This window comes from Sphingobacterium sp. ML3W (assembly GCF_029542085.1).
Lineage (GTDB): Bacteria > Bacteroidota > Bacteroidia > Sphingobacteriales > Sphingobacteriaceae > Sphingobacterium.
The window spans coordinates 4035927-4093597 of the sequence record NZ_CP107036.1; the positions used below are offsets into that span (position 1 = coordinate 4035927).

39 protein-coding genes, 6 tRNA genes and 3 rRNA genes (1 of these 48 only partly in view) are annotated in these 57671 nt (G+C 41.4%); 26 read left to right on the forward strand and 22 right to left on the reverse strand.

The window, feature by feature from the left end:
• Positions 1 to 632, forward strand: the 3' portion of a protein-coding gene (locus OGI71_RS17050; RefSeq protein WP_223583754.1) for a thioredoxin family protein. 607 nt of this gene lie to the left of the window's left edge; only the last 632 of its 1239 coding nucleotides appear in the window; its start codon lies beyond the left edge, outside the window; it ends in the stop codon at positions 630 to 632.
• Positions 633 to 955: 323 nt separating this feature from the next.
• Positions 956 to 2194: a thioredoxin family protein gene (locus OGI71_RS17055; RefSeq protein ID WP_282250472.1), complete on the forward strand. Its 1239-nt coding sequence runs from the start codon at positions 956 to 958 to the stop codon at positions 2192 to 2194.
• 115 nt (positions 2195 to 2309) lie between these two features.
• Here OGI71_RS17055 and OGI71_RS17060 read toward each other — a convergent pair whose 3' ends face one another.
• Positions 2310 to 4433: a prolyl oligopeptidase family serine peptidase gene (locus OGI71_RS17060; RefSeq protein ID WP_282250473.1), complete on the reverse strand. Its 2124-nt coding sequence runs from the start codon at positions 4431 to 4433 to the stop codon at positions 2310 to 2312.
• Between the two features lie 218 nt (positions 4434 to 4651).
• On the opposite strand from OGI71_RS17060, the gene OGI71_RS17065 reads away from it, so the two are divergent.
• The 9 genes from OGI71_RS17065 to OGI71_RS17105 all read left to right on the forward strand — a co-directional run bounded on the left by OGI71_RS17065 (position 4652) and on the right by OGI71_RS17105 (position 10265).
• A complete protein-coding gene (locus OGI71_RS17065) occupies positions 4652 to 6820 on the forward strand; it encodes a M1 family metallopeptidase (protein WP_282250474.1) in 2169 nt (722 codons plus the stop codon).
• Positions 6821 to 6878: 58 nt separating this feature from the next.
• Positions 6879 to 7634: a UDP-2,3-diacylglucosamine diphosphatase gene (locus tag OGI71_RS17070; protein WP_282250475.1), complete on the forward strand. Its 756-nt coding sequence runs from the start codon at positions 6879 to 6881 to the stop codon at positions 7632 to 7634.
• Positions 7616 to 8197 (forward strand): Crp/Fnr family transcriptional regulator, encoded by a 582-nt coding sequence (locus OGI71_RS17075; protein ID WP_282250476.1) that lies wholly within the window; start codon positions 7616 to 7618, stop codon positions 8195 to 8197. The genes OGI71_RS17070 and OGI71_RS17075 overlap by 19 nt, the downstream gene beginning before the upstream one ends.
• Positions 8198 to 8270: 73 nt before the next feature.
• Complete coding sequence (locus OGI71_RS17080; RefSeq protein WP_104385092.1) at positions 8271 to 8600, forward strand: multidrug efflux SMR transporter; 330 nt, start codon at positions 8271 to 8273, stop codon at positions 8598 to 8600.
• A 98-nt stretch (positions 8601 to 8698) separates the two neighbouring features.
• Positions 8699 to 9772: a peptide chain release factor 1 gene (gene prfA, locus OGI71_RS17085; protein ID WP_223583747.1), complete on the forward strand. Its 1074-nt coding sequence runs from the start codon at positions 8699 to 8701 to the stop codon at positions 9770 to 9772.
• Between the two features lie 73 nt (positions 9773 to 9845).
• Positions 9846 to 9919, forward strand: a tRNA-Asp gene (locus OGI71_RS17090).
• A gap of 60 nt (positions 9920 to 9979) precedes the next feature.
• Positions 9980 to 10056: transfer RNA gene (locus OGI71_RS17095), tRNA-Asp, on the forward strand.
• Positions 10057 to 10087: 31 nt separating this feature from the next.
• A tRNA-Asp gene (locus tag OGI71_RS17100) sits at positions 10088 to 10161 on the forward strand.
• Between the two features lie 27 nt (positions 10162 to 10188).
• A tRNA-Asp gene (locus OGI71_RS17105) sits at positions 10189 to 10265 on the forward strand.
• A gap of 59 nt (positions 10266 to 10324) precedes the next feature.
• Here OGI71_RS17105 and OGI71_RS17110 read toward each other — a convergent pair.
• From OGI71_RS17110 to OGI71_RS17120, 3 genes are all read right to left on the reverse strand, one after another.
• Entirely contained in the window at positions 10325 to 10549 is a 225-nt protein-coding gene (locus OGI71_RS17110; RefSeq protein ID WP_282250478.1) for a (4Fe-4S)-binding protein, read from the reverse strand.
• Positions 10550 to 10597: 48 nt separating this feature from the next.
• Positions 10598 to 11839 carry an MFS transporter gene (locus OGI71_RS17115; protein ID WP_282250480.1) on the reverse strand — a complete coding sequence of 414 codons (1242 nt, stop codon included), beginning with the start codon at positions 11837 to 11839 and terminating at the stop codon, positions 10598 to 10600.
• Positions 11840 to 12080: 241 nt separating this feature from the next.
• Positions 12081 to 16127, reverse strand: a complete 4047-nt coding sequence (locus OGI71_RS17120) for a glycoside hydrolase family 2 TIM barrel-domain containing protein (RefSeq protein ID WP_282250482.1) — start codon at positions 16125 to 16127, stop codon at positions 12081 to 12083.
• A gap of 292 nt (positions 16128 to 16419) precedes the next feature.
• On the opposite strand from OGI71_RS17120, the gene OGI71_RS17125 reads away from it, so the two are divergent.
• Together OGI71_RS17125 and OGI71_RS17130 are read left to right on the forward strand one after the other, a co-directional pair.
• Positions 16420 to 16992, forward strand: coding sequence for a sigma-70 family RNA polymerase sigma factor (locus OGI71_RS17125; RefSeq protein ID WP_120261390.1), 573 nt, complete (start codon positions 16420 to 16422; stop codon positions 16990 to 16992).
• A gap of 24 nt (positions 16993 to 17016) precedes the next feature.
• Complete coding sequence (locus tag OGI71_RS17130; RefSeq protein ID WP_282250483.1) at positions 17017 to 18123, forward strand: serine protease; 1107 nt, start codon at positions 17017 to 17019, stop codon at positions 18121 to 18123.
• Between the two features lie 367 nt (positions 18124 to 18490).
• On the opposite strand, the gene OGI71_RS17135 is transcribed toward OGI71_RS17130, so the two are convergent.
• Entirely contained in the window at positions 18491 to 19126 is a 636-nt protein-coding gene (locus tag OGI71_RS17135; protein ID WP_077438013.1) for a peroxiredoxin, read from the reverse strand.
• A 287-nt stretch (positions 19127 to 19413) separates the two neighbouring features.
• On the opposite strand from OGI71_RS17135, the gene OGI71_RS17140 reads away from it, so the two are divergent.
• The gene (locus tag OGI71_RS17140) at positions 19414 to 20550 is read left to right on the forward strand and encodes an acyl-CoA dehydrogenase (RefSeq protein ID WP_282250487.1); all 1137 of its coding nucleotides are present in this window, start codon (positions 19414 to 19416) and stop codon (positions 20548 to 20550) included.
• Positions 20551 to 20614: 64 nt separating this feature from the next.
• On the opposite strand, the gene OGI71_RS17145 is transcribed toward OGI71_RS17140, so the two are convergent.
• The 4 genes from OGI71_RS17145 to uvrB form a co-directional block, all read right to left on the reverse strand.
• Positions 20615 to 21019: a hypothetical protein gene (locus OGI71_RS17145; RefSeq protein WP_282250489.1), complete on the reverse strand. Its 405-nt coding sequence runs from the start codon at positions 21017 to 21019 to the stop codon at positions 20615 to 20617.
• Positions 21020 to 21028: 9 nt separating this feature from the next.
• Positions 21029 to 22279, reverse strand: coding sequence for a glutamate-5-semialdehyde dehydrogenase (locus OGI71_RS17150; RefSeq protein ID WP_282250491.1), 1251 nt, complete (start codon positions 22277 to 22279; stop codon positions 21029 to 21031).
• Positions 22276 to 23307, reverse strand: a complete 1032-nt coding sequence (proB, locus tag OGI71_RS17155) for a glutamate 5-kinase (protein WP_282250492.1) — start codon at positions 23305 to 23307, stop codon at positions 22276 to 22278. The genes OGI71_RS17150 and proB overlap by 4 nt, the downstream gene beginning before the upstream one ends.
• A 422-nt stretch (positions 23308 to 23729) precedes the next feature.
• Complete coding sequence (gene uvrB, locus OGI71_RS17160) at positions 23730 to 25763, reverse strand: excinuclease ABC subunit UvrB (protein WP_282250493.1); 2034 nt, start codon at positions 25761 to 25763, stop codon at positions 23730 to 23732.
• A gap of 284 nt (positions 25764 to 26047) precedes the next feature.
• Between uvrB and upp the strand changes: the two genes are divergently transcribed.
• From upp to OGI71_RS17200, 8 genes are all read left to right on the forward strand, one after another.
• Complete coding sequence (gene upp / locus OGI71_RS17165; RefSeq protein ID WP_120261383.1) at positions 26048 to 26695, forward strand: uracil phosphoribosyltransferase; 648 nt, start codon at positions 26048 to 26050, stop codon at positions 26693 to 26695.
• A 103-nt stretch (positions 26696 to 26798) separates the two neighbouring features.
• Positions 26799 to 27272 (forward strand): ribonuclease H-like YkuK family protein, encoded by a 474-nt coding sequence (locus tag OGI71_RS17170; protein WP_046672303.1) that lies wholly within the window; start codon positions 26799 to 26801, stop codon positions 27270 to 27272.
• A gap of 52 nt (positions 27273 to 27324) precedes the next feature.
• The gene (gene pnuC / locus OGI71_RS17175) at positions 27325 to 27927 is read left to right on the forward strand and encodes a nicotinamide riboside transporter PnuC (protein WP_282250507.1); all 603 of its coding nucleotides are present in this window, start codon (positions 27325 to 27327) and stop codon (positions 27925 to 27927) included.
• A 23-nt stretch (positions 27928 to 27950) separates the two neighbouring features.
• Positions 27951 to 28484: an ATP-binding protein gene (locus OGI71_RS17180; protein ID WP_282250508.1), complete on the forward strand. Its 534-nt coding sequence runs from the start codon at positions 27951 to 27953 to the stop codon at positions 28482 to 28484.
• A gap of 144 nt (positions 28485 to 28628) precedes the next feature.
• Positions 28629 to 29039, forward strand: coding sequence for a BrxA/BrxB family bacilliredoxin (locus OGI71_RS17185; protein ID WP_104385107.1), 411 nt, complete (start codon positions 28629 to 28631; stop codon positions 29037 to 29039).
• A gap of 228 nt (positions 29040 to 29267) precedes the next feature.
• Positions 29268 to 30908: an amidohydrolase gene (locus OGI71_RS17190; RefSeq protein ID WP_282250509.1), complete on the forward strand. Its 1641-nt coding sequence runs from the start codon at positions 29268 to 29270 to the stop codon at positions 30906 to 30908.
• A gap of 127 nt (positions 30909 to 31035) precedes the next feature.
• Positions 31036 to 31938 carry a GLPGLI family protein gene (locus OGI71_RS17195; protein ID WP_282250510.1) on the forward strand — a complete coding sequence of 301 codons (903 nt, stop codon included), beginning with the start codon at positions 31036 to 31038 and terminating at the stop codon, positions 31936 to 31938.
• A 62-nt stretch (positions 31939 to 32000) separates the two neighbouring features.
• A complete protein-coding gene (locus OGI71_RS17200; protein WP_282250512.1) occupies positions 32001 to 34598 on the forward strand; it encodes a carboxypeptidase-like regulatory domain-containing protein in 2598 nt (865 codons plus the stop codon).
• Positions 34599 to 34784: 186 nt separating this feature from the next.
• Here OGI71_RS17200 and lipA read toward each other — a convergent pair whose 3' ends face one another.
• Complete coding sequence (gene lipA / locus OGI71_RS17205; protein ID WP_120261378.1) at positions 34785 to 35666, reverse strand: lipoyl synthase; 882 nt, start codon at positions 35664 to 35666, stop codon at positions 34785 to 34787.
• A 150-nt stretch (positions 35667 to 35816) separates the two neighbouring features.
• Here lipA and OGI71_RS17210 point away from each other — a divergent pair, with 150 nt between their 5' ends.
• Positions 35817 to 38075 (forward strand): family 20 glycosylhydrolase, encoded by a 2259-nt coding sequence (locus OGI71_RS17210; protein WP_282250514.1) that lies wholly within the window; start codon positions 35817 to 35819, stop codon positions 38073 to 38075.
• Between the two features lie 261 nt (positions 38076 to 38336).
• The gene (gene carB / locus OGI71_RS17215) at positions 38337 to 41156 is read left to right on the forward strand and encodes a carbamoyl-phosphate synthase large subunit (RefSeq protein WP_282250515.1); all 2820 of its coding nucleotides are present in this window, start codon (positions 38337 to 38339) and stop codon (positions 41154 to 41156) included.
• Between the two features lie 44 nt (positions 41157 to 41200).
• Here the strand turns inward: carB and OGI71_RS17220 are convergent, their stop codons facing one another.
• The 9 genes from OGI71_RS17220 to OGI71_RS17260 form a co-directional block, all read right to left on the reverse strand.
• Positions 41201 to 42139, reverse strand: coding sequence for a formylglycine-generating enzyme family protein (locus tag OGI71_RS17220; RefSeq protein WP_282250516.1), 939 nt, complete (start codon positions 42137 to 42139; stop codon positions 41201 to 41203).
• A 168-nt stretch (positions 42140 to 42307) separates the two neighbouring features.
• The gene (locus OGI71_RS17225; RefSeq protein ID WP_335994604.1) at positions 42308 to 43714 is read right to left on the reverse strand and encodes a Gfo/Idh/MocA family oxidoreductase; all 1407 of its coding nucleotides are present in this window, start codon (positions 43712 to 43714) and stop codon (positions 42308 to 42310) included.
• 761 nt (positions 43715 to 44475) lie between these two features.
• A 5S ribosomal RNA gene (rrf, locus tag OGI71_RS17230) occupies positions 44476 to 44587 on the reverse strand.
• Between the two features lie 146 nt (positions 44588 to 44733).
• Positions 44734 to 47615 (reverse strand): 23S ribosomal RNA (locus tag OGI71_RS17235).
• A gap of 230 nt (positions 47616 to 47845) precedes the next feature.
• Positions 47846 to 47919, reverse strand: a tRNA-Ala gene (locus OGI71_RS17240).
• Positions 47920 to 48016: 97 nt separating this feature from the next.
• Positions 48017 to 48093, reverse strand: a tRNA-Ile gene (locus tag OGI71_RS17245).
• Positions 48094 to 48215: 122 nt separating this feature from the next.
• A 16S ribosomal RNA gene (locus tag OGI71_RS17250) occupies positions 48216 to 49743 on the reverse strand.
• Together the 16S, 23S and 5S rRNA genes with 2 tRNA genes alongside form the textbook arrangement of a ribosomal RNA operon.
• 143 nt (positions 49744 to 49886) lie before the next feature.
• On the reverse strand, positions 49887 to 50171 hold the full coding sequence (locus tag OGI71_RS17255) for a hypothetical protein (RefSeq protein ID WP_282250517.1): 285 nt from the start codon (positions 50169 to 50171) through the stop codon (positions 49887 to 49889).
• 861 nt (positions 50172 to 51032) lie between these two features.
• Positions 51033 to 52202, reverse strand: a complete 1170-nt coding sequence (locus OGI71_RS17260; RefSeq protein WP_282250518.1) for an acyl-CoA dehydrogenase family protein — start codon at positions 52200 to 52202, stop codon at positions 51033 to 51035.
• Between the two features lie 130 nt (positions 52203 to 52332).
• On the opposite strand from OGI71_RS17260, the gene OGI71_RS17265 reads away from it, so the two are divergent.
• Positions 52333 to 53862, forward strand: coding sequence for an aldehyde dehydrogenase family protein (locus tag OGI71_RS17265; RefSeq protein ID WP_282250520.1), 1530 nt, complete (start codon positions 52333 to 52335; stop codon positions 53860 to 53862).
• A gap of 19 nt (positions 53863 to 53881) precedes the next feature.
• Positions 53882 to 55168: an L-lysine 6-transaminase gene (gene lat, locus OGI71_RS17270; RefSeq protein ID WP_282250521.1), complete on the forward strand. Its 1287-nt coding sequence runs from the start codon at positions 53882 to 53884 to the stop codon at positions 55166 to 55168.
• A gap of 71 nt (positions 55169 to 55239) precedes the next feature.
• On the opposite strand, the gene OGI71_RS17275 is transcribed toward lat, so the two are convergent.
• The 3 genes from OGI71_RS17275 to OGI71_RS17285 all read right to left on the reverse strand — a co-directional run bounded on the left by OGI71_RS17275 (position 55240) and on the right by OGI71_RS17285 (position 57587).
• The gene (locus tag OGI71_RS17275) at positions 55240 to 56034 is read right to left on the reverse strand and encodes a suppressor of fused domain protein (RefSeq protein WP_282250522.1); all 795 of its coding nucleotides are present in this window, start codon (positions 56032 to 56034) and stop codon (positions 55240 to 55242) included.
• A 47-nt stretch (positions 56035 to 56081) separates the two neighbouring features.
• Positions 56082 to 56531 carry an energy transducer TonB gene (locus OGI71_RS17280; RefSeq protein ID WP_282250523.1) on the reverse strand — a complete coding sequence of 150 codons (450 nt, stop codon included), beginning with the start codon at positions 56529 to 56531 and terminating at the stop codon, positions 56082 to 56084.
• A 72-nt stretch (positions 56532 to 56603) separates the two neighbouring features.
• Positions 56604 to 57587, reverse strand: a complete 984-nt coding sequence (locus OGI71_RS17285; RefSeq protein ID WP_282250525.1) for a hypothetical protein — start codon at positions 57585 to 57587, stop codon at positions 56604 to 56606.
• Positions 57588 to 57671: the final 84 nt, after the last annotated feature.

The window sequence follows — 57671 nt, forward strand, 5'->3', positions numbered from 1 at the left end:
TTTTTAAAAAGGAAAACGTCCATATTCTTCTGGCGGCAGCCAAGTTTACAAATTCAAAAGCCTTTAACCTGATCCGCAACAATAAAGAAAAAATAGATATTTTGCTGGAATCACCGGGGATCGCAAATCGTACGCTCGCGAATGTGGTTGTTAATGAGCTTTTCCTGATTAAAATAGATGCCAAGCATGAACCCAACTGGGATAGTTACCAGAGTGAGCTGTCAGCAAAATATCCGGATATAGATTTCGTTCCGATGTTTAAAAAGATCAAAGCACATTATTATCTTCAGGTCAAGAATTACGTGGCTATGAAAAACACCATCAATGATTACCTATCATCAGAGGATTTCACAGCACATCAATTGAACACCTTTGCCTGGACGATTTTTAATAACAGCAGTGACCCCGAATGCATCGACGCAGCGATCAGCTGGAGCAAAAAATCTATCATAGAAGATCCCAGCTCTGCATTCTTAGATACATACGCCAACTTACTTTATAAAAAAGGTGAAAAAGAGAAGGCAATCAAGTGGCAAAATAAAGCCATAGAGATGGCCAGTGACGACGATCGACCAATCTATCAGGAAACATTGGACAAAATGACCAAAGGGATACAAACCTGGGAAAATTAAATATTGACGAGAAAGAGGTCTATTTCTTTTCTGATAGGGTTTTGAGTGGGAATAAATTTAAGTCACTAGATTCCTCAATTTTTTATAACACGAACTTCAGGGATCCCGTACCTGACTTTTTAAGCATATACTCATGCAGAAAATCGTCGCTCAGCAGCTGGGCGACAAAAGTCCGTGAAGCCCATTTTTTGTTGGTCGAGCTTCAATTCAATGAGATCACCACTTAATTTTTCAAAATAGTAAACTCCCCGATTAATTTTTTTATAAAACTTTTCTTGATAGTGATTTTATTCAGTAAATTAACACCTAAATATCAACGGATTATGAGAAAATTAATTTTAATGCTATTCTTGGTTCCAACATTACTATTCGCTCAGAGCGAGGGTGTAAAATTTGAGCATGGCCTCACTTGGAATCAAATCAAAGAAAAAGCAACCAAGGAAAACAAATTTATTTTTGTTGATTGTTTCACCACTTGGTGCGGCCCCTGCAAGTACATGACAAGTACAATCTTCCCACAGGCGAAGGTGGGTGATTTCTTCAATGCCAAATTTATCAATGCCAAAATCCAAATGGATAAGACTAAAGAGGACAATGAAGAAGTAAAATCCTGGTACACTGAAGCAGATCGTTTTGCCAAAGACTATAAAGTAGTAGCCTATCCTACTTTCTTGATCTTTGATTCAAAAGGCAATCTTGTACACCGTATTGTAGGCGGTGGTGATGCGGATGGCTTTATTGCTAAAGCCCAAAAAGCACTGGATCCAAACACCCAATATGAAACCCTATTGGCAAAATTCAATGCTGATCCACAAAATCCAACAATTGCAAAAGCTATGGCTGCGGCTGCAAAAGATGCTTATGATAAAGAAACACAGGCAAAAGCTGAGGGCGTAGTATTATCTTCGCTATCAACAGACCAGATCTTTACAAAAGACAATGTGGAATTATTGCTTTCTTCGGCGAGCATTAAGGATTCGAAAGCATTTAACTTGATAAAAGATAATCCTGCCAAGTTTGACGCCATCAGTGAGAAGGTTAAAGCAAATGATTTCTTAGCTAAACTATTGATCGGTGAAGCTGTCAATACCAAAATACAGGCTAAAGAAGCCGTAGATTTTGCTGCTATCGAAAAAGAACTGGCTCAGAAATACCCTACGGTCAATACCGAAAAAGCGAGCTTGGAAATGCAACCTCGTTATTTCTCTTATACCAAAAACTATCCTGGATTGAGAGACAGCTTTAACAAGTATATTGCCAAATACGGTTCGACAATCACTGCAATGGAATTAAACCAGATGGCTTGGTCTATCTTTGAAAACTGTGATGATCCAGCTTGTTTAAAAGCGGCTTCAGAATGGAGCAAATTATCACTGGAGAAGGAAAAAGATACACCGATGTACCTTGATACCTTTGCCAACCTACTTTATCGTCTAGGTGACAAAGATCAAGCAATCAAAACACAAGAGAAAGCGATCTCATTGTTGACTGCAAACGATAAAAAAGAGGATTATGTAGCAACGCTTCAAAAAATGAAAAAAGGCGAAAAAACTTGGGAATAAGTAATATTCTGAAATAAAAAAGTCCAGATCAACTTCGTTGATCTGGACTTTTTTATTGTCTTTGGATAAAACTATCTACAACCGAAATAGACTGTAGATAGTCCCTTCAATATCCTTATTTCAATTCTTTGACACCCATATTCCAGAGGGCAAAAGCGTATTTATCAACGGTACTATTGATCAACACCTCTGTAGATCGACCAGCACCGTGCCCTGCTTTGGTTTCAATACGAATCAATACAGGGTTATCACCAGCCTGCTTAGCCTGCAATTCGGAAGCAAACTTATACGAGTGCGCAGGAACAACACGGTCGTCATGATCTCCGGTCAATACCATTGTCGCCGGATAACTGACTCCTGTTTTCACATTATGTACAGGCGAATAAGCCTTCAGATAATCAAACATCTCTTTGCTGTCAGCGACAGTACCGTAGTCGTATGACCAGCCAGCACCAGCGGTAAAAGTATGGTAACGCAACATATCCAACACGCCGACCTCTGGTAGTGCCACCTTAGCTACTTTAGGGTCAATAGTCATTGTCGCTCCAACAAGCAAACCCCCATTAGAACCTCCTGACAATGCGGTGTATTCTGGTGAAGTATAACCATTTTCCTGTAAATAATGAGCCGCAGCAATAAAATCGTTAAATACATTCAGTTTGTTGAACTGTCTGCCGCCATCATGCCATTTTTGACCATATTCACCGCCACCACGTAAGTTAGGAACAGCATACACACCACCATTTGCCAACCAAACCGCAACGGATGTACTGAAAGCCGGAGTCAGACTGATATTAAATCCGCCATAACCGTATACAATCGTTGGATTTTTACCATTCAAGGCGATGCCTTTTTTATAGGTAATAATCATTGGCACCTTTGTACCGTCCTTCGAAGTATAAAATACTTGCTTCGATTCATATTGGTCGCTGTCAAATTTGACATTCGGTTTGATATAAAGCGACGATTTCCCCGAATTGACATCAAATTTATAACTTGATGAAGGCGTAATGTAATTTGAGAAACCAAAGTAGATTTCCTTTTCCTTTTTCTTACCCGAAAAACCGCTTGCTGTCCCTACACCAGGTAATTCAATCTGTCTGATTTTTTTACCTGTATAATCGTATTGGATAACAACAGAAACAGCATCTTTCAAATAGTTTGCAAATAGATAGCCACCACCGGTACTGATAGAAAGTACATTTTCGGTTTCAGGAATGACATCCTTCCAGTTTTCCTTTGCCGGATTTTTTAGATCTACTTTAACTAATCTATTGTTGGCAGCTTTATAGTTGGTCTCCAATAAGAAGGTGTCTCCAATATTATCAACTACACCTGTATTTGCATCAAAATGATCCTGTAGGCAGATGATCTTGCTATTCGGCTTGCTCAGATCCTGATAATAAAGTTCATTTCCAGTCGTTGTATTTGCCGCAGAGATAATCAGATAGCGCTGGTCATCTGTTAATGAAGCACCGACATAACGTCTTGGGGTTGCCGAACCGCCAAAAATCAGCTGGTCTGTAGATTGCGCTGTTTTAAGTTTATGATAATATAATTTATGTTGATCTGTTTTCTCAGATAGTTCAGACCCTTTGGGTTTATCATAGCTTGAATAGTAAAACCCATCATTACCTTTCCAAGCAATACCAGAGAATTTGACATCAACAAGCGTCTCGCCCACCGGTGCTTTATCCTTTGCATTCAATACGATCACTTTTCTCCAGTCCGAGCCACCTTCAGAGATCGAATACGCCACTAGACTTCCGTCCTTTGAAAAAGAAACGTCGGCCAATGAAGTCGATCCATCTTTCGAAAAAGTATTTGGATCAAGGAAAACTTCCTCCGCTCCATTCTCACCCTGTTTGCGGTAAAGCACGGAATGTTGTTGGAGCCCGTTGTTTTTAAAGAAATAGGTATATGCTCCTTCTTTGAAAGGTGTTCCTATTTTTTCATAATTCCAGATTTCCGTTAATTGCTCTTTCAATTTTGTCCGGAAAGGAATAGTATTTAGATAATCAAAAGTGACTTTATTTTCGGCCTGAACCCAACTTTTTGTTTCTGCTGAACGGTCGTCTTCCAACCAACGGTAGGGATCGGATACCTTCTCGCCCCAGAATTCGTCTACGACAGTGCCTTTGCTCGTCGTTGGATATTTCAACTGCTGTCCACAAACAGTGCTTGCTGTACCTGCCATACCTATCATCATCAGGATAAGGCCAATTTTTTTGTTTATCATAAAAAACTTTATACTTGTTTCATCCAAAAATAACAAATATAATTTCAGAATTCATAGTGCTAATCTCAAGTAAATGTCATTCTCGTCCGTTCAGAAACAATAATTCACTCTTTTCAAAGAACGGACCGTGTATCCTATCCATGGATTTTCCGAAATCGTTATTTTTACATCAGCCGAAATTTATTTAGCTTTATTTAAATCTTCTAAATAATTCAACAATGCGCAAAAGAATCGCTTTCCTATACTTGGCCCTATCCCTTTCTGCTATCGGTATGAGTCAAGCGCAGCAACTTCCAATAGATCAGCAATATCGTTCCACTCCCACTCGGGTCAACAACCTCGTTCATACCAAACTCGATGTCCGTTTTGACTATAAAAATCAATTTTTGAATGGAAAAGAATGGGTCACCCTACAGCCACATTTTTACCCAACGGATTCACTGCGTTTGGATGCCAAAGGTATGGATATCAAACAAATTGCGCTGGTCAATGGGCAACAACTGATCCCATTAGAATTCACCTATGATGATAATTCTCTTCTGATCAAATTGGATCGCAATTATCTCTCCAATGAGAAATATACCATCTATCTGGATTATACGGCCAAACCCAATCTGCTAAAAGCACAGGGCAGTGCAGCAATCAATGACGCGAAAGGGCTCTACTTTATTAATCCAGCTAAAAGCACGCCGAATAAACCGCAACAGATCTGGACCCAGGGCGAAACAGAGGCCTCCTCCGCCTGGTTCCCAACCATTGACCGCCCCAACCAAAAGACCACAGCCGAAATTTCAATGACCGTACTGGATAATTATGTCAGTCTGTCCAATGGAGCTCTAGTCAACCAGCAGAAGAACAATGATGGCACACGCACCGATACCTGGAAAATGGATCTTCCCCATGCGCCCTATTTATTTATGATGGCCGTGGGAGATTTTAAGATCTTTCAAGATAAGTACAATAATATTCCTGTTGATTATTACCTGGAGCCGAAGTATGCCCCTTATGCGAAGGATATCTTTGGTAAAACACCTGCCATGATGGATTTTTATGGCAAAACCTTGGGAATCCCTTATCCTTGGAACAAATATGCACAAATCGTTTGTCGCGACTATGTCTCTGGCGCTATGGAAAACACCACAGCGACCTTACATGGTGAGCATGTGCAAAAGACCAAAAGGGAACTTCTCGATGAAAATGAAGAGGGCACTATTGCCCATGAGTTGTTCCATCAATGGTTTGGTGATCTGGTTACCGCCGAATCCTGGTCCAACTTAACGATGAACGAATCTTTCGCAACCTTCGGTGAAATCATCTGGCATGAGCATGATGGCGGCAAGGAAAAAGGTGATAAATCAAGATTTGAAAAACTACAATCCTATCTCAAATCAACCAAAAATGGCAATAGTCCAGCGCTCGCGCGTTACTATTACCACGACAAAGAAGATATGTTTGATAACATCAGCTACGCCAAGGGCTCATTGATCTTATACGCCTTAAAAGAACAGATGGGTGATGCTGCCTTTTATCAATCACTCAAAAAATACCTGACCGAGAATTCTTTCAAAACTGGGGAGCCACAGCAGCTGCGTCTCACGATGGAAGAAGTGACAGGTAAAGACTGGGCACCTTATTTCAACCAGTGGTATTACAAAGGAGGACATCCTATACTCAAAGTGACAACCAAAAATGAAAACAATATACTGAGCCTCAACATCGCTCAAGTGCAAGATTCCGCTGTTCAAACGTTTCAAATACCACTTGCCATTGACATCCATACCAAAGAAGGCAAAATGAGAAAAACGGTACAGTTAAACAAACGGAATACTCAGCTAACTATTCCCCTAAAAAATACGGTTGAATTTATCGATATAGATCCCGAAAAAACACTTGTCGGTGAGATCCGTATTGACAAAACCGAGGCCGATTATCGTTATCAATATGCGCATGCACCTTCTTTTGCCAACCGTGTCACCGCAATGCTATTTGCCATTAAAAACCCAAAAACAACAGCGGGACGGGAGATACTAACAGCGGCATTGGCTGATCCGGATGCCGACCTCGTGGCGACGGCCATTCAGGGGCTCGATCTAACGGATCCAACTAGCCGGAAATCGACAGCGAACAGCATTGCTTCATTGGCTGAAAAATCAACCGCCTCGGTCGTACGTGCTTCAGCAATCCGAAAGCTGGGACAGATCAAAGATAAAAAATATAAAAACCTGCTACTTAACGGGGTTAAGGATCAGTCTTATATGGTTATCGCAAGTTCAATCATGGCCATTAAAGATGCCTATCCTGATCAGCTCCAACAGACTTTGAAGCAAATCGATCCCGAGGCTTCGGAATATTTGAAAACCCTCCTAACAGATTTGTCCAAATTGTAAAAAAGATATTGTGGAAGCGAATTTTGTATTCGCTTCCATTTTCTTTAGATTTGGGCACATGTCAACAAGAAAAAAAATCTATTTTGCCTCAGACTTCCATCTAGGATCCTATCCGTTGGAACATTCGCGCGAAAGAGAGCAATCCATTATTCAATGGCTCGATGCGATCAAGGTCGATGCCGCAGCGCTCTATCTTGTTGGTGATATATTCGATTTTTGGTTTGAATATGCGACTGTAGTTCCCAAAGGTTATATACGCTTTTTGGGTAAACTGGCGGAAATTGCCGACCTCGGGATCCCGATCACGCTATTTAAAGGCAACCACGACATGTGGATGTTTGATTATCTCAAAAAGGAATTGAATGTTCAGATCGTTGACAATGAACTGGAACTTGTACTAGACAATAAACTTTTTTATATCCACCATGGGGATGGATTGGGTTCCGGTGATTATAAGTACAAATTGCTCAAAAAAGTATTTCGGAGCCGTTTCTGCCAATGGTTATTTGCAAGATTACACCCCAATTTGGGCATAGGAATCGCCACCCGATGGTCCAAACACAGCAGACTTTCCAATAATGAAGATGAAAAATTCCTGGGCGAAGACAAGGAATGGCTGATCGGTTATGCGAAAGAACTCGAAAACAAGCAACATCACGATTTTTACCTATTTGGCCACAGACACCTACCCTATGATCTCAAACTAAATCCAGAAAGCCGTGTTGTCAACTTGGGCGAATGGATCAATTATTATACCTACGCGGTATGGGATGGGGAAACTTTAAGTTTGGAAAAATGGGAGAAAAAATCGTAATTTCTTTAGCAGACTGCTTTCAGGGCTACCATTTTCTAAACCCAGACAGCATTGATCGGCTGGCGCAGATCAGTCAAAAGCTCGTATGTAAGCGGAATAGTGTATTGATCAGGCAAGATAAAATCCAGAAGGACATTTATTTTTTGGCATCCGGATTAGCGCGGGTCTATTACGAAACTGCGGACAGACAGATTACCCTGGATTTTGTATCTCCAGGGGGTACATTAATCTCGATGAACAGCTATGTGCATGACACACCTGGATACGAAAACATTGATCTTCTAGAAGATAGTATTGTCTACCAAATTGACCAAAAACAATTATTTGCGCTCTATGAGAGTGACATTGCCATTGCCAATTGGGGAAGAAAAATGGCTGAGCTAGAATTTATCAAAGCGGAGCAGCGTACGATGTCCAAGCTTTTTAATACAGCCCAGGAACGCTATTCCGAGTTGCTCGAAAAATATCCCCAATATATACAACGGATCAAGCTTGGTTACATCGCCTCATACTTAGGTGTTAGCCAAGTGACCCTCAGCCGTATTCGTGCGAATATCCTTTAAAATTTTTAACATTTGTTAAAATTATTCTGCGGAAAAACGTAGACCTTTGTCCCTGAAACAAAAAAACAGATATATGAACTGGGTATTTTTAATTCTTGGAGGAATATGTGAAATTGGTTTTACAACCTGTTTGGGAAAAGCCAAGGATGCAGAAGGTAGCGCGCAATGGCTCTGGTATGGCGCCTTTGTTGTCTTCCTATTTGCAAGTATGGGCCTATTGATTAAAGCTACACAAACACTTCCCCTAGGAACAGCCTACGCTGTGTGGACGGGTATCGGTGCAGTCGGAACGGTTTTAATGGGTATTATCTTCTTTAAAGAACCCGCAGATTTCTGGCGCATATTCTTTATTTTCACGCTGATTGCTTCTATCGTTGGACTAAAAGCAGTTTCCTCTCATTAATAGCTGGCTAGGTAGTTCAAAAGCAACAAAATTTCCTTACTTTTGTACTCTCAATAGTAATCTAGGTCATAAATTCCTAGAAGAAGCATTTTTGATATATGTTAGATAAATTACAAGCGATCAAAGAAAGATGGGAAGAAGTGGAAGCTGAATTAAGCAACCCTGACACCATGCAAGATATGAAACGTTTTGCCAAATTGAATAAAGAATACAAAGATTTGGGCAAAATCGTGGATCAATACCATATTTATAGAAATATGGTCAGTAATATTGATACCAATAAAGACATCATCATGAACGAGAAGGATCAGGAACTTCGTGAGATGGCCAAAGAAGAGTTGGATATTTTATTGGTTGAAAAAGAAGAAAAAGAAGAAGAAATCCGTTTGATGCTCATCCCTAAAGATCCTGAGGATGCCAAAAATGCCATTATCGAAATTCGTGGTGGAACAGGTGGTGACGAGGCGGCGTTATTTGCCGGTGACCTTTACCGTATGTACACCCGTTATTTTGAAACAAAAGGCTGGCGCAATGAGGTGATGGACGTTACCGAAGGAACTTCAGGCGGCTATAAGGAGGTTATCCTTAAAGTAATCGGTGAAGATGCTTATGGTCAATTGAAATATGAGTCAGGTGTACACCGTGTGCAACGTGTTCCTGATACAGAGACACAAGGTCGTGTACATACATCAGCAGCTTCAGTTGCCGTATTGCCGGAAGCAGAGGATGTCGACGTAGAGATCAATCCAGGTGATATCGAACTACAGACATCCCGTTCAGGTGGTGCTGGAGGTCAGAACGTCAATAAAGTAGAAACAAAAGTACAATTGACACATAAACCAACAGGTATTGTTGTCGTTTGTCAGGTAGAACGTTCCCAATTGGCCAACCGTGAGTTAGCCATGGAGATGCTTCGTAACAAACTTTATGAGCTCGAACTGAACAAAAAGAACGGTGATATTGCTGCTAAAAGAAAAACTTTGGTATCTACAGGTGACCGGTCGGCAAAAATCCGTACTTATAACTACCCACAAGGTCGCGTAACTGAACATCGTATTGGTATGACAATGTACAACCTACCGGCGATTATGGACGGTGATATTCAAGGAATTATCGATGCATTGCAGTTTGCGGAGAATGCAGAGCGGATGAAAGACGGTCAGGTAGACTAGTTTTTTTTCAAAAAATCTTTGCAGATACGTAAACAAACGCTATATTTGCACACCTTCTGAGGAGAAGGGTTGAGGTCTGGTAGTTCAGCTGGTTAGAATACATGCCTGTCACGCATGGGGTCGCGGGTTCGAGTCCCGTCCAGACCGCTTCAAAAAAGAGAGTAATCTCGGTAAGTTCTTTAACAGAATAAGTTTTTAAGATTTTTAGGTCTGGTAGTTCAGCTGGTTAGAATACATGCCTGTCACGCATGGGGTCGCGGGTTCGAGTCCCGTCCAGACCGCCAAAAATTATTAAAAACAATCTTTAAGATTTTAGGTCTGGTAGTTCAGCTGGTTAGAATACATGCCTGTCACGCATGGGGTCGCGGGTTCGAGTCCCGTCCAGACCGCTAAAATTTTAAAAAACACACATTGTTGGTCTGGTAGTTCAGCTGGTTAGAATACATGCCTGTCACGCATGGGGTCGCGGGTTCGAGTCCCGTCCAGACCGCCAACAAAAAAAGCATCATTTGAATAAAATGATGCTTTTTTTTGTTACACGAATTTCCTCTTCTATTTTTTTAGTTCGTATTGCAACGCTCCCGAAGGACAACGCTTAATCTGATCAATCAATTCCGCTGTGTTGGCATTTTGAGCCGTAATCCAAGGCCGATCTTTAGGATGATATACCTGTGGCAAACTTTTAACACAGACGGCGGTATGTTCACATCGCTCGGGAATCCAAAGCACAGTGATCTCCCCATTGGGATGATCATATCTAACAATCTTTTCTTCCATAATAAAAATCTCTCCTGAAATACTAATATCAATAAGTACGATTTTGTTTTAGGAAATCGGACGTCTTCGTTTGATCATCCTGCTGACACGATAGAGCATAAAAATCGCCACGATAGAGAGTAACACGACAATGACACCCAAGATTGGGTAATGCTCCAATGGACTTTCTTTTGTCTGTTGAACAATGATCACACCAGCAAGTGACGCTGCTACTCCCCCAGCCAGCTGTTGTAAAGACGAACTTATACTCATAAATGCACCTCTATCCTTCATCTCAGGAACCGCACTGATCAAAGCCGAGGAAGGTGTCATGCGGCTAAGGATGCCGGCCATCATCAGGATATTCAGAATAACAACAAGATAAAATGGTGTAACTCCCAGATTGGTATAAATCAAGACCACTACCATCAGCCATATTGAAGCTAGCGCAAAGATTTTAAATTTATCATAGCGGTCACTCAATTTCCCAACGATAGGCATAATAATCAGTGAGGCAACACCGGATATCATAAATAATAGGGGCAATTGCTCATGACTAACATGCAAATTATTGACGGCAAAGGCACTTCCAAAAGGCATCATCATATAACCACCAATGGAGAGCAGCGCTGTCGCGAGAAAACCGATGCGATATTCCTTTTGCGAGAATGTTGACCAAAGGTGTTTAAGTGCAGATTGATGTTTCTGCAGGCCGATATGTGCAGTTATAGGAATCAGTTTAACTGCAATAATAATGACAATGATCAAAGCCATGACTGCGATCCATAAGAAAGCACTATGCCAGCCCCAATTATTGGCTATATACAGACCTATCGGAATCCCCAGCACCTGACTCGCACCAAAACCCATCTGTACAAAGCCCATGACACGTCCTCTTTGTTGAAGCGTGAATATATCCGTAATAATAGCCATGGAAATCGATCCAATGACACCACCAAACAAACCCGTCACTATACGGGCAGCAACCAAAGTCCAATAGTCATTGGCGAAACTGCAGAAAAAGGTTCCAATGATAAAACCCGAATAAAAAAACAGCAAGAGCTTCTTCCGATCGAAGCGATCGGCAAAACCAGCAGTCAATAGTCCAGATGCGCCGGCACTAAAAGCATAGGCTGAAACTGCAATGCCAAATTGAGATGGTTTTAGATCGATGGCCTTCATCAAGATATCGCCCATAGGTGACATCACCATAAAATCGAGCACGACGGTAAATTGTGTAATCGCCAGCAAAAACACCACGAGTTTTTGATACGCCGTAAATGGGGCATTCGCCTGTTGGTCTATTTCCATATGATAATGATGATCTTGGTTTAAACTGTGTTAAAAATACACAAGCGCTGGAACATTCTCAGCAATAAGTTTATAAAATTTACTGGATCCTATTCTATAGAACTGCAATGAACGTGTCCACCTAGTTTACGTAATGCCCATTTTAACCCGTAAAACCTATATATTGGAAGCAGATCGATAAAACAAAAAAGCCAGCACCCCTGTTCCCAAGTGCTGGCTTTAATCACATCTAGTTTATACTTTATTCCGCGATAACAGCAAACTCTGCTCCCGAAGCGAAATCATCGCCACGTTGTGAATTTAATGCTGTAAAGCGAATATAACGCCCCTTGACAGGTTTCTCAAACCGAACGGTTTTGAGTTTTTTATTTCGTTCGAATGTACCTGACGTCACATCCTCCCAGTTTTTACCATCTTTACTTACCTGAATCTTATAATCCTTGATATCGCCATTGGCGCCATCTGGCCTCGGCAAAAATGTAAAACCTTTGATCGTCTTCACACTCGCCGCATCGAAATCAACCCAATGCGGATATTGAGCTACGGTGACCGAGTACATCGTATGCCAGATCGACGTAGGATCTCCATCTAATAGGTTCTTGGCATCACCTTCGCCCGTCTCCTGGCTGGAAGCAAAGACCACTTCCATCGGAACCGTCTCGATCTTACTGTATTGTTGTGTTACTTTTAGTTTTTCATTTCCCTGATACCACGCTGTTATTGTTCCCCCCTGACGCAGATCAAAAGAGTTCTTATAGGTGTTTGCTTTTCCATTATTCAATGAATACAGTACTGTCTCAGCTTTATTTCCCGAAAGAACAGATACCTCGCCTGTCGAACTTCTAGCGAAAGAAATAGGGGCATCTCCAGCTGTAGCAACATGGGCTTTGGCTAGGTAATCATTTTGCTGGATCGGACGGATAATAAAACCGATTGAAGTCGGTACTGCTTTCACACGGTCTTTTTCCAATGGAGGCCCTTGTCCACAACTATTACCACCAAGGCCTGTGACTGCAGCGTCCAAATGCAAATGCACACCGGAGCTTTTTGGTAATTGATAAGGGTGCGGCGCAAATGTCAATTCCAGCTCACTATATTCCAATGCAGACGTAGCGAGATGTTCCTTTGCAATGAAGATCGCTCCTTCTCCATCCTTATTGGTCAAAGATGTCCAACGCACATCCTCATTGTTACTCATATTTTGAGGGTTGGGCCAAGCTACGAATTGATCTTTTACTGTGCTTTTATGTAATTCAATAAATTGTGCAGTCTTACGATCCGCATAGTTATTGATTGGACCACGTCCATAATAGCTGTAGTTACCAAACTCACCTGGCAATTGCAAGGAGTACCCCAATCTTGCCAATACAACACTTGCATTGTTGGAAGTGATACTAGATGATAATTCAATCGAACCATCCTTATATATCGTCCAGATCTGATTGCTGGTAAATTTGAAATCATCAGTACCAAATGGCTTATCTGTATGTTCTTTGAGTGTATAGGTTCCAGATGTTCCACCCAATAAAGAAGCACCATAGGGAGCCTGTGATTCAATTGTAAAGGCCAAAACTACTGCACCATCTTTCTTCGTATAGCTGTTTGAAGACAATACTGTGTGCTTTAAATTATGTAAGCCTTTTTCAAACCATTGCTGATAAGCCCAGTTATCATTATCGACGGGTGCACGCAAAGCATCTAGTTTAGGTCCTTCACCATCCCGTATAATTTGCTTGTTAGCATACGCTAAGCTATAGATTGACCCAGTCTTATTGTCAAATTTTGCAACAAACTGATCCCCTTTTACCACCTGCAACTCACCTTCTTTGGAAAGGATCGGATTTTTACCCTTGGCAACAGACGAAATCAACGGTTTATTTTCAGCCGCTTTAACCAACAGCTGTTCCTCCATTTGAACAAAGCCCTTATTTGCCCATGGCTTGTCCTCATTGAGAGCAAACTGAACTTTTACAAAATATTCAGATCCGGCATCCAATTTATCATATTCGATCGGTAGGACAACCTGTTTCTTCTGACGAGCTTTTGGCAAATCAGCAGCAGCTATTTTACCCGTGTTTCCAGCAATAGCTACACCATCTTTGAACAAAGACCATTCAACTTCATAGTCACTAAGATCTCTAAAATAGTTTTTATTGAATAGCTCTATTTTTCCCTGTTGAATATCGATAGCTTTAACGCCTACATTTTGATAAACCTTTTTGACTTCAAAGTATTGTGGTTTGGGCTTCATATCAGCGAAGATCAATCCATTGTTGACGAAGGTACCATCGTTAGGTTTGTCGCCAAAATCACCACCGTAGGCAAAAAAGCGTTCCCCGGTTTTCTTATCATAGTAATACATGGATTGATCAATCCAATCCCATATTGCCCCACCCATGAAAAAGTTTGTCGACTCAATAGCTTCCCAGTAATCGATCAGGTTACCGACAGCATTTCCCATCGAGTGCGAATACTCGGAGATATGGAATGGGTACTTCAATTTGTACGTTCCCTTGACAGCTCCTCTGACCCAGTCAATAGATGGGTACTGATTTGAACCCATGTCTACTATTGTGTTGTTACGTTCGTATTGGACAGGTCTTGAGGTATCGATTTTCTTGATCGCATCATAAGCGGCCACAAAATTATCGCCAGGACCAGCCTCATTCCCAAGCGACCAAATCACAATAGAAGGATGATTAATAGTGGCATGCACCATTTCGATATTACGTGCCACGTGCGCATTTTTCCATTCTGGGACATGAGAAAGGGACTCTTTTCCATAATAATATTGATGGCTTTCGATATTGGCCTCATCCTCAAGATAGATACCATATTTGTCACAGAGGTAATACCAATATGCAGGTTCTGGATAATGTGAATTACGCACATGATTGATATTGGCACTTTTCATCAGCTTTACTTCGGCCTCCATCTGTTCCCGGGTAACGACTTTTCCATGTTCAGGATTCGTCTCATGGCGGTTCACACCTTTCAGCTTAACCGTTTTGCCGTTGATGTAGTAATAACGTCCAGCGAGGCCAAATTCGTCATCAGACGCCTTGGTATCTTTAATTTCAACCTTCCGAAATCCGACATAGGTTGAAACAGTCTCGATCGTTTTATTTTTCTTGTCCTTCAATTCGGCTACCAATGTATACCGATAGGGAAGTTCAGCGGACCATTTATCTGGATTTCTTACCGCTAATGTCGCTTCAATACTGTTCGAAGCCTTTGCATCCAATTGCGGAACAACAGCAGATGCTTCAGCCTGATCTACAAGTGTATTCTCATCACTATAAAGTTTATTTTTATACAAGGAATAAACAAGCTTATAACCATCGGCTTTCTTATCGCTCAAATTACGGACGGTACCCGTAATTTTTAAGGTACCATTTTCATAGCGATCATCTAATGTTGGAATTGCTGCCAGATCACGGACTTGGATTTTGGGAGTTGAAGTCAATGAGACATCGCGAAATATCCCTGGTAGTCGAAACATATCTTGGTCTTCCAAAAATGAAGCGTCCGAACTCCGATATACTTCTACAGCCAATACATTCTCTCCACCTTTTTTTAAGAAAGCAGAGATATTAAAGGAAGCAAGATTTCTTGAATTTTTTGAAAACCCGACATATTTACCATTTACCCAGAGATAGAAAAAGGAGTCTACTCCATCAAAATTGAGAAATACCTCACGACCATCCCAATCCTTTGGGACGGTAAAATTACGACGGTATGACCCCACTTCATTGCGGTATATATAAGTCGTCCAATCTTGTGGTGGTGTGCGCATCACGCCACCACGCCAATCATCGACTTTCACTTGGTGTTGAAAGATCACACGTTGATTGGAGTAGATTGGCACACCGTATTTTAAGCTGCCATCCTTTTGAATACCGTAGATATTCCAACTCATTGGAACAGGTACCGATTCCCAAGCATTTACATCATATTTAGGATCGTAAAATTCTTTTGGACGTTCTTCAGGCGTCTTTACCCAATGAAACTTCCAGGAACCATTGAGTGACCGCCAAAAGTTACTATGCTCCGGAAGTACTTTTCGCGCATTTTCTACGTTTGAAAAGGAAAAGAACGAAGCGTGTGGCTGTTCTTTGTTGAGTGATAATAACTGTGGTGATTCCCATTCATTACCTTTTGGAGATAATCTATCTTCATACTGGAAACCTTCGATATGTGGCGTAAAAGACTGTCCCACTGTCAAGGTCGAATGAAGAGCCAGCAATGAGGTCAGTAACGTGGAAAAAATAACTGATTTTCTTAACATAATGTATTTAAGCATTTTAGTTCAGGAAACCAAATGTAACTTCATTTTAGAGGAATAACAAGCAGATTATTAAAGCACTCGATTGCGAAACTTTTTCGATACATAAATAAACAACGGATGATTCAAGGGTCATCTGAAAATCGAAGCAAAAACAAATGCTTTCGGTTTCAGGGAATAAGCAGTATTTTTGGGCGTAGATTTCGCATTAAACAAATAAAAGTTTACGTTTGAAAATATTTTGAAGATTTTCATTTTTCAAAGGGTTACAATTTAGGCATTAAGGTATTAATAGGTGAGTAAATTCAGTAAATCAGTCCTGCTAGAAAATGATGAGCAGATCATTGAAGGCCTCAAAGAAGGCAATAGCTTGGCGATAGATAGTATCTATAAACGATATTATCCATCCATAAGCCATATGATACTGCAGAACAATGGAAGTGAGGATGAAGCAAAAGATATCTTTCAGGAGGCTGTAATTGTGCTCTACGATAAAGTTGCCAAAGGTGACTTTGAGCTCAGCAGCAAACTCAAAACATATCTTTACTCGATTTGCCGAAGGCTTTGGCTTAAGCAACTCAATCGTGCTGGTTTTGGCAATAGTGACATTAGCGGTTATGAAGACTCCTTATTTGAAGAAGAGGATCTACAACAGCACCAAGAACTTGAAAAAAAGTTCGATCAAATGGAACTTGCGCTAGAGAAAATGGGAGAACCATGTAAGACGATCTTACATGACTTCTATATCTTAAACCACTCGATGCAGGACATCTGTGAAAAATTTGGTTATACCAATACAGATAATGCCAAGACTCAAAAATATAAATGCCTTCAACGGCTGAAAAAAATATTTTTTTCAACAGATTAAAATTTGAGTAACACCATGGGAACAATGAATCAAAAAGAATTTTTCGAATTGGCTGACCAATATCTCCGCGGGGAATTACCTGCATCGGAGAAAGTGGCATTCGAATCTTTTTGTGCTGAAAACCCTTCGTATGCTGCCCAATTACAACAACACCGCGACTTTGTTACCAATATGAAGGAAACTAGCCAGAGGCTTGATTTCAAAAATGTATTGGCCAACTCAGCCAAGGAATATCATAAATCCCAAGGTACAACCACGAAAGTGGTTCCGATGAAACAGTCTACCGTTATTTCTCTTTGGGAGCGGATCAAAGCCAGCTCTTTAGTAGCTGCAGTTGTGGCAGTATTTGCGGTATTTGGCACCTTATGGCTAAGTGGCTATTATAGCAACTTGGAAAAAGCCTCTTCAGATTACAGCGCATTACGTCGTGACATGAATAATGTTAAAAAGAACGTCAATGCACATAACGCTGCGATCAAAGATATCAATGATAAAAAGTCGGTTAAAAGTAGCGAAAGCCAATTTGGAGCGACAGGTTTTATGTTGACAACAGATGGTTATGTAGTAACCAACTATCACGTGATCAGTGGTGCTGACTCCATTTACCTGCAAAATGGTAAAGGTGAGTCTTACAAAGCACAAGTTGTTCACACCGATGCCAGCAAAGATTTAGCAATCTTATATATCGCTGACAAAAACTTCAAAAAGGCTAAAAGCTTACCTTATACCTTCAAAACGTCTACTTCAGATTTAGGTGAGGATATCTATACAATCGGATTCCCTCGTGATGAAGCCGTATATGGACAAGGATACTTAAGCTCTTCAACTGGTTATGCGGGTGACACCATTGCTTATCAGATATCCGTTCCTGTCAATCCAGGAAACAGCGGTGGTCCGGTCCTAGATAGTAAAGGGAATGTGATCGGTATTATTTCAGGTAAACAAAGAGGAATAGATGGTGCTGCTTTTGCCATCAAAACCAAGTCAATCATGAATGCCCTTGCTGATATCCCTAGCGACTCATTAACCGCAGGCGTAAAAATCAATAGAAAAAATGCATTGGCAGGTCTGCCGAGAACCGAACAGATCAAAAAATTACAAGACTATATTTATATGGTTAAGGTCTATTAAGACTGTAATCTTATCATGCTTATAAAAAGGCGGTACATAAGTATCGCCTTTTCTTTTGACCTTTTCGGCCACTCTCCCTTTTTAGTATGCTTCCATATCTTTCTGCTGTGTCGTTCACAGGTACAAACCCAAATAAACAGTACGGTTTCAATAGTTATGCATGAAGTAATTTTAATGCTGGAACATGAGCGACCAGAATTTCAGATCATAAGGAATGTATGTATCCCACATGAAAGTTATGCTTTCAGTAGATTGACAGGTTCGAATAAGTTTAGCTAACTTTGTGTATAGAATAGGCCCTGAAATGAAAAACGTCAGACCCAAAAAGATCTGACGTTTTGTATGCCAATAAATTTAACCTAATTACCTATAGATTAGGCTGCGGGGTTGTTCTCAAATAAGGCTTGATTTCCTTAAATCCTTTTGGGAATTTTGCCGGAATATCTTCAGTCTTAATTGCAGGTACGACAATCACGTCTTCACCATGCTTCCAATCCGCCGGTGTAGCCACCTGATAATCTGCAGTCAACTGTAATGAATCTATCACCCGTAAGATTTCATCAAAATTACGTCCAGTAGATGCAGGGTATGTCAAGGTCAATTTGATTTTTTTATCCGGGCCAATAATGAAAACCGAACGTACAGTAGCTGTTAAAGAAGCATTCGGATGAATCATATCATACAACTCAGAAATGTGCCGATCTTCATCTGCAATAACCGGAAAATTCACCTCCGTTTGTTGCGTTTCATTGATATCTTTGATCCAGTTCAAATGATCGTTTACATTATCTACACTTAACGCAATCGCTTTAACGCCTCTTTTGTCAAATTCAGACTTCAATTTCGCTGTACGCCCCAACTCAGTTGTACATACAGGGGTATAATCAGAAGGATGTGAAAAAAACACCACCCAGCTATCTTTAATATAATCGTGAAAATCGATTTCACCAATAGTCGTTTGCGCTTTAAAATTTGGCGCTTCGTCTCCTAATCTTAAACTCATAATCTTATCTTTTAAATATGTTCAAAACCACATACTCTACAAATATAGTAGATTAAATTTAGCAAACAAATAATTCCCTACTTTTTTAAATTGAGATGAAAAAACGCTAATTAAATACTATGCAAGCATAATATATATTTTGTATATTTGATTATAAGCTAGCTATTTCGCCCAAAAAGGGCCGGAATTAGCACCTACGCCGCGATGCTAAAAACATTTTTTGCTTCGCGACGATTAAGTAAAGAGTTACAGTTGTGATAAGTTATAGACCCTAAAATTGAGATATCATGAACTTTGAATTAAGCGAAGAACATAAAATGATCCGTGATGCAGCACGGGAGTTTGCCCAAGAACTAAAAGCGGGTGTAATACAACGGGATGAAGAAGCCAAATTTCCGACAGATTTTGTCAAACAGATGGCCGGCCTTGGATTTATGGGTATCATGACACCTGAAGCCTATGGTGGTGCTGGTATGGACACCCTGGCTTACGTAATTGTATTAGAGGAAATCGCCAAAATCGATGCATCCGCAGCCGTTATTGTTTCCGCTCACAATTCTTTGGTACTCTATGGACTGAATGCTTTTGGAACAGAAGAGCAAAAACAAAAATACCTTGTGCCATTGGCCAAAGGCGAAAAACTAGGGGCATTTGCACTCTCAGAGCCTGAAGCTGGATCGGACGCCTCCTCACAACATACAACAGCCGAAGACAAAGGCGACCACTATCTACTGAATGGCACGAAGAATTGGATTACCAATGGTGGTCACGCTGATATTTACCTCATCATTGCACAGACTCATCCAGAAAAAGGCCATAAAGGAATCAACGTATTGATTGTTGAAAAAGGATTACCTGGGTTCACAATTGGGCCAAAAGAAAATAAATTGGGAATCCGAAGTTCAGATACGCATTCGTTGCTATTTTCGGATGTCAAAGTACCCAAAGAAAATCGTATCGGTGAGGATGGCTTTGGGTTCAAATTTGCTATGAAAACGCTCGATGGAGGACGTATAGGTATCGCAGCACAAGCATTGGGTATTGCAGCCGGTGCATATAATCTTGCGCTTGCCTATTCCAAAGAACGTAAAACATTTGGTAAGCCAATCTCAGAACATCAGGCGATCCAATTTAAACTGGCTGATATGGAAGTAGATATCGAAACGGCGAGGTTGTTGACCTATAAAGCTGCATGGACCAAAGATCAAGGTCTACCCTATGGAAAAGAAGCTGCAATGGCCAAACTACACGCTTCTGAGGTAGCCATGAAACATACTGTCGAAGCTGTTCAGGTCCATGGCGGTTATGGTTATGTGAAAGAATATCATGTAGAAAGATTAATGCGTGATGCCAAGATCACACAGATCTATGAGGGTACTTCTGAGATACAACGACTGGTTATTGCACGAGAAATACTACGTTAAGAATGTTCATAGTATAACTTAAAATAAAAATCCTGTCCCTTCTCAAAGAAACGGACAGGATTTTTTATTGATTATTCAATTTACCATCTATCATCGACAGGTATTGATAATCCTGAAAAGAGAAACTCGCCGTCTCAGCCATAGCCAAATTTAAGATAAGCTTTGCTTTTCGCAATAAATTCTGCTGTTCTTCACCGTTTGCATTCAGTCCATCAAAGAGCAAGGTCAATGCAAGTGGATGTAACTGCTGTGCCTGAAGTTCCTCTTTTGAATAGGTCGTCAGTTCGCTTTCGGAAAGTCCCAAAAAATATCCCCTACTCTTCTCAAAGAACTTTTCATAAGCACCTTCAAAAACCTTCGGATCCGTAGGCTCCGTAAAAGCATCATGCCCTTCCGTCCAGATACGTAGAAATTTACCAATTTCCTCGATCCAGTTCATCAATACATCTTTCTTAAAACTTAATCCCATAGTCTTTTCTTATCGAATCTGCCCATTGCCGCGGACAATCCATTTTTCTGTTACCAACTTTTCCAATGCAAAAGGACCACGTGCGTGCAGTTTTTGTGTTGAAATACCTATTTCTGCACCCAATCCAAACTCACCACCATCCGTAAAACGAGTTGAAGCATTCGCATATACCGCTGCTGCGTCCACTGCATTCAAAAATCGTTCGATAGTCAATTCATGCGAAGACACAATACACTCCGAGTGTTTTGATGAATATTTTTCGATATGTTCCAAAGCTTCATCCAATCCATTGACTATTTTTATCGAACACTTCAAATCTAGAAATTCTCTTCCAAAATCTGCTTCTTCCGCTGCCACTAAATTTGAAAATTTTTGATGCTCCAATAATTTATAGGCAATGGGGTCTGCAAATACCTCCACGGCAGCATTTTCAAGGTAAGGTGTTAGTTTAGCTAAAAATTCTGGTGCTACTTCCTTATCCACCAAAACTGTGTCCAGAGAATTACAGACCGATGGTCTGGAGATCTTTGCATTGGCTACAATTTTTGCAGCCATCTCGAGATCAGCAGTTTTATCCACATAAGTATGACATACACCAGCGCCGGTTTCTATAACAGGGACTTTCGCATTTGCCCGAACAAAATCTATCAGAGACTGCGAACCGCGTGGAATAATAATATCGACATATTTAGTAGCCTCCAGCAATTCTGATACATGTTTACGCGCTACAGGCAGCAATTGCACAATGTCTGTGGGGATACCATTTGCTTCTAATACCCGATGGATAACCCGCAGCAAGGCCTCGTTTGTATATTGCGCATCAGAACCGCCTCGCAACAAACAAACATTACCAGACTGGATACAAAGCGCCGCTACATCTATTGTAACATTCGGCCGGGACTCATAGATCACACCAACAACACCAAGCGGGACCGTTATTTTCTCTATTTCCAATCCATTGGGCAAAATTTTCTTAAGCAACAGCTGATCGGTCGGATCTGCCAGATCAGCAATCTGTTTTACGCTAGCTGATAGTACCTGTAAGCGATCACTATTCAGCAGAAGACGGTCTTTCTTTGGATCTCCATCATCCATACGATCCAGGTCAATTTTATTCGCATGCAGGATTAGGGCCTCCTCCTCAACAAGTGCGACAGCGATAGCCTCCAAAGTGACCTTTTTAGCATCTGGAGCAAATTGTTGCAAGAATTGTTTCGCCTTAGCTGCCGCCTTCAATTGTTCAATTATTGATTCACTCATAACAATACGATATCATTTGCATGCGCAATTTCTAAATTCTTTTTACTGGACTGAAATAACAAAGATGAATCCATTTTCGCCCGGGCCACAGCCACTGTCAGACCATCGAGGTTCACAATGTTCAGCACCTCTCCTTTCTCAAAATGTTCAACAATACGCGTTACACCAACAGCGAGTAAGCTTTTATGCTTCAACAAAGCCTCTTCAGCACCTCGGTCCACCATCAGTTCACCCTTAATTAGACTTCCACTCGCCAACCATTTTTTTCGTGAGGAGATCTTTTTACGCTCCGGCAAGCACAAGGTACCTGTCTCATGTTTGATAGCTTTCGTGATCGCATCTTCGGTCTGCATGCTAAAAATAACCACTTCAATTCCCATCTGATTAGCTAGACGTGCAAAATTCAATTTTGAGGTCATCCCCCCTAATCCTACCGCAGATTTATCTTTCCTTGCCAATCCCAGAACATCCCGGTCAATGGTTTCGATCTTTTCTATGATTTTATTATTTGCATCCAATACGCCTGGAACAGAAGTACTAAACAGTAATTTTTCAGCACCAAATCCAACAGCAATCAACGTAGCCAGTTCATCGTTATCCGAGAACTTCAACTCTTTATTGCTCACCACATCATTTTCGTTTGCTATCGGGATAACATTGTTCCGCCACAGTTCCTCATAAGTATTCTTTAACTGGAGAAACTGGTCCCGATTGGAAAAATGATGCCTTTCACATAGGCTTTGCGCCAACGAAATCTTAAAAGGCCTGAAGTAGGTGGAATACGTATTAATCAATATCGGATTTCCGATGGCGGCAGCGGCCTTCCGCTCCGACAGTGTACCTGTATAACTGGGGAGAAAACGCTTGCCGGCAGCAACAGCACCTGAAGATACCAGGACAATATTGTACTTCTTCTGCAAAGAAGCAATCTGCCGGGCAACCTCCAAAACAATACGTTCATCAACTTCTCCCTCTTTCGTGGTAATAGAAGCCGATCCAAATTTGACAACGAGAATAGGCTTTTTCATTATAACTATGCTTTAGTTTAGATTAAAGCTCTAATTTACTGAGAAGAATTTGATTTTTGCAAAATATGTTAATAATTGAACAATATTGCGCAATAAAATACCACCTATTTTTAAGCAGGTAAGCCTCCTTCACACGAAAAATAGATCGTAAGGAAAGGCTATCCAAAGAAGTAAAAGTCCCCTCCGGAGAATTGAATATTCAACAAGAAATCATAGGTAGGTGCGCACAACATGAAAGGAAAATAGACCTGTACCATAACTAATGCACCAGATCTCAAATCAAAATTTAAATTGCGGGCTGATCTAAATCTCAGTGAATGACAAAAAACAAGGTTCAAATCCATAAAGAACCTGAACCTTGCTCATTTATCACAAAATTTAACTTTTTAATACAGCCTTATTAAAAAGCTAGCATATCTCATTTACGATGAAAAACGCTCCTCGTAGAGCTTTTCCAAAGAAAACATTTCGTCACGGTATTTCGCGGCTTCCAAGAAATCCATTTCTTTCGCAGCTTTATCCATTTTCTTGCGAACAGCATCAATCGCTTTTTTCAGATCTTTTTCGCTAAGGTACTGCATGACAGGGTCAGCCGCAATAGCCTGTGTAGGATCTGGCTCAACATAAAACTTTTGCTCAACGCCTGAGAAATCGGCCACCGAGGTCTGCTCCAGGATTTCTTCCCTGGTCTTTCCAACGGTTCGTGGCGTAATACCATGTTCGATATTATAGTTCATTTGCTTATCCCTGCGTCGATTGGTCTCCTCTATCGTTACACGCATACTGTCTGTCATTTTATCCGCATACATGATCACCCGTCCTTTATCATTCCGGGCAGCACGTCCGATCGTTTGGATCAACGAGCGCTCCGAACGTAAGAAGCCCTCTTTATCGGCGTCGAGAATAGCTACCAGCGTAACTTCGGGCAAATCCAATCCCTCCCGAAGTAAATTTACGCCAACTAAAATATCAAACTCACCTAAGCGCAATCCCCGTAAAATCTCTACGCGTTCCAAAGTCTTAATTTCAGAGTGTATATAACGAACTTTAAGGTTCAACTTGGTCATATATTTGGATAACTCCTCAGCCATCCGTTTGGTCAAGGTCGTGGCCAAGATACGGCCTCCTTCTTTGATCGTTTTGTCTACCTCTTCCAAGAAATCATCCACCTGATTTATCGCTGGACGAACTTCAATAATAGGATCCAATAAGCCTGTCGGACGGATGACCTGTTCAACAACGACACCTTCCGTCTGTTGCAATTCATAATCTCCGGGAGTCGCCGAAACATAAATAGTCTGATTGGTCAACGATTCAAACTCCGGAAAGTTGAGCGGTCTATTGTCCATGGCCGCAGGTAATCGGAAACCATGTTCCACTAGAGATACCTTACGTGAACGGTCACCACCATACATGGCCCGTAACTGCGGCAAGGTAACATGGCTCTCATCAATGACGAGCAGATAGTCCTCCGGGAAATAATCCAGCAGACAGAAAGGACGCATCCCCGGCTGTCTTCCATCGAAGAATCGAGAATAGTTTTCTATTCCAGAACAATAGCCAAGTTCGCGCATCATTTCCAGATCGTAATTCACACGTTCTTCCAGACGTTTAGCTTCCAGCATAAGCCCTTCCTCCTCCAACTGCGTCTTGCGCTGCATCAATTCATCCTGAATGGCCCAGATAGATTCCTTAAATTTCTCCTTCGGAGTAACGAAAAGGTTCGCTGGGAAAAGTGCTAAATCCTCCATTTTATTCAAGGTCTTACCAGATACCGGATCGATCTCACTCAATTCGTCAATCTCGTCACCAAAAAAGGAAATACGGATCGCAAAATCTAAGTAAGCAGGGTATACATCGACGGTATCTCCCTTGACACGAAAAGTACCACGTTTAAATTCAGTTGTTGTTCTAGAATAGAGGATTTCGACCAGTTTATGCAAAAAGGCGTTCCGTGTTATTGTCATTCCAACCCCAAAACGAAAAATTGACCGTGAGAAATCTTCGGGATTTCCCATACCATAAATACAGGAGACGGAAGAAACCACAACAATGTCTCGTCGTCCGGACATCAATGATGAAGTCGTTGCCAATCGCAGCTTCTCTATTTCTTCATTGATCGCCAAGTCTTTTTCAATGTAAGTATTCGTTGAAGCTATAAATGCCTCCGGCTGATAATAATCATAGTAAGAAACAAAATAATTAACCGAATTATTCGGAAAGAACTGTTTGAATTCACCATATAGCTGAGCAGCCAATGTTTTATTGTGACTTAATATGAGGGTTGGCTTCTGTGTTTCTTGAATTACATTGGCTACAGTAAATGTTTTACCGGATCCGGTAACCCCCAAGAGCGTCTGGTATTGTTCACCTTGGTCCACACCTGCTACCAATTCTTTGATTGCCTCTGGTTGATCACCCGTCGGTCTATACTCTGATGTCAATTCAAATTTCATACAATTCCTATTTCTTAAAGAAAACTATTTCGACCTTTCGTTAAGCGTCAGCACCGAAGCATCGCTAAATCTCAGCTTATAAAAATCCGTCACATTCAAACAATGATAATCTATAAATGTTACGATTTTGTAACATGCGGTCTAGGGCCATATTTTAAATGGTCTTCACACAAATTTACTAATTTTTTTACCATTTTATATCAAACTATAATTATGCCGCAGATGTTATTACTTTCAGTTGATTATTTACTATCTTTAGCTTTAACAGAACTAGCACGCACGTCATGGTCACTATTCTATCTACCCAAAATAGCATTGCAAATCATTTTATTGCAGAATTGAGAGATGTCACTATTCAGCGGGATCGCATGCGTTTCCGTCGGAATCTGGAACGACTTGGAGAAGTATTTGCCTATGAGATCAGCAAAACCATGGCCTTTAAACCCGTGGAGGTTGAAACACCTTTGGGCGTTGCCAAAACACAGCTATTGATGGAACAACCGGTATTAGCCACTATTCTAAGGGCAGGACTTCCCTTCCATCAAGGTTTATTAAATATCTTTGACCAAGCCGACAATACTTTTATCGCGGCTTATCGGCACACCAAAAAGAGTGGCGAATTTGAAGTTCACAAAGAATACGTCAATACACCGAATTTGGATAATAGAACGGTTATCATCGTCGATCCGATGCTGGCTACCGGAAAGAGCCTGGTCTTGTGTTGTAAAGATCTTTTGGCCGAATATGAGATTAAAGAACTGCATATTGTTGCGGCAATTGCTTCGGAAGAAGGATTAAACCATGTCAAGGCTTTCGTTCCGACTGCGCATATCTGGGTGGGTGATGTCGACCATGAATTGACAACAAAGGCCTATATCGTTCCCGGTCTTGGCGATGCAGGAGATCTGGCCTATGGTGAAAAACTTCATTAATGTGGAGAATTATTTAAAATTAAATTAACACTTAGATCATTGAAATTCAGTAAATTTATGTCAATGATGAAGTTTAATTTATATATATCTAATTTATACCACTATGAGATGGCAAAAATACAATGGCGAATCCATTCGCTCCACGATTTTCGATGCTGTTGAGGAAGTCATTAAACGAGAAGACGCCTTAGGCAACAAACTCAAGGTTTATATCGGTACCGATTCCCAAGTAAAGAGAGGAATCATCGACTTCGCCACCGTCATCGTCTTTCTCAGGGAACATAAAGGTGGATTTATGTTTATCCAACGGGACAAAAGGCATCACCGAATGAGTATTAAAGAACGGATGCTACTCGAAGTCCAAAAATCCATCGACATCGCCTACCAACTCTGCCCCCTCCTCGAAAAACACAAAGTAGACCTAGAAGTCCACGCCGACATTAACACCAATCCAAATTTTCAGTCAAATGTAGCCCTCAAAGAAGCCATGGGATATATTATGGGTATGGGGTTCGTATTTAAGGCCAAACCTGAGTCTTTTGCGAGCACCAATTGCGCCAATAAACAGGTGCAGTAGTTGATTCTAAGGCAGACTTTGTATCTTTAAGGTGTAATTTTTAATACACCAGATGCAAGATTTTTTTCAGCAGATTGCCAGTCAATTTGTCCAAACTACTTGGCTCGAATGGTTAGGTACACTAACTGGCTTCCTTTGTGTCTATTTGGCCGCAAAGCAAAATATATGGAACTGGCCGATTAGCATTATCAGTGTGGTCTCCTATGCCATTCTTTTCTATGATGCAAAACTCTACGGCGATACCGTATTACAATTTTACTTTCTATCCACAGCCGTATATGGTTGGTATTATTGGCATAAGCGAAAAGAAGAAAAAAAGAAACCGATTGTTAAGGCCAATAGAAATCAACTCATCTTGAGCATACTTGTCATTATCTGTTTGACAGCCGCAATAGGCTACCTTTTGGACAGTAAAACAAATTCCGACGTCCCTTATATTGACGCATTCTGTACTTCAGTTAGCTTTGTGGCTCAGTTTCTAATGACGAGGAAAGTACTTCAGAACTGGCTTCTCTGGGTTTTTGTCGATATCTGCTATATTCCATTGTATGTACACAAAGAGCTTATGCTAACAGCTGTACTGTATCTCGTATTCGCCATTATTGCCTGGAATGGCTACCGTGACTGGCAAAAAACCTATAAAAATTTTGCGTAATATTGCCTATCAAAAAGATAGATGTGGGAAAAGAGTTAATAAAAATTGCAGTCGTAGGCCCCGAGTCTACAGGAAAGTCAACCATGGCACAGTATCTCGCTGAAAAATTTCAAACAGTCTGTGTACCGGAGTATTCGCGCTATTACTGTCAGAGTCTCAATAATAAATATACGCTGCAGGATGAGGTCAACATGTTTTATGGACAAGTTGCTTTGGAAGAAGCACTCCTTCCATTAGCAAAGGGTAACATCCTGATCTGTGACACCACTTTTATGACCGTGAAAATCTGGTCTGACCATCTATTCAATCATACACCAAAAGAGGTTACCGATAAGATTCAGCAACACCCCTATGACCTATACCTACTAATGGATATAGATCTACCTTGGCAAGACGATCCATTAAGAGATTTTCCAGAGCAACGAGAACATTTTATGGAGATATGGAAAACAGAGTTAGAAGCCGTCGGTGGTCAATATCGCATTATCTCAGGAGAGGGACAGCAGCGATTGGAAAATGGTTTAACAGCTGTTAACGATTTTCTGACATTGATTTGAGACAAGCACCTTGACGAGAAAGCCTTTTACATCTATATTTGTAAAAGTAAAGTATAGCGCTTTGGCAAAGATCGTATAATGTGAAACAGAAAGTCGCGCTGTACCGAATTAAATTAGAATATTAACATTTTTACTTAAGAAATAATGTATCCAGAATATTTAGTAGCTCCAATGCGTCAAGAATTAGTTGATGCGGGATTCGAAGAATTAAAAACTCCAGAAGCAGTTGATACTGCAATTGCTTCAGAAGGAACTGTTTTTGTAGTTGTTAACTCCGTTTGTGGTTGTGCGGCAGCGAATGCACGTCCTGCAGCAAAAGCGGCTGTAAAAAACGAAAAACATCCTGCAAAACTAGTTACTGTTTTCGCAGGTATGGAAACTGATGCTGTTAACACAGCACGTAACTACATGTTGCCTTACCCTCCATCTTCTCCAGCAATGGCGTTGTTCAAAGACGGTAAATTGGTTCACATGATTGAAAGACATATGATTGAAGGTCGCCCGGCACAAATGATCGCTGACAATTTAGTCGCTGCATTTGACGAGTACTGCTAATCACATATTTTGATTTTTGAATTAAAACGGCTATCTGAGTTATTTGGATAGCCGTTTTTGTTATTAAAAAGATAGAAAACCGTCTATTCCCTTATGCCCGCCCTCCTTTGTTACCAAGTTCATAATATACCAAACAATATTTCAGCCAATTCACACGATAAGTTCAATCAAATCATATTTCAAAGAAATAGCCCTAGCTTTATAAACACTTTTCTTTATTTTTAGGATATGAGAAACTCTCCAGTTATTCTTTTCCTCTTTTCCATGATCTTCCTTGCTTGTTCTCCGCAAGAAAGAGTAGACCTGATTGTGTACAATGCACATGTTTATACCGTTGATTCCACCTTTAGCACAGCACAGGCATTTGCAGTTAAGGACGGTAAATTTATTGCAATAGGCTCAGACGACGAGATCCAACGAAAGTATAAAGCCAAAGAAAAAATAGACGCTGAAGGGAAAGCGATCTATCCGGGATTCTACGATGCGCACGCTCATCTATTTGATGAAGCCGAACTGATGGATCAGGTCGACCTCAATGGCGCGGATTCTTTCGAAGAAGTGATTCAACGGGTTAAAAGTTATCAGCAAAAGAACCCCAATAAAACCTGGCTCATCGGCGGTGGCTGGGACCAAAATCGCTGGAAAGACAAATCCTTCCCTACAAAGGAACTACTGGACAAAGCTTTCCCAGATATACCAGTGTACCTGATAAGGGTAGATTATCACGCCGCAGTGGTAAACTCCAAAGCCCTGGAATGGGCCAAATTGACAAGCATTCCCATTATTCAGGGCGGCGTTGTCGGTGGAAGCAACAATACACCGAATGGTCTTTTGATCGACAATGCAATGGATCTGGTCAACAAAACAATCCCAGTACCCAATGAAAAAGAGTACTTGAGAATGCTAAAACGAACCCAGGATTCATTACTTTCTGTTGGGCTTACCTCCATTGTAGATGCAGGTTTATCAAAAGAAAGACTCAGCCTATTAAAAAAATACTATAAAGATGGCGCATTAAAATTTAGAGATTATGCGATGATCCTTGGCAACCCGCAAAATATCTCCTCATTTATAGCACAGGGATTTTACGAAACTGATCGTTTAGAAATCAAATCATTCAAATTACTTGCAGATGGCGCATTAGGCTCAAGGGGCGCCTGCCTCCTCGCTCATTATCATGATGCACCTACCCATGGCTTTCTTCTGCATACCCCACAGGAATATGAAAACATGATCAAAGCGATTGCAGCCAGTAATTTCCAGGCCAACACCCATGCTATCGGTGATTCAGCCAACCGAATTATCTTGGATATCTATGGCAAATATCTACAGCCGCATCGAGATCGGAGATGGCGTATTGAACACGCACAGATTATATCTCCAACCGACTTCGATAAATTCCGAAAATTCCAGATTATTCCCTCTGTGCAGCCAACCCACGCCACATCAGACATGTACTGGGCCAAAGACCGACTGGGCGAAGAGCGAATGGAAGGTGCCTATGCGTACAAGCATCTGTTGAAAGAATATGGTAAACTCGCCCTAGGGAGTGACTTCCCGGTTGAACATTTCAATCCGATGTATGGTTTTCACGCAGCTGTGGCTCGTGTTGATAAAAAAGGTTACCCAAACCAGGGCTTCCAAATGCAGGATGCTATCAGTCGGGAAGATGCACTGCGCGGAATGACCATCTGGGCAGCATACTCCTGCTTTCAGGAGAAAAAACGCGGAAGCATAGAAGCCGGCAAAGATGCTGATTTTGTCATCCTCCAACAAGACATCCTCAAAATACCGAACGGACAATTGCGGAACGTAAAAACAATGCGGACGGTGATTGCTGGAGAAACTGTTTTCAATAGACAACAATAATAGTTTCACACACACGGAGCTTCACTTCATCCCCCAGAAAAGTACCATTCAGGGTATAATAGTGAAAATCTACAATAATTTTTGTTATTACGAATATTTCGTATATTTACGATATAGACATAATTTTATGAAATATTCATTATCCTTCTTATTATCGGTGACGATACAGATTCTATTTGCTCAAGAAAATTCGCCAGCAATAGCTAAAGTACATTACGAATTCAAACACATTAATGACACCACGCAACGTGATCAATTTATTCGCGACGAAACGATCACCTACCTTAATCAACAGGCCAGTTACTATACCTCATACTCCACAGATCGTATGCAGGATGAGGTCAAAAAACAGATGGATGCCCCCTCCTTTGACGGGAATATAACTATCCAGACACGAACAACTCCTTTAGGGGCATCGTATTTACTAGATGTCAACAACAACAAAATGACAGAATTGATATCCGTTGCCGGGGACAAATTTGCTATACCTCAAACTTACCCAGCTCAAGAATGGGAAGTATTAGCTGATCATAAGGAGATCGGAGGATACAGTTGTCAAAATGCAAAAACAACTTTCAAAGGTCGCACCTATGAAGTATGGTTTACGACAGAGCTGCCATTTCCTTACGGACCTTGGAAACTTCATGGACTACCAGGACTCATTTTGGATGCAAGGGATTCAAAAAACGAGGTCGTTTTTGCATATGCCGGATTTGATAAACTGGAAGACAGCAAAGTACAGGTGGCCCTACCACAAGACGTGATTACAACCTCACTGGAGGAAGTTCAAAAAATCCAAGCTGCATTTAAAGCAAATCCACAGGCCTATATGAACGCTCAATCGGCAAAGAGTCGAAGTATCAGTGTAGGTTCCGGCAATGCCATTACTGTTAAAAGCGGTTCAAGCGCTGGTATGAAAACAGGAGATGGTGGTATGGATGTGTCTAGGATCAAAAGTTTTAATATCCGGAAAGATGAACTATATAAGCCTTCTAAAGTCACCAATAATCCGATTGAGTTAATACCTTAATGAAAGTATCTATATGTTTATTTTTAATCATTTGGTTTGGGCAAATTTGTTTTGCCCAACAAATGATAAGTGGGAAGGTACTAGAAGCAAATACACATAAGCCAATACCTTTCGCAAGTGTAAATATCCTGTCTGAAAATAAAATCGTTGCTTTTAAAACGACTGATAAGGAAGGACGGTTTATGATGCAACTTTCTAAAGAATATACCACCGTCTACCTGCAGATCCACCATCTTACTTACGAAAAATTCGAACAGCAAATTGACAAAAAGTCGACCGATCTCCGGATTGTCTTAACCCCCAAAACCAATCTATTAAAAGATGTCGTAGTGAAGAGTAAACCCAAAGTAAGTCGTTCCAACGACACCATTTCTTATGATGTAGGTTCTTTTGCTAAGGAAGAGGATCGAAATATCGGAGATATCATCAAACGCCTACCCGGTATGGAGGTAACAGAATCCGGCTTAATAAAATATCAGGACAAAACGGTGTCCAAACTTTACATTGACGGTGATGATCTGTTAGAAGATCGTTACGGAATAGGCACGCGAACAATTCCGCACAAAATGGTCAAAGACATTCAGGTCCTCGACAACCATGAACACTATAAAGTACTTAAAAACAAAAGATTTACAGACGATGTAGCAATTAACCTTGTCATCAAAGAAGATGCTAAGTTAAAGTTAACTGGACAGGCTAAAATAGCTGCTGGTACTCCCAATAACTATGACCCCGAGCTAAACTCAATCCTTTTTAACAAAAAAGTTAAAATGCTGAATGTACTCAGTGCAAATAACATCGGTAGGGATCTTTCTGGTGATGTCGTAGGCAATAACCAGTCATCTTTGCTCACCAAGTTTGGCAGTTCCTCTATTAACAATCTCCTTGCAACAAGTACAACTGGAGCTCCCAATATTCCAAAAAACAACTACTACTTTAACAATACAGGTTCCCTCAACACCAATAATCTATATAATTTCAAAAACAAATGGCAATTGAAATCAAATATTCAGCTACTATTTGATAAAGAAAGGCAAAATAATACTGCTAGTACACGATATTTACTCAATGGAGGTGATGTGTCCTTTGAAGAACAAAACGGTATCAAAGCAGAGAAATGGCTAGGTGCGGCAAGACTCTCGGCATCCGTGAATACAGAAAAAAAATACATCAGTGAAATACTCTCCTTTGAATATGAAAAAAGAGATATAAAAGCCCTATTAACAAACTCGACTAGTAAAATTGACCAATTTCAAAAACATCATATCAAAGGGATCAGCAATCAGTTCAGCTATATACCACAATTAAAAAACAACGATATTATAGCAGTTAATTGGACATTAAACTATGGAAATAAACCACAATCTCTACAGATTTATCCAGGTGTTTTTCCTGAAATATTAAATGACAGCATTCCATACAAAAGTACCATTCAGCAGATCGAGGTTCCCTCATTTTTCACTGAGGTTTCGACAGGTTACCACTTCAATAAAAGTAAGATCAAACAGCATTATCAGATCGGTTTCAATACCGACCGCCAACATTTTACTTCATTGTTATATCTTCAAGATAATGAGCAGATAGATAGAAGACCGCGCCAGAATACGAGCAACGATCTACACTGGAGCAGATCTCAAGTGTTCATTACACCACAATATGACTGGAAAAACGATCGCTTCGAGGCTCACCTCGATATCCCGATCACCTATCTGATCACTCAATATGAAGATAATACACAGGCCATGGACGTTTCAAAAAATTCATGGTTGATCAACCCCGGCCTAAAAGCACGCTGGCGAGTCTCCCAAGAAGATTATCTCCAATTTGGTTATCAATATAGCCAGGACATCGGGAATATTGAAGACGTATTCCATGGAGCAGTACTGCGCAATTATAGGATGCTTAGCCAAAACAATGCTGCGCTGAATGAATCCCAAAAACATGCTTTTAATCTCAATTACAATCTGGCGCGTACATTGAAAGTATTATTCGCTAATGCAGGAATCAGCTATTCCAGGCTTTCATCCAACACGATGTTATCCTCAATTATAAAAGACGATATCACAGAGAATATATTGGTTAATATGGACAACCTGCAAGAACATTGGTCCTCACAAATTGGGTTTGATAAATATATATTTCCTTTGGCAAGTACGCTCAAGTTAAAAGGCAGTATAGCATATTCCCGATTCAATCAATTGCTAAACAGTAGTGTTGTTCCCATAAAAAGCATCAATTACACTCTCCAACCTAGTTTAGAAGCAAAAATATTCAAATCATATAATGTATCTTATACAGGTACTCTCAATTGGAATAGAAGCCAGCAACAAGGGAAAGACCATCTGATTCGGAATAAAACAACCATGATGATACATAACTTAGGTTTCCCTATAAGCCCTTTTAAAAATGGCTATATACGCGTAAACATACGTAACCTCTCCACTTTCCAGACGAATATGAAGAATGCGAGTTATACCTTTATAGATGTTTTTGCGCGTTATCGATTGAACAAATGGAAAACTGACTTTGAATTGGATATGAGCAATTTAACGAATATAAAAAATTATCGGACCTACATGACAACAGCCAATATGATTTCCCAAAATGAATTTGAACTACGGGGAAGAACAATTTTACTACGCGCTGTCTTTAATCTTTAGGTCTTAAATACAACTGATAACCAGATTTTTAAACGAAATTAACCATCAAAGGTAATTACTTGCAAAGTTCGATCAGGATAAGATGATCCATAAAAAGGCCCGGGTGAAATATTCACCCGGGCCTTTTATATGTTAACATGGAAACAACTTTTGTTTTTCCAAGAAGTCTAATCGTTTAGCGCGCTATTATTGCATATCGAACAAATGCTTTTCAGCATGGTAAGATGAACGAACCAAAGGTCCGGATTCAACATATTTGAAACCCATTTCCAAACCAATTTTTTTATATTTTTCAAATTGAGCTGGTGTGATAAATTCAATAACGGGATGATGTGCTTTCGTTGGCTGTAAATATTGTCCGAGAGTCAAAATATGAACACCAACATTATACAAGTCCTGCATTGCTTCAATCACATCTTCTTCCGTTTCACCAAGACCCAACATGATACCCGACTTCGTACGAAGACCTGCTTCCGAAATCCGACGCAAACATTCCAAAGAACGGTCATATTTCGCCTGAACACGAACTTCTCGGGTCAAACGACGCACAGTTTCCAGATTATGTGAAACGACCTCTGGGCGAACAGCAATGACACGATCCAAATTATCCCATTGACCTTTAAAATCTGGCAATAATGTTTCCAAAGTTGTTTCTGGACTTTCTTTGCGGATTGCATTGATCGTTTCTGCCCAAATTGTAGAACCGCCGTCTTTTAGATCATCACGGTCTACGGAAGTGATAACACAGTGTTTTACCTGCATCAATTTCACCGAATTGGCTACCCTATTTGGTTCATCCAAGTCTACTGGCAAAGGACGACCTGTTGCTACAGCGCAAAACGAACATGAACGTGTACAGATATTTCCTAATATCATGAAGGTCGCTGTTCCTGCCCCCCAACACTCACCCATATTTGGGCAATTTCCACTCTCACAAATTGTATGTAATTTGTGCTCATCTACAAGACTTCTGACATGTCTATACTCTTTACCAACAGGCAATTTGACACGCAACCAATCTGGCTTGCGTTGTGCAGGAGTTGCCGGAATAACTGGAAGTTCAATCATACAACAAAGTTAAGGATTAAAAATGTAATTTCTATTGGGCAATTTGTTGGTTTTATATCATAAATACTTATCGAATGACAGCAATAATAGAATAATGAAACAAAAATTAGGATATTTGTGTTGATTATCTATTGATCTAAATACTTTACTATGCGATTGAGCAAATCTTTATCCCTGTTATTGCTTGGGGGAGCTTGCATTTTTAGTGCGCAGGCCCAAACTAATTTTGACATTATTCCCAAGCCATCCAAGGTGACCGTAGCGACTGGAATATATACCATCCCAACACAACTCACAGTTATTGTTTCTGATGATTTCCAACCAGCGGTGCAATTGCTTACTGAACATCCCGCGATCAAGAGTTTAACCCTTGAAGTACTAAAGAAAAACAAAAAAGCACCAAAAGAAGGCTTTCGTATTGTAAAGGCGGTTGATGCAGACAACCTCGGCAAAAATGCCTATTCGATTCAAATTGATGAGAAAGGTCTCTTGCTTAAAGCCTGGGATACGCCACAGGTCATTAATGGAATTTATACTTTGGTTCAATTAGGGTATCTACAAGCTGATCCTAGCCAAATAGCATTTGCGACTATCATTGATGAACCTCGTTTTTCATACCGAGGATTGCATTTAGACGTTTCCCGTCATTTTATGCCCCTTTCTTTCGTAAAGAAATATATCGATATCATGGCCATTTATAAGTTCAATAACTTTCACTGGCACTTGACAGATGGAGCGGGATGGCGACTGGAGATTAAAAAATATCCGGAATTAACACAAAAAGCAGCTTGGCGTACACATGCCCATTGGAAAGATTGGTGGAACAATGGACGTCAATATGTGGAAAAAGGAAACCCAAATGCCAGTGGAGGCTTTTATACCCAGGAAGAAGCACGCGAACTGGTCGACTATGCTGCCCGAAAAGGCATCAATGTCATCCCGGAAATAGAAATGCCCGGACACTCAGAAGAGGTATTAGCCGTGTATCCTGAACTTTCCTGTTCAGGGAAACCCTACAGCCAAGGCGAGTTTTGCATTGGCAATGAAAAAACTTTTGAGTTTCTAAAAAATGTACTGGATGAAGTACTTACCATATTCCCTTCTCAATATATCCATATCGGGGGTGATGAAGCGGAAAAGAAACACTGGGAAACTTGTCCAAAAGATCAAGCTCTTATGCAGAAGGAAGGTTTAAAGTCAGTTGACGAATTACAGAGTTATGCCATCAAACAAATGGATCTGTACCTGCAATCAAAGGGTAGAAAGCTTATTGGCTGGGATGAGATCTTACAAGGTGGACTCACCGAAGGAGCAACAGTCATGAGTTGGCGCGGAGAAGAGGGCGGAATAAAAGCTGCAAATGCAGGCCACGATGTCATTATGACCCCGGGCTCACATCTTTATTTCGATTCCTACCAGACTGACCCAAGAACACAACCCGAAGCTATTGGAGGCTATCTTACACTTGATAAAGTCTACTCCTACGACCCTATTCCAGCTGCGATACAAGGTGATAAAGCCAAACATATCCTTGGTGCGCAGGCGAATATATGGACAGAATATGTGCCGACGATGGAGCATGTTGAATATATGGTATTTCCGCGAGCATTAGCGTTATCCGAAGTCAATTGGACCGCAAAAGATGCAAAAAGCTGGGCCGACTTTCAACGAAGATTACAATCACATTATAAATTGCTACAGGAGCTGAATCTGAACTATTATCGTCCATCATTCAATGTTGCTTATACAGCGTCTTATAATGCAATTAAAAACAACAACAAAATTACACTTACAACAGAGCAATTGAACACGGATCAGATCCGATATACAATTGATGGAAGTGAACCTACGATTCAGTCGACACCATATACTGGTCCATTTGAACTTAGTTCAACAGGACATATCAATGCAGCATATTTTCAGGACTCCATTAAAATAGGTCCTACATTATCATTTGATATCGATATTCATCGCGCCATCGGGAAAAAAGTAACTTACAACACACAATGGTCTGGATATCCAGCCCAAAAAGATTCGACTTTAACCAATGGACTAATGGGCGGACTCTCTTATCACGATGGTCAATGGCAAGGTTTTACGAGTCCGATTGATGTCGTAGTCGATTTAGAGCGAAGAGAAGAAATTCATCAGGTTGCCATGAATTTTATGCAAATGATAGGTCCGGGGGTTTACATGCCCGGTGAAATGGAAGTCCTTCTTTCGGACAATGGACGTAGCTTTAGAAAAGTAGGTACCGTGATAAATGATATATCCGATAAAGAATCCAAATTAACTTTCAAACGATTCGAACTTAAACTTGATAAAGCACAACAGGCACGTTACATAAAAATCAAAGCCAGCAATCCGAAAAAAGGATATTTATTTACAGATGAAATTATTGTTTATTAGCCGAATAATAAACGACTAACAATAATAGTTGGAGAACCCTCCCCTTGCGTTTTCCAACTATTATTACTCCTTTCAAGACTACTTTTTCAACAAAGGTCATTTTATTTTGAAATATTATTAAAATAAATACTTCATTTTCAAAATTTAAAATGTAACTTTGCACTCCGACAAAGCAGTCGGAATGACCCTTCCCCATGAGCTATTTTTGATTGTCTTTGCTCAGATTTACAATAGGAAATTTAATTTTTTGAACTAGATATAATGCCAAGAAACACTTCCATTAAGTCGGTTTTAATCATCGGATCAGGTCCCATCGTTATCGGTCAAGCTTGTGAATTTGATTATTCTGGATCTCAAGCATCCCTTTCATTGAAAGAAGAAGGTATTGAAGTATCCATCATCAACTCAAATCCTGCAACAATCATGACGGACAAAGTTGTTGCAGACAATGTCTACTTACTTCCATTAACTTGCGAAAGTATTGAAGAAATATTGCAAAAACACAATATTGACGCTGTACTTCCTACCATGGGTGGTCAGACAGCTTTGAACTTATGTATCGAAGCTTCCAACCTAGGTCTTTGGGAAAAATACAACGTAAAAGTTATCGGTGTTGATGTTGCTGCCATTGAAAAAACTGAAAACCGTGAAGAATTCCGTCAATTAATGGTTGATATTGGTGTGGGCGTTGCAACATCAAAGATCGCAAACTCATTCTTGGAAGGTAAAGAAGCTGCACAAGAAATTGGTTATCCTCTTGTTATACGTCCTTCCTATACCTTAGCAGGTACAGGAGGCGGGTTTGTACACAGAAAAGAAGATTTTGATGCAGCCTTAAATAGAGGCTTACACGCATCACCAACACATGAGGTTTTAGTCGAACAAGCTGTATTGGGTTGGAAAGAATTCGAATTAGAATTGCTTCGCGATACCAACGACAATGTCATTATCATCTGTACAATTGAAAACTTTGATCCAATGGGTATCCACACAGGAGACTCGATCACAGTAGCTCCAGGTATGACATTATCGGACAAATGTTACCAAGATATGCGTAATCAGGCTATCCTGATGATGCGCTCAATTGGTACATTTGCAGGTGGATGTAACGTTCAATTCTCGGTAAATCCAGAAAATGAAGAAATCATTGCAATTGAGATCAACCCACGTGTATCTCGTTCATCAGCTTTAGCATCGAAAGCAACTGGTTACCCAATTGCAAAAATTGCAGCTAAATTGGCGATCGGATACAACTTAGATGAGTTGCAAAATCAGATTACTAAAACTACTTCAGCATATTTCGAACCAACATTAGATTACGTCATCGTTAAGATCCCACGTTTCAACTTTGACAAGTTCAAAGGTGCAAACAAAGAATTAGGTCTTCAGATGAAAGCTGTAGGTGAAGTTATGGCAATCGGCCGTACATTTATCGAAGCTTTACAGAAAGCATGTCAATCACTTGAAACTGGTCGCGCTGGTCTAGGTGCCGATGGTCGTCAATGGAGAAATCTGGACGAGATCATGGATAGCTTAGAACATCCAAGTGGTGACCGTTTGTTCCATATCAAAGATGCATTCGAATTAGGTGTTCCATTGGAATCAATTCGTAAAGCAACACGTATCGACAAATGGTTCTTGGTACAGATCCAAGAATTAGTACATCTTGAGCAAGAGTTACGTCGTTACCAACTGAATAATATCCCACGCGATTTCTTCATGACCTTAAAACAAAAAGGTTATTCAGATGTACAGATTGCTTGGTTGCTAGGTAATGTAACGGAAGATCAGGTATATGATCGTCGTAAGGAGCTTGGCATCAACCGGGTTTACAAAATGGTTGATACTTGTGCCGCGGAATTCCCAGCACAAACTCCATATTACTATTCAACATTTGAAGAAGAAAACGAATCCATCTCTTCAGACAAAAAGAAAATCATTGTATTAGGTTCAGGTCCTAACCGTATCGGTCAAGGTATCGAGTTCGATTACTCTTGTGTACACGGCTTATTGGCAGCCAAAGAATGTGGTTACGAGGCAATCATGGTTAACTGTAACCCTGAGACAGTATCAACGGACTTCAACATGGCTGACAAGTTATACTTTGAGCCTGTGTTCTGGGAGCATGTACGTGAGATCATTGAATTAGAAAAACCTGAGGGTGTAATCGTTCAATTAGGTGGACAAACAGCACTTAAAATGGCTGAACGCTTAGAGCAGCTTGGTGTAAAAATTATTGGTACCTCTTTCGAAAATATGGACTTGGCAGAAGATCGTGGTCGTTTCTCTGATCTTTTGAAGGAATTAAATATTCCATATCCAAAATATGGTGTAGCTACTTCTGCAGAAGAGGCATTACAAGTTGCCAGCGAAGTTGGATACCCTGTATTGGTACGTCCTTCTTATGTATTGGGTGGACAAGGCATGAGTATCGTCATCAATGACGAAGACTTGGAAAAAGCTGTTGTCAACTTATTGAAAAACCTTCCCGGTAATCATATCCTGATCGATCATTTCTTGGATCGTGCTGAAGAAGCGGAGTCAGATTCTATCTGTGATGGTGAAGATGTACATATCATTGGTATGATGGAGCACATTGAGCCTGCCGGTATTCACTCTGGTGACTCATCAGCGGTATTGCCGCCGTTTGGTTTATCACAAGCGGTTCAGGATAAAATGGAAGAATACTCCATTAAATTAGCAAAAGCATTGAACGTAAGAGGTCTGTTAAACATCCAGTTTGCTGTCAAAGGTGAAAATGTGTATGTAATCGAGGCCAATCCACGTGCATCACGTACGGTTCCTTTCATCGCGAAAGCTTATGATGTTCCTTACATCAACATCGCTACAAAAGTTATGTTAGGCGTTAATAAATTGAAAGATTTCACGATCGAACGTAAACTGAAAGGATACGCGATTAAAGAGCCTGTATTCTCTTTCAATAAATTCCCTGAGGTAGACAAACAATTAGGCCCTGAAATGAAATCAACTGGTGAAGCAATCCGGTTTATTAAAGATCTTCAAGATCCATATTTCAGAGAGTTGTACAATCAAAAATCAATGTTTTTGAATGCACAATAAGGTGTCTCTATAAAATAGAAAAGGCTTGCAAATGCAAGCCTTTTCTATTTTATATCTTTTACACATCGGAAACCAACATTATTTGTCGGGCTATTTACCTCACCTTTTCCCCTGCTTCCTGCTTTATAGCGTTCACAATACTGATCATTACAGAGAAACGATCCGCCTCGTTGGACACGTTTTTCGAGATTAGGTTCCTGCGGATCATAGGAGTTCTCCGGTCCTTTAGGGTTTGACACGACGCTATTCTTATAATAGTCTGGTCTATAGTAGTCAGAACACCATTCCCAGACATTCCCTTCCATATCGTAGAGTCCTAAAGGATTCGCCGGATAAGATTTCACCGGAGCCGCACCTTCATAACCATCCTCTTTTGAGTCTTCAACAGGGAATTTCCCCTGATAAATATTGGCCGTCCACTTTCCATTTGGTTTCAACTCTTCCCCCCAATAGTACAGATCATCGTTGGTGTCTTTACGGGCACGGGCAGCGTATTCCCATTCAGCCTCAGTAGGCAATCTTTTTCCAACCCACTTTGCATAGGCAGCAGCATCCTCATAGGCGACCTGAACAACGGGGTAATTCATTTTATCTTTTATCGAACTACTAGGACCTTCAGGATGTTGCCAATTTGCGCCAGGAACATATTCCCACCACATCAGATAATTATTTAAAGAGTTGAGTTCTTTGGGTTTTGAAAATACAGCTGAACCAGGGACAAGCATATTCGGATCAACACCGGGAAAATCCTTTGGGTCAAGCTTTCGCTCCGCTACGGTCACATATCCAGTTTCTTTTACAAATTGGGCAAATTGTGTATTTGTAACTTCATGCTCATCCATATAAAATGAATGGAGTTCTACAGTATGTATAGGTTTACTATCTTCGAAGTTCGAACTTCCCATCAGAAATTTACCACCTTCAATTAAAATCATCTTTCCAGTAGCATTACTGCTTTGTTTGGCTAACTGAGATTTGATCATTCCGGCCCGGGTAGGTATATTTTCACCGACACAGCATGAAAGGGTATCATTTGTGGAAAATATAGATAGACAGGTAACTAGCGTCAGATTGATTAACATACCTAAAGATAAACATAAAAGGGGAACAATAAAATGCTCCCCTTTCAATTATTGACTTAGATGCGCAATTTATACATCCAATTGTACATTTTCTTTTTTCGTATTTTTTGAGCGAATAGGTGTATTACCTCCACCATTTAAGGTGATATCCACCGGGTTATTATTTTTCCATGCACCTTTTGTAAAATCTGGTACTGCTACCGTTTTACAGTTCTTTTCAACAGACTCAAAACTTAATGGCACAATACAACTCCATGAAGCAGCGTCATAGACATCTTGGTCTAACGGCAACCCGTTACGTAGACAGTCGATTAGGCGCCAATCCATCATAAAGTCCATACCTCCGTGACCACCAACTTCTTTGGCTTTATCACCGATGTATTTCACTAATTCTGGTGTATATTTATCATATAATTCTTTGAGTTTTTCCTCTTTAATGAATTCATGACCAAAAGCAATATTCTCAGTTGGGTATTTTTGGGCAAAACCTTTTGTACCGCTTAACGTATGTAGTCTTGAATATGGTCTAGGCGAGGTCACATCATGTTGTAGCATAATTGTTTTACCCTTCGCGGTGCGAATTAGCGTCGTATTCATGTTGCCACGGTATTTCTTCCCAACAAATTCCTGAAAGAACGAATCTTTTCCAGCGAGTTCCTTAGCCTTCTCTCCCATCATAAAATCATTGGACGACATCGCCACAAGGTGATCCATCTTGTCTCCTCTATTTATATTTAAACACTGTGCTACAGGCCCAAGTCCGTGAGTTGGATATAGATTACCATTGTATTTAATATTTTCCCTTAGGCGCCACATATTATCATAACCATTCTTTGAGAAATTCAAGTCCAATAAATCGTGGATATAAGCACCTTCACCATGGATTAATTCACCAAATAAACCTTGGCGGGCCATATTCAATGTCAACATCTCGAAAAAATCATAGCAGCAATTCTCTAACATCATACAATGTTTTTTTGTTGCCTCAGATGTCTTGACCACCTCCCAACAATCCTTTATTGTTAATGCAATTGGCACTTCACAAGCCACATGGTTACCCGCTTTCATCGCTGCGATACTCATTAGTGCGTGGTAGTCCCAAGGTGTACAGATATAGACCAGATCCAACTTTTCTTCCTTCAATAATGACTTCCAGCCATCTTCTCCAGAATAAGACTTTGCAGCTTTCAAACCTTTTGAGGTAAGAATTTTCTGCGCTTTATCTACGCGCTCTGAATGTTTATCACAAAGCGCAACGATTTCGCAACCTTCGATAAAAGATAGTCGTTCGACTGCACCGGGACCACGCATCCCTAATCCGATTACAGCCACTCTCACTTTATCAATTTTGGGTGCGGCATAACCACTCATATTAAATGCTTCTGCAGTCGCATTTGCATTAACCAAAGTAGGAAGTGAAACAGCCAATGATGATAAAATCCCGGCCTTTTTTAAAAAATCTCTTCTAGAATCCATAATTTAAAGTTCATGTAAATTTAAAGGGACCAAAATGGTCCCTCTAAAAAATCACCTATTTTAAAACAAACTAAACAGTCAATAAGAAAAATCCATTTGGATTTGGATTTATACTTGGTTCTAACTAAAGAACTTAATCTCTATAACAATAATATAACACTTTTCTCGAAATAAAAAATCAAACTTTAAAGCAATCGTTTGTTTAATCTACACAAACGATTGCTTAATTTATTATAATCATAATTTTTTCACCAAAACTGTGGCTGTTAGATAAATACACGATTTCAATTTTACAGTAAAATCTTAAAGGACATATACTCAAGATGATAAGTTTATTACTCCTTTATACTAGAGATCTCCGTTGCAAAGTATTCATTTTCTGGGGTTATCACTAGTCGGATCAGAAATCACTTGCAGGACATCTGAGCATCCAGTAATTTGGCTACCCAATCCAATCATCAAGCCCACTTTCGTTTATGATCGAGTCTAATATTCAGCAGCCCACTTCTATTGAGGAAAGAATCATATAGCAGGTTCATTCGGCAAAGATCATTATGTGAACCGTTGCAATAACGCAGTGGTAGGATCCGAATTTAGGCAGCAGGCAGGGGTGTTTAACATTCATGCAACATGTAAATAAATGGTATTCGGAGCATTATCCCAGTGGGCTTTGTGGCCGCGCCATTGCTCTCTGGAACCTTTTGGGAAGTCTGTAAACGCAAGAAGCCCTTGACTGTTTCCAGCAAGGGCTTCCGTGTAAAAAAAGGCACCGACCTACTCTCCCACCTGTTACGGCAATACCATCGGCTCTGGCGGGCTTGACTGCTCTGTTCGGAATGGGAAGAGGTAGACACCGCCGATATAGGCACCTAAAGATCTTGTATAGTATCAAGTTTTAGATAGCAGTATGTAGACTTTCCTGTGAAAGTTTATACCCATCTTATAGCTTAAACCATAATGACATATATATTGAAAGATTAATTCAAAAATTAAAGAGGAAGACAACAGTGTCTGTCTGCTTGAGAAAGCTTCGGGCTATTAGTACCACTTGGCTTTGGTCTCTCAACCTTTACACCTATGGCCTATCAACGTAGTCATCTCCTACGACCCTATAAGGAAGTCTCATCTCGTGGCTAGTTTCGCACTTAGATGCTTTCAGCGCTTATCTATTCCAGACGTAGCTACCCTGCCGTACACCTGGCGGCATAACAGGTTCACCAGAGGTCTGTCCAACCCGGTCCTCTCGTACTAAGGTCAGATCCACTCAAACTTCCAACGCCCACAACAGATAGGGACCGAACTGTCTCGCGACGTTCTGAACCCAGCTCGCGTGCCACTTTAATGGGCGAACAGCCCAACCCTTGGGACCTTCTCCAGCCCCAGGATGTGACGAGCCGACATCGAGGTGCCAAACCTCCCCGTCGATATGAGCTCTTGGGGGAGATCAGCCTGTTATCCCCAGCGTACCTTTTATCCTTTGAGCGATGGCCCTTCCATACAGAACCACCGGATCACTATGTCCGTCTTTCGACCCTGTTCGACTTGTTGGTCTCACAGTCAAGCAAGCTTATGCCATTGCACTCCACGTACGGTTACCAAGCGTACTGAGCTTACCTTTGAAAGCCTCCGTTACCTTTTTGGAGGCGACCACCCCAGTCAAACTACCCACCAAACAATGTCCTCCTCATAAAGGAGTTAGAAACCGAATACAGAAAGGGCGGTATTTCAAGGTTGATTCCACGACTCCTGGCGAAGCCGCTTCAACATCTCCCGCCTATCCTACACATCCTGTACCCAATCTCAATGTTAAGCTATAGTGAAGGTGCATGGGGTCTTTCCGTCCCGTTGCGGGTAATCGGCGTCTTCACCGATACCACAATTTCACCGAGCTCATGGCTGAGACAGCGCCCAGATCGTTACACCATTCGTGCAGGTCGGAACTTACCCGACAAGGAATTTCGCTACCTTAGGACCGTTATAGTTACGGCCGCCGTTTACTGGGGCTTCGATTCAATGCTTCTCTTACGATGACATCCCCTCTTAACCTTCCAGCACCGGGCAGGTGTCAGGCCTTATACCTCATCTTGCGATTTTGCAAAGCCATATGTTTTTGTTAAACAGTCGCCTGGGCCTTTTCACTGCGGCTGCTCTTACGAGACAGCGCCCCTTCTCCCGAAGTTACAGGGCCATTTTGCCGAGTTCCTTAGCCATGACTCACTCGAGCACCTTAGGATTCTCTCCTCGACCACCTGTGTCGGTTTGCGGTACGGGTCTTCATAACCTGAAGCTTAGCGGGTTTTCTTGGAAGTCTGTTTACCTGCTCTATCAGCGCCACCGGAGCTTTGCTGTACTATTGGGGTTCAGCAGGGTCGGCGGATTTGCCTACCGTCCCTATACCTACGCCTTTCAACGAACTATTCCGTCAGTTCGCGGCAGTGTCACTACTCCGTCACCACATCGCAGTTATGAAGAGTACTGGAATATTAACCAGTTGTCCATCGGCTTGCCCCCTTCGGGTGCGCCTTAGGTCCCGACTGACCCTGATCCGATTAACGTTGATCAGGAAACCTTGGTCTTTCGGTGGGCGGGTTTCCCACCCGCCTTATCGTTACTTATGCCTACATTTGCTTTTCCATACGGTCCAACACCCATTACCAGATATCTTCGCCCCATATGGAATGCTCCCCTACCAGATGCATATCTTTCAATGCAAATCCATAGCTTCGGTACCGTTCTTGATGCCCGTTTATTATCCACGCCCGGCCGCTCGACTAGTGAGCTGTTACGCACTCTTTAAATGAATGGCTGCTTCCAAGCCAACATCCTAGCTGTCTGGGCAACCGGACCTCGTTAGTTCAACTTAGAACGAATTTGGGGACCTTAGCTGATGGTCTGGGTTCTTTCCCTCTCGGCCTTGGACCTTAGCACCCAAAGCCTCACTGCCGGCCATATTTAATAGCATTCGGAGTTCGTCTGGATTTGGTAGGATTTGACTCCCCCGCACCCAATCGGTAGCTCTACCTCTATTAAACTCGATGCCGACGCTGTTCCTAAAAACATTTCGGGGAGTACGAGCTATTTCCCAGTTTGATTGGCCTTTCACCCCTACCCTCAGGTCATCCGGAAACTTTTCAACGTTTATCGGTTCGGTCCTCCATTACATGTTACTGCAACTTCAACCTGCCCAAGGGTAGATCACAAGGTTTCGCGTCTACCTCATCTGACTATGCGCCCTATTAAGACTCGCTTTCGCTTCGGCTGCGTCCCTGAAGGACTTAACCTTGCCAGACAAGAGTAACTCGTAGGCTCATTATGCAAAAGGCACGCTGTCACAGAACTTGTCTGCTCCAACCGCTTGTAAGCACACGGTTTCAGGTTCTTTTCACTCCCCTGTTCGGGGTTCTTTTCACCTTTCCCTCACGGTACTGGTTCACTATCGGTCTCTCAGGAGTATTTAGCCTTACCAGATGGTGCTGGTGGATTCCCACAGGATTTCTCCGGTCCCGCGGTACTCAGGATACCACTATGCCAATATTCTTTACCTGTACGGGGCTCTCACCCTTATCGCGCAGTTTCCCACCTGCTTCCAGTTCATAGCATTGTACAATATCGTGGTCCTACAACCCCGACTATGCCGTAACATAATCGGTTTGGGCTCTTTCCCGTTCGCTCGCCACTACTTGGGAAATCATTGTTATTTTCTTCTCCTACGCCTACTTAGATGTTTCAGTTCAGCGCGTTCGCGTATCATACGACTATTCTTCAAATAGTCAGGTTGCCCCATTCGGAAATCTCTGGATCAAGTCGCATTTGCCAATCCCCAAAGCTTATCGCAGCTTATCACGTCCTTCTTCGCCTCTGAGAGCCTAGGCATCCCCCGTGTGCCCTTATTTACTTTCTTCACCGGCATAGCCTTTTGCTACTATGCGGCTGCTTGTGATATATATACCCGTATGCTACGTAAAGATTCGTTCGGCCTTCGACCGAGGGTCTCCTCCCTACATCAAACACATACCAGCATTGTCTCTATACTGTTGTCTTCTCTTGTAATTTTTTTTCTCTTTCAATATGTCAAAGAACTCTTTTTCCGGTTTATATGATATGTATCTGTGATGCATATCCCCGGAGACGTGGAGAATAACGGATTCGAACCGTTGACCCCCTGCGTGCAAGGCAGGTGCTCTAGCCAGCTGAGCTAATTCCCCTTTTTGTTAGACCTGAGATGTTAGACATTAGTCCTTAGATCCCTGTATGTCGCCATCCATTTGTCTAAATACTAGATACTAAATACTCATTACTACCTGGTAGTCCCGAGCAGATTTGAACTGCTGACCCCTACATTATCAGTGTAGTGCTCTAACCAACTGAGCTACGGGACTAGCTATTCTGTTCATCTCTTCTCTCAGGGACCGCTCCATTAGGGGCGGGCACTTTCTTCTGATGTTTTTTCTTCTTTTGCAATCATATGTAACGTGACGAGTACCGATCCGCGATACTCTAGAAAGGAGGTATTCCAGCCGCACCTTCCGGTACGGCTACCTTGTTACGACTTAGCCCCAATTATCGGTTTTACCCTAACACGCTCCTTGCGGTCACATGCTTTAGGTACCCCCAACTTTCATGGCTTGACGGGCGGTGTGTACAAGGCCCGGGAACGTATTCACCGCGTCATTGCTGATACGCGATTACTAGCGAATCCAACTTCATGGGGTCGAGTTGCAGACCCCAATCCGAACTGTGAATGGCTTTTAGAGATTAGCATCATATTGCTATGTAGCTGCCCGCTGTACCATCCATTGTAGCACGTGTGTAGCCCCGGACGTAAGGGCCATGATGACTTGACGTCGTCCCCACCTTCCTCGCTGTTTGCACAGGCAGTCTGTTTAGAGTCCCCACCATTACATGCTGGCAACTAAACATAGGGGTTGCGCTCGTTGCGGGACTTAACCCAACACCTCACGGCACGAGCTGACGACAGCCATGCAGCACCTAGTTTCGTGTCCCGAAGGACGAGACCGTCTCTGATCTCTTCACTAACTTTCAAGCCCGGGTAAGGTTCCTCGCGTATCATCGAATTAAACCACATGCTCCTCCGCTTGTGCGGGCCCCCGTCAATTCCTTTGAGTTTCACCCTTGCGGGCGTACTCCCCAGGTGGATAACTTAACGCTTTCGCTAAGACGCTGGCTGTCTATCGCCAACATCGAGTTATCATCGTTTAGGGCGTGGACTACCAGGGTATCTAATCCTGTTCGATCCCCACGCTTTCGTGCATCAGCGTCAATACCAGCTTAGTGAGCTGCCTTCGCAATCGGAGTTCTAAGACATATCTATGCATTTCACCGCTACTTGTCTTATTCCGCCCACTTCAAATGGATTCAAGCCCATCAGTATCAAAGGCACTGCGATGGTTGAGCCACCGTATTTCACCCCTGACTTAATAGGCCGCCTACGCACCCTTTAAACCCAATAAATCCGGATAACGCTCGGATCCTCCGTATTACCGCGGCTGCTGGCACGGAGTTAGCCGATCCTTATTCTTCCAGTACATTCAGCTCTCTACACGTAAAGAGGTTTATTCCTGGACAAAAGCAGTTTACAACCCATAGGGCAGTCATCCTGCACGCGGCATGGCTGGTTCAGGCTTCCGCCCATTGACCAATATTCCTTACTGCTGCCTCCCGTAGGAGTCTGGTCCGTGTCTCAGTACCAGTGTGGGGGATTCTCCTCTCAGAGCCCCTAGACATCGTCGCCTTGGTAGGCCGTTACCCTACCAACTAGCTAATGTCACGCGAGCCCATCTCTATCCTATAAATATTTAATAATCTCCCGATGCCGGAAAATTATATTATGCGGTCTTAATCTCTCTTTCGAGAGGCTATCCCCCTGATAGAGGTAGGTTGCTCACGCGTTACGCACCCGTGCGCCACTCTCACCAATGATAGCAAGCTACCACCGGATCCCGTCCGACTTGCATGTATTAGGCCTGCCGCTAGCGTTCATCCTGAGCCAGGATCAAACTCTCCATTGTAAAATGAAGTTTTTGATTCCAACTATTTACATAATCAGAATTCTTTTTTTATATCTCTGATCTTGGATCGAATTGAACTAATTCTTGAATTTGTTCATGACTTTCGTTTTGCCTACTCGTCACGCTTACATGATTGTGTTTTCTTAAAGAACTTCTCTCGCTTCAACTTCCGTATCCGCTATATTCCGATGGCATTGCGCCCTCTTTATCTTTTTTCTGTCTCCCTCCGTTTCCGTTGGGACTGCAAAGGTAGAAATCTTTTTTGAAATACCAAAAAACTTTTGAAGTTTTTTTTCTTTTCCTTTTTTTCGATTTCCGCGCCTAACTCCCGTCAGACCCTTCTTTTTTTCATGATCCCTTCTTTCGAAGTAACCGTCCCTCCCTTGCGGAGTGGTGCAAAGATAGGATCTTTTTATAATCACTTCCAAGCCTTTTGTTCTTATTTATTTCAATATGTCTGTAACTCGCTGGGAACTTGGCGGATTGTTTTTCCGGAGCAGGCCGTTCAGGGTGCTGTCAGGGTAAGAATAGGGCCGTGAGGTGGAAACCGGGGCACAAAGGACAGAATAACACGATAATATGGAGACTGCCGGAAAGGGACACATTAATCCGTACTTCAGCACTGGAATGGGAACCGGCAGACTGCAGGAACGCTCATGGACGGAAAGATGGCCGGGGTTTTTAGTCAGATCGCCTATGGACAACAGGTTTATAACTCATGGACAAGTTATGCTTTTACCTAGGTTTTAGTTAGGTTTTGTTTAGGTATAGTTTAGGTTTTGTTGAGGTATAAGCTAAATTATACCTAGCTAATAGCTAGCTTATTTCTACTGTATTGCTAAGTTAATGATGGACTTGTTCATAATAACGAGCAGCAATGAGGAGCCATGGACAGTGTCCGATGATTCGGTCCTCCTTTGGGAGAAGCAATATAGATACAGTACGATCAGCAGCTGCACCAACAGAATCTAAGAACTAAAAGGGATATAACAGCGACCAATCCTTGTTATGCCTATCTATAACGTTAGGACATCCGAACGAAAATTCTTTTAAGGACACAAATAGTCTCACCGTCTCGGAGATAAATAAGATTCAATCAACGGAAAACACGAAACATATGGAGTAGGATAAACGTGGCGCAGCTATCGTCTTTTTCTCAAAAACGATAGCTGCGCCACGTGAATTAAATAAGATATCAGAGACAAGAACACGAAATCATGAACAAAACATCGTATTGTTATTAACAATTTTGAATAAGATGATGTCCCATATTTGGTTTGCACTCAGGTTTAGGAAAACGCATTGAGCCCAGTAATATCCTGCCCAGTGATCAATAAATGAATATCATGTGTACCTTCATAAGTAATAACCGACTCAAGATTCATCATATGTCGCATAATTGGAAAATCCCCAACAATGCCCATTCCTCCCAAAATCTGCCGGGATTCACGCGCAATCTGTAAAGCCATATTCACATTATTCCGTTTGGCCATCGAAATTTGCTGTGGGGTTGCTTTCCCTTCATTCTTTAAAAGCCCCAAACGCCAGGACAACAACTGAGCTTTCGTAATTTCTGTCAGAAATTCAGCCAATTTTTTCTGTTGCAACTGAAACCCGCCAATCGGTCGGTCAAATTGTTGACGTTCCAGAGCATATTGAACAGCCGTTTCATAACAGTCGATCGCCGCTCCTATCACACCCCAAGATATTCCATACCGTGCAGAATTCAAACAAGAAAGCGGCCCACGCATCGAGTTTACCTCAGGCAATACATTTTCAGCGGGAATAAAGACATCATGAAAAACCAGCTCGCCAGTTTTAGAAGCTCGTAAAGACCACTTATGTAATGTTTCCGGTGTTTCAAAACCATCCATTCCACGTTCAACAATTACCCCTCGCACTTTTCCCGCCTCATCACGTGCCCAAACTACAGCAAGATCACATACTGGTGAGTTTGTAATCCACATCTTAGCACCGTTCAATAAAAAACCACCATTACTCGCTGTCAATCGCGTTTCCATCCCTCCGGGGTCAGAACCGTGGTTCGGTTCGGTTAAACCAAAAGAGCCCACAAGGTCCCCGGAAGCAAGTCCCGGCAAATATTTACGGCGTTGCTCCTCGCTGCCATAGGTATATATCGGATACATCACCAAAGAAGATTGCACCGAAGCAGCCGAACGAACCGCAGAATCACCGGCCTCCAATTCCTGCATAATCAAACCATAAGAAATCTGATCTAATCCCGCACCACCATATTCTACTGGAATATAAGGACCTAAAGCACCTATTGCACCAAGTTTGGGCATCAACCCTGCTATGGCCTGATGTGCCTGTGCTGCATCTTCTATAACTGGTTTTATCTCTGACCGAACAAAATCCCGAACAGCACGACGGACAAGCTTGTGCTCCTCCGATAAAAGGTCATCCACTTGAAAATAATCAACATTTATTTGTTTCATAATCGTATAGTCTACATTAGCTTATCTAAGATAATAAAATATTTTCAAAATGAACAATATTCACACATAACTTGTTTAACAGAATTTTATTCCCTATATTTAATATATTCCACGAATAAAATAAACCATTATGATAAAAAAAGAACTTAAAATACTCGGCATAACATCCCAGAATTTAGGCTCGTCAACAGGGCAAAAGTGGTTTTCTGGTGGTGAGGTATTCGTATCCCTATCTCCTGTAGATGGAAAACTCATTGCAAAAGTGTCTGGTAGCAGCCAGAAGGATTATGAGACAGTCATCGGTGATGCTCAAAACGCATTCAAAGCATGGCGACTTATCCCCGCTCCCAAGAGAGGAGACATTATCCGTCAACTAGGCGATAAATTACGAGAATTGAAACCGACACTCGGAAAATTAGTCTCCTATGAGATGGGAAAATCCTATCAAGAAGGCATGGGGGAAGTACAAGAAATGATTGACATCTGTGACTTCGCGCTGGGGCTATCCCGACAACTCTATGGCAATACCATTCATTCCGAACGTCCCGGCCATCGCATGTATGACCAATACCATCCTTTAGGTGTAGTCGGTATTATTACCGCCTTTAATTTCCCTGTAGCCGTTTGGGCATGGAATACAGCCATCGCTTTGGTTTGCGGAAACACAGTCGTATGGAAACCCAGTGAGAAAACGCCACTATGTGCCATTGCCTGCCAAAAACTATTAGCAGAAATCCTCCATAACAATGGATTACCTGAAGGTATCTCCAACCTGGTCATGGGCGACAAAGAAGTCGGTGAATGGCTTGCTGCTGACAACCGCATCTCCTTGGTGTCGGCAACAGGATCAACACGGATGGGAAAAGAAGTTGCTGTTACTGTCGCACAACGCCTGGGCAAAACGCTCTTGGAACTTGGCGGCAACAATGCGATTATTGTTACCCCAGATGCGGACCTCAACATGACAATCATCGGCGCCGTATTTGGTGCCGTGGGAACAGCAGGACAACGCTGCACCAGTACACGACGACTGATTATCCATGAGAGTATCTACGACAAAGTCAAGAAGCAACTGACAAAAGCCTATGGTCAATTAAAAATTGGCGACCCTTTGGACACGAAAAATCATGTAGGACCATTGATTGATAAAGCCGCTGTAAAATCATACTTAAACGCACTAGACAAAATTAAAACACAAGGGGGAAAACTTCTTATTAAAGGAAAAGTACTAGAAGGCAAAGGTTACGAAAGTGGTTGCTATGTACAGCCCGTTATCGCCGAAGTCGAAAATCATTATGAGATCGTGCAACACGAAACTTTCGCTCCAATTCTATATTTAATAAAGTATCAAAGCGACATAGACAATGCTATCGCCTTGCAAAATGGTGTCAGCCAAGGCCTGTCCTCAGCTGTGATGACAAACAATCTGAGAGAAGCCGAACTATTTCTCAGCGCCGCCGGATCGGATTGTGGCATAGCAAACGTCAATATCGGTACCTCAGGTGCAGAAATCGGTGGGGCCTTTGGCGGAGAAAAAGATACCGGAGGTGGTAGAGAATCTGGTTCGGATGCATGGAAAGCATATATGCGTCGCCAGACAAATACCATTAATTACACAACAGACTTACCATTGGCACAAGGTATAAAATTTGATTTATAAACCATTCAGATTCGAAATTATGAGCAACGTACATGAAAGACTAAGTAAACATATATTGGCAGACGGGTTTCCACTGGTCATGGATATGGAAAAATCGCACGGCTCTTATGTTGTCGATGAAAATGGGGACGAATACCTGGATATGTTTAGCATGTTTGCCTCTATGGCTGTTGGCTATAACCATCCCCATTTGGTCAAGCATCGTGAGTTTCTGGGCAAGATGGCAGTCAACAAGCCTGCTATATCGGACATCTACCCCAAAGAATTCGCAGATTTTGTGGATACCTTCGACCGTGTGGCAATACCAAAAGAACTCCCCTATGCATTTTTTATTTCCGGTGGAGCACTGGCCGTGGAAAATGCATTGAAAGCAGCCTTTGACTGGAAAACTAGACTTAATTTCGCTCAGGGCATACAAAAAGAAGCGAGTCAGGTCATACATTTTAAACAGGCTTTTCATGGTAGATCGGGCTATACTCTCTCCTTAACAAATACGCAGGATCCCCGAAAGTACATGTATTTTCCAAAGTTCAATTGGCCTCGTATTGTAAATCCCAAATTAACGTATCCACTAACGTCAGAAAATATCAGCCAAACAATAACCGTAGAGGAGAGGGCAATCGCAGAAATCAATCAGGCCATCCACGACAATCCCAACGATATTGCCTGCATTATCATTGAGCCAATACAGGGCGAGGGTGGAGACAATCATTTTCGAAAAGAATTTTTCCAACACCTGCGTCAGATCTGCGACAAGAATGAAATTCTCCTGATTTTCGATGAAGTACAGACAGGGCTGGGTATTACCGGAAAAATATGGGCTTATCAACATTATGATATTATACCGGATGTACTTGCTTTTGGTAAGAAAGCTCAAGTTTGTGGGATATTAGCGAACAAGGAAAAATTTGATCAAGTGGAACATCATGTGTTCAAAGAATCCAGCCGGATCAACTCCACCTTTGGGGGAGATTTTATAGACATGCTCCGCTTTAAACTAATTCTTGAAGTGATCGAACAGGAAAATCTCTTGGCGAATGCTGCTGAAAAAGGAACTTATCTTAAGAGTAAACTACAGAAAGTTATGAAAGATAGGCCGCAACTCAGCAATTTAAGGGGTGAAGGGTTATTTGTAGCGCTGGATTTTGATTCCGCAGATTCCCGTAACGAATTTATCAAAAGGGCTTATGCCAACAAATTGATCATGCTGGGCTGTGGTGAAAAAAGTATACGATTCAGACCGCATCTTAATATCAACAAGGAGGATATTGATAAAACGATTATGATCATCGAAAACAGTCTATAAAAAAATGCAGTACTATCGGTGACTAATCCACAAATAGTACTGCATTTATTGAACAATATTGACCAAGGTCATTATTTTCTACAAACATTTGGACGATCTATGTCCACAAGTTCTGATATTCCATATTCATCAAAAAGATCCAATAGAGCATCTGTTCCTTCTTCCAGTTTGAAATCCATCTCTTCCTTATAAACCGGAATCATTGCATAGAAATTAATGATATTGCCATCTTTTGTTTTAAGTTCTAAAAATTCCTCATCAAAGCTCAACATCGGAGGCAATAGGAGCATACAGCCAAAACCGGTATTTGCTATTTCTTCGGCCTCCATCCCATTAGGAATAGTATGACCATAGCCTAACCATGTTTTATACTCATGTGGAAAACGCGCTAACCTTTTCAAAAAGTAAACTGGCCAGTAGTTGTTATCATCCTGAAACTCTTCATCGCCTATTTTCCAATCAGCAGGAAGAACAACCATTAACTCGGCACGCTCATAGGCTTCCTTATCGTCTATTTCCTCTGGAACATTCATGGGAAGGTCGCTCATACCAGAAGTTACCAGGATATTGTATGGATAGTTCGCACTAGGCTTTATCCAGTGTACATCAATATGCACCAATTCGGATATAATTTCGTGAAAGACCAGATCTGGTTCAGCGATATATTTTGTCAAATGCTCCTCTATCTCTTCAAGATACACACATTGTACCTCAGGGAATAGATCTTTCGGATCTTTTTCCTCAGGCTGACTTTCATAACGATATATAGTCGAACCTCCGGCAGTAATTTCAACATCTTTCTTTTCAGTGGAAGATTCGTCCTCTCCCCCGCTCATGATTTTTTTGACTTTATCCCAAAATGACATATGAAGTGAATAAATGGTTAATTTTCTAAATTACATTTGCATTTCAATTATTCAAGAACAGCGACTACTGGCTGCCGAAATTTTGTTTTGACTGGCTTTCCCTTGACTAAAGCTGGCATCCACTGCGGTGATTTCCGCATCGCCGCCAATACGGCTTTTGCAAATTCAGGGCTTACATTCTCCCGATTCTCAATTTCAATATTACAAATAGCTCCATCTTCACAAACGATAAAATTAAGAATCGCTGTTTGTTTGGGGCCATACTTTACGTAAGCGACACTATCCATAGCACCCACGGTACGTGTCAGATCGAGGTTATTTTGCAAGAATCTTGACCATGCCCTTATCCCACCCTTAAAATAAGGAAAATCATCCACATTTTGGACTAGACTATCTGCAGGAATATTACGAACAGCAGCAGTCTGCGCCTGTGAAGTCAAACAAACGATAAAAAGCAGAACTGTCGAAACAGTAATTTTAAATTTTGGTGAATACATAGCCTATCCCATCCATAATCATACCATTTTAACGCGTATTTGGACCAACTTATTACTTTACTTTCTTCAGATTCAATTTAGGGGCATATCAACATCCGTGATAAAAGCACCTTGATCATCCAGCAAAAAGCTAATTGGTTGTTCTGGATTTTTAATAATTTCGAACAAGGTCAAACCCCAGGGTTTCCAGAAATTTTCCAGTACCTGACCGTAGGTCTTATTCTGCCAATGATCAAATATAGGTTTCATAGACATATCCGCTAACGGCATAGGTTCAACATAGACTTTCTGAGGTGTATTTAAATAGGTGTAATCCGGCAGGCGGTTAAAAAGATAAGCAGAGTAGAAATAGCGCGCACACAACTCTTCAAACTGTATGGGGTGAAGCTTTTTCCCTGCAATCGTCTTCAATATGTCTTCATGATAGATATTGTTTGTTGCATTATCCTGAAGGCAAGCAATAACCGCAAAATCTTTCATTCGAATAGAAAAAATAAGAGTATTTATTTCATCACGATACATAAAAGTATCAGGCGCATTTTCTACTGGAACTACAACAAGGGAAAATGGGAAAGTATTTTCAAATTCCATCGGAACGACCAACGACTGCAACATGGCGTGCAAGTTGGTAAAACGTTGCGCCAAAGCCTGCGAAAAGTTCATGTCTTCACCTGAAGCTTTCTGCTGACGGATTCCAGCAAGAATTTCGTTATAGACAACGCCATAGATGATTTTTGTCATCCATTGAAAAAGTAGCAAAGGATCTACTTGGCTGACCGCTTCGTAGCCCTGCTCAAATGATTGCTCAACGGCACGTTCCATTTGTTCTATTGCTTCAGCTGTATCAATCGAACATGGAAGCTTGAGTGACTTATAAGTCACTAGATTCTCATCCAACATTTTGAAAGGCTTATCTTCCAATTGAAAAGATTTCATCATCCAAATAGGAAAGACCTGGATGCTCTCCTCCTCAGACTGAAGTTTATTGCCTGTTAAAAAACAAATAGTTGGATCAAACTGAAATTGTTTGAATGGATTATACAAAGTTGTTGCCATAATGCCAGCAAAGTTAATACAAATCAAAAAGGACACAAGAAAAGGAAAACCTTATTACGATATGGTGACTTGTTTATTGAATTT

Bases quoted from the DNA above. Each gene is read 5' to 3' on its own strand.
- OGI71_RS17185 (WP_104385107.1), top strand. From the start codon at position 28,629: ATGTATCCAGAATATTTAGTAGCTCCAATGCGTCAAGAATTAGTTGAT.
- upp (WP_120261383.1), top strand. From the start codon at position 26,048: ATGGTCACTATTCTATCTACCCAAAATAGCATTGCAAATCATTTTATT.
- OGI71_RS17220 (WP_282250516.1), bottom strand. From the start codon at position 42,139: ATGATCAAATCTCAGTTAGCCAAACAAAGCAGTAATGCTACTGGAAAG.
- OGI71_RS17070 (WP_282250475.1), top strand. From the start codon at position 6,879: ATGTCAACAAGAAAAAAAATCTATTTTGCCTCAGACTTCCATCTAGGA.
- OGI71_RS17225 (WP_335994604.1), bottom strand. From the start codon at position 43,714: ATGGATTCTAGAAGAGATTTTTTAAAAAAGGCCGGGATTTTATCATCA.
- OGI71_RS17065 (WP_282250474.1), top strand. From the start codon at position 4,652: ATGCGCAAAAGAATCGCTTTCCTATACTTGGCCCTATCCCTTTCTGCT.
- OGI71_RS17280 (WP_282250523.1), bottom strand. From the start codon at position 56,531: ATGTATTCACCAAAATTTAAAATTACTGTTTCGACAGTTCTGCTTTTT.
- OGI71_RS17145 (WP_282250489.1), bottom strand. From the start codon at position 21,019: ATGGGATTAAGTTTTAAGAAAGATGTATTGATGAACTGGATCGAGGAA.
- carB (WP_282250515.1), top strand. From the start codon at position 38,337: ATGCCAAGAAACACTTCCATTAAGTCGGTTTTAATCATCGGATCAGGT.
- OGI71_RS17130 (WP_282250483.1), top strand. From the start codon at position 17,017: ATGAATCAAAAAGAATTTTTCGAATTGGCTGACCAATATCTCCGCGGG.
- OGI71_RS17190 (WP_282250509.1), top strand. From the start codon at position 29,268: ATGAGAAACTCTCCAGTTATTCTTTTCCTCTTTTCCATGATCTTCCTT.
- OGI71_RS17055 (WP_282250472.1), top strand. From the start codon at position 956: ATGAGAAAATTAATTTTAATGCTATTCTTGGTTCCAACATTACTATTC.
- OGI71_RS17150 (WP_282250491.1), bottom strand. From the start codon at position 22,279: ATGAGTGAATCAATAATTGAACAATTGAAGGCGGCAGCTAAGGCGAAA.
- lipA (WP_120261378.1), bottom strand. From the start codon at position 35,666: ATGATTGAACTTCCAGTTATTCCGGCAACTCCTGCACAACGCAAGCCA.
- OGI71_RS17285 (WP_282250525.1), bottom strand. From the start codon at position 57,587: ATGGCAACAACTTTGTATAATCCATTCAAACAATTTCAGTTTGATCCA.
- OGI71_RS17080 (WP_104385092.1), top strand. From the start codon at position 8,271: ATGAACTGGGTATTTTTAATTCTTGGAGGAATATGTGAAATTGGTTTT.
- OGI71_RS17075 (WP_282250476.1), top strand. From the start codon at position 7,616: ATGGGAGAAAAAATCGTAATTTCTTTAGCAGACTGCTTTCAGGGCTAC.
- uvrB (WP_282250493.1), bottom strand. From the start codon at position 25,763: ATGAAATTTGAATTGACATCAGAGTATAGACCGACGGGTGATCAACCA.
- OGI71_RS17265 (WP_282250520.1), top strand. From the start codon at position 52,333: ATGATAAAAAAAGAACTTAAAATACTCGGCATAACATCCCAGAATTTA.
- proB (WP_282250492.1), bottom strand. From the start codon at position 23,307: ATGAAAAAGCCTATTCTCGTTGTCAAATTTGGATCGGCTTCTATTACC.
- OGI71_RS17200 (WP_282250512.1), top strand. From the start codon at position 32,001: ATGATAAGTGGGAAGGTACTAGAAGCAAATACACATAAGCCAATACCT.
- OGI71_RS17195 (WP_282250510.1), top strand. From the start codon at position 31,036: ATGAAATATTCATTATCCTTCTTATTATCGGTGACGATACAGATTCTA.
- OGI71_RS17170 (WP_046672303.1), top strand. From the start codon at position 26,799: ATGAGATGGCAAAAATACAATGGCGAATCCATTCGCTCCACGATTTTC.
- lat (WP_282250521.1), top strand. From the start codon at position 53,882: ATGAGCAACGTACATGAAAGACTAAGTAAACATATATTGGCAGACGGG.
- OGI71_RS17260 (WP_282250518.1), bottom strand. From the start codon at position 52,202: ATGAAACAAATAAATGTTGATTATTTTCAAGTGGATGACCTTTTATCG.
- OGI71_RS17210 (WP_282250514.1), top strand. From the start codon at position 35,817: ATGCGATTGAGCAAATCTTTATCCCTGTTATTGCTTGGGGGAGCTTGC.
- OGI71_RS17110 (WP_282250478.1), bottom strand. From the start codon at position 10,549: ATGGAAGAAAAGATTGTTAGATATGATCATCCCAATGGGGAGATCACT.
- prfA (WP_223583747.1), top strand. From the start codon at position 8,699: ATGTTAGATAAATTACAAGCGATCAAAGAAAGATGGGAAGAAGTGGAA.
- pnuC (WP_282250507.1), top strand. From the start codon at position 27,325: ATGCAAGATTTTTTTCAGCAGATTGCCAGTCAATTTGTCCAAACTACT.
- OGI71_RS17135 (WP_077438013.1), bottom strand. From the start codon at position 19,126: ATGAGTTTAAGATTAGGAGACGAAGCGCCAAATTTTAAAGCGCAAACG.
- OGI71_RS17275 (WP_282250522.1), bottom strand. From the start codon at position 56,034: ATGTCATTTTGGGATAAAGTCAAAAAAATCATGAGCGGGGGAGAGGAC.
- OGI71_RS17115 (WP_282250480.1), bottom strand. From the start codon at position 11,839: ATGGAAATAGACCAACAGGCGAATGCCCCATTTACGGCGTATCAAAAA.
- OGI71_RS17120 (WP_282250482.1), bottom strand. From the start codon at position 16,127: ATGTTAAGAAAATCAGTTATTTTTTCCACGTTACTGACCTCATTGCTG.
- OGI71_RS17060 (WP_282250473.1), bottom strand. From the start codon at position 4,433: ATGATAAACAAAAAAATTGGCCTTATCCTGATGATGATAGGTATGGCA.
- OGI71_RS17140 (WP_282250487.1), top strand. From the start codon at position 19,414: ATGAACTTTGAATTAAGCGAAGAACATAAAATGATCCGTGATGCAGCA.